Source organism: Rhodoferax sp., assembly GCF_011391645.1.
Taxonomy (GTDB): Bacteria; Pseudomonadota; Gammaproteobacteria; order Burkholderiales; family Burkholderiaceae_C; genus Rhodoferax.
The window spans coordinates 1-42943 of record NZ_JAABQC010000010.1; the positions used below are offsets into that span (position 1 = coordinate 1).

Annotated in this window: 39 protein-coding genes and 2 pseudogenes; 24 read left to right on the top strand and 17 right to left on the bottom strand. The window is 61.6% G+C overall.

Going from position 1 to position 42943, the window contains the following annotated elements:
• Positions 1–147 precede the first annotated feature (147 nt).
• The 3 genes from GPS82_RS02550 to purM form a co-directional block, all read right to left on the bottom strand.
• The gene (locus tag GPS82_RS02550) at positions 148–708 is read right to left on the bottom strand and encodes an isochorismatase family protein (RefSeq protein WP_296490653.1); all 561 of its coding nucleotides are present in this window, start codon (positions 706–708) and stop codon (positions 148–150) included.
• Positions 709–743: 35 nt separating this feature from the next.
• Entirely contained in the window at positions 744–1937 is a 1194-nt protein-coding gene (locus tag GPS82_RS02555; protein WP_296490654.1) for an MFS transporter, read from the bottom strand.
• A 127-nt stretch (positions 1938–2064) separates the two neighbouring features.
• The gene (gene purM / locus GPS82_RS02560; RefSeq protein ID WP_296490656.1) at positions 2065–3108 is read right to left on the bottom strand and encodes a phosphoribosylformylglycinamidine cyclo-ligase; all 1044 of its coding nucleotides are present in this window, start codon (positions 3106–3108) and stop codon (positions 2065–2067) included.
• Positions 3109–3206: 98 nt separating this feature from the next.
• On the opposite strand from purM, the gene GPS82_RS02565 reads away from it, so the two are divergent.
• From GPS82_RS02565 to folK, 5 genes are read left to right on the top strand one after another with little or no spacing between them, the layout of a single operon-like run.
• Entirely contained in the window at positions 3207–4301 is a 1095-nt protein-coding gene (locus GPS82_RS02565) for an AI-2E family transporter (RefSeq protein ID WP_296490657.1), read from the top strand.
• Positions 4301–4984, top strand: coding sequence for a DnaA regulatory inactivator Hda (gene hda, locus GPS82_RS02570; protein ID WP_296490705.1), 684 nt, complete (start codon positions 4301–4303; stop codon positions 4982–4984). Before GPS82_RS02565 ends, hda begins: the two co-directional genes overlap by 1 nt.
• Positions 4981–5652, top strand: a complete 672-nt coding sequence (locus GPS82_RS02575) for an HAD family hydrolase (protein WP_296490658.1) — start codon at positions 4981–4983, stop codon at positions 5650–5652. The genes hda and GPS82_RS02575 overlap by 4 nt, the downstream gene beginning before the upstream one ends.
• Before the next feature lie 23 nt (positions 5653–5675).
• Positions 5676–7265: a polynucleotide adenylyltransferase PcnB gene (gene pcnB / locus GPS82_RS02580; protein ID WP_296490660.1), complete on the top strand. Its 1590-nt coding sequence runs from the start codon at positions 5676–5678 to the stop codon at positions 7263–7265.
• Positions 7262–7741, top strand: a complete 480-nt coding sequence (gene folK, locus GPS82_RS02585) for a 2-amino-4-hydroxy-6-hydroxymethyldihydropteridine diphosphokinase (protein ID WP_296490662.1) — start codon at positions 7262–7264, stop codon at positions 7739–7741. The genes pcnB and folK overlap by 4 nt, the downstream gene beginning before the upstream one ends.
• A gap of 18 nt (positions 7742–7759) precedes the next feature.
• On the opposite strand, the gene GPS82_RS02590 is transcribed toward folK, so the two are convergent.
• The 3 genes from GPS82_RS02590 to GPS82_RS02600 are packed head-to-tail and all read right to left on the bottom strand — an operon-like array spanning position 7760 to position 11872.
• The gene (locus GPS82_RS02590) at positions 7760–8215 is read right to left on the bottom strand and encodes a RidA family protein (protein WP_296490664.1); all 456 of its coding nucleotides are present in this window, start codon (positions 8213–8215) and stop codon (positions 7760–7762) included.
• A 13-nt stretch (positions 8216–8228) separates the two neighbouring features.
• Complete coding sequence (locus GPS82_RS02595; RefSeq protein WP_296490666.1) at positions 8229–9227, bottom strand: transglutaminase family protein; 999 nt, start codon at positions 9225–9227, stop codon at positions 8229–8231.
• Positions 9224–11872, bottom strand: coding sequence for a circularly permuted type 2 ATP-grasp protein (locus GPS82_RS02600; RefSeq protein ID WP_296490668.1), 2649 nt, complete (start codon positions 11870–11872; stop codon positions 9224–9226). The genes GPS82_RS02595 and GPS82_RS02600 overlap by 4 nt, the downstream gene beginning before the upstream one ends.
• Positions 11873–11940: 68 nt before the next feature.
• Here GPS82_RS02600 and GPS82_RS02605 point away from each other — a divergent pair, with 68 nt between their 5' ends.
• Positions 11941–12648, top strand: a complete 708-nt coding sequence (locus GPS82_RS02605) for a ProQ/FINO family protein (protein WP_296490670.1) — start codon at positions 11941–11943, stop codon at positions 12646–12648.
• Positions 12649–12706: 58 nt separating this feature from the next.
• Here the strand turns inward: GPS82_RS02605 and GPS82_RS02610 are convergent, their stop codons facing one another.
• Positions 12707–16339, bottom strand: a complete 3633-nt coding sequence (locus GPS82_RS02610) for a transglutaminase family protein (protein ID WP_296490671.1) — start codon at positions 16337–16339, stop codon at positions 12707–12709.
• Between the two features lie 142 nt (positions 16340–16481).
• Between GPS82_RS02610 and GPS82_RS02615 the strand changes: the two genes are divergently transcribed.
• The 3 genes from GPS82_RS02615 (at position 16482) to GPS82_RS02625 (ending at position 17953) form a co-directional block, all read left to right on the top strand.
• Positions 16482–17447, top strand: coding sequence for an alpha/beta hydrolase (locus GPS82_RS02615; RefSeq protein WP_296490672.1), 966 nt, complete (start codon positions 16482–16484; stop codon positions 17445–17447).
• A gap of 94 nt (positions 17448–17541) precedes the next feature.
• On the top strand, positions 17542–17724 hold the full coding sequence (locus GPS82_RS02620; protein WP_296490674.1) for a DUF3563 family protein: 183 nt from the start codon (positions 17542–17544) through the stop codon (positions 17722–17724).
• Between the two features lie 13 nt (positions 17725–17737).
• Positions 17738–17953: a hypothetical protein gene (locus GPS82_RS02625; protein ID WP_296490675.1), complete on the top strand. Its 216-nt coding sequence runs from the start codon at positions 17738–17740 to the stop codon at positions 17951–17953.
• Positions 17954–17956: 3 nt separating this feature from the next.
• Here GPS82_RS02625 and GPS82_RS02630 read toward each other — a convergent pair whose 3' ends face one another.
• Complete coding sequence (locus GPS82_RS02630) at positions 17957–18892, bottom strand: folate-binding protein (protein WP_296490676.1); 936 nt, start codon at positions 18890–18892, stop codon at positions 17957–17959.
• A gap of 58 nt (positions 18893–18950) precedes the next feature.
• On the opposite strand from GPS82_RS02630, the gene mltG reads away from it, so the two are divergent.
• From mltG to GPS82_RS02655, 5 genes are read left to right on the top strand one after another with little or no spacing between them, the layout of a single operon-like run.
• Positions 18951–19922, top strand: a complete 972-nt coding sequence (gene mltG, locus GPS82_RS02635) for an endolytic transglycosylase MltG (RefSeq protein WP_296490677.1) — start codon at positions 18951–18953, stop codon at positions 19920–19922.
• Positions 19923–19930: 8 nt separating this feature from the next.
• Positions 19931–20575, top strand: a complete 645-nt coding sequence (gene tmk / locus GPS82_RS02640) for a dTMP kinase (protein WP_296490678.1) — start codon at positions 19931–19933, stop codon at positions 20573–20575.
• Positions 20572–21579, top strand: coding sequence for a DNA polymerase III subunit delta' (locus tag GPS82_RS02645; protein WP_296490680.1), 1008 nt, complete (start codon positions 20572–20574; stop codon positions 21577–21579). The genes tmk and GPS82_RS02645 overlap by 4 nt, the downstream gene beginning before the upstream one ends.
• A complete protein-coding gene (locus GPS82_RS02650) occupies positions 21579–22376 on the top strand; it encodes a TatD family hydrolase (protein WP_296490706.1) in 798 nt (265 codons plus the stop codon). The genes GPS82_RS02645 and GPS82_RS02650 overlap by 1 nt, the downstream gene beginning before the upstream one ends.
• Positions 22370–23053 carry an ankyrin repeat domain-containing protein gene (locus GPS82_RS02655; protein ID WP_296490681.1) on the top strand — a complete coding sequence of 228 codons (684 nt, stop codon included), beginning with the start codon at positions 22370–22372 and terminating at the stop codon, positions 23051–23053. Before GPS82_RS02650 ends, GPS82_RS02655 begins: the two co-directional genes overlap by 7 nt.
• 77 nt (positions 23054–23130) lie before the next feature.
• Here the strand turns inward: GPS82_RS02655 and GPS82_RS02660 are convergent, their stop codons facing one another.
• Positions 23131–24036, bottom strand: coding sequence for an acyltransferase (locus GPS82_RS02660; protein WP_296490683.1), 906 nt, complete (start codon positions 24034–24036; stop codon positions 23131–23133).
• A 76-nt stretch (positions 24037–24112) separates the two neighbouring features.
• Between GPS82_RS02660 and GPS82_RS02665 the strand changes: the two genes are divergently transcribed.
• A complete protein-coding gene (locus tag GPS82_RS02665; protein ID WP_296490684.1) occupies positions 24113–25240 on the top strand; it encodes an oxidoreductase in 1128 nt (375 codons plus the stop codon).
• Between the two features lie 18 nt (positions 25241–25258).
• Here the strand turns inward: GPS82_RS02665 and GPS82_RS02670 are convergent, their stop codons facing one another.
• Entirely contained in the window at positions 25259–25918 is a 660-nt protein-coding gene (locus GPS82_RS02670; RefSeq protein ID WP_296490685.1) for an LON peptidase substrate-binding domain-containing protein, read from the bottom strand.
• Positions 25919–26144: 226 nt separating this feature from the next.
• Here GPS82_RS02670 and GPS82_RS02675 point away from each other — a divergent pair.
• Positions 26145–28478, top strand: a pseudogene (locus GPS82_RS02675) (YgiQ family radical SAM protein).
• Between the two features lie 13 nt (positions 28479–28491).
• Here GPS82_RS02675 and GPS82_RS02680 read toward each other — a convergent pair.
• Positions 28492–29826: an ATP-binding protein gene (locus GPS82_RS02680; protein ID WP_296490686.1), complete on the bottom strand. Its 1335-nt coding sequence runs from the start codon at positions 29824–29826 to the stop codon at positions 28492–28494.
• Positions 29816–30544, bottom strand: a complete 729-nt coding sequence (ompR, locus tag GPS82_RS02685) for a two-component system response regulator OmpR (RefSeq protein WP_296490687.1) — start codon at positions 30542–30544, stop codon at positions 29816–29818. Before ompR ends, GPS82_RS02680 begins: the two co-directional genes overlap by 11 nt.
• Positions 30545–30691: 147 nt before the next feature.
• Here ompR and GPS82_RS02690 point away from each other — a divergent pair, with 147 nt between their 5' ends.
• Both GPS82_RS02690 and GPS82_RS02695 read left to right on the top strand, forming a co-directional pair.
• A complete protein-coding gene (locus GPS82_RS02690) occupies positions 30692–31390 on the top strand; it encodes an SIMPL domain-containing protein (RefSeq protein WP_296490689.1) in 699 nt (232 codons plus the stop codon).
• Positions 31391–31485: 95 nt separating this feature from the next.
• Complete coding sequence (locus GPS82_RS02695) at positions 31486–31914, top strand: DsrE family protein (protein ID WP_296490690.1); 429 nt, start codon at positions 31486–31488, stop codon at positions 31912–31914.
• A gap of 3 nt (positions 31915–31917) precedes the next feature.
• On the opposite strand, the gene GPS82_RS02700 is transcribed toward GPS82_RS02695, so the two are convergent.
• Complete coding sequence (locus tag GPS82_RS02700; RefSeq protein WP_296490691.1) at positions 31918–32688, bottom strand: 3-hydroxybutyrate dehydrogenase; 771 nt, start codon at positions 32686–32688, stop codon at positions 31918–31920.
• Between the two features lie 150 nt (positions 32689–32838).
• Between GPS82_RS02700 and GPS82_RS02705 the strand changes: the two genes are divergently transcribed.
• The 4 genes from GPS82_RS02705 (at position 32839) to GPS82_RS02720 (ending at position 38175) form a co-directional block, all read left to right on the top strand.
• Positions 32839–33744 carry an alpha/beta hydrolase gene (locus tag GPS82_RS02705; RefSeq protein ID WP_296490692.1) on the top strand — a complete coding sequence of 302 codons (906 nt, stop codon included), beginning with the start codon at positions 32839–32841 and terminating at the stop codon, positions 33742–33744.
• A gap of 107 nt (positions 33745–33851) precedes the next feature.
• Positions 33852–36077 carry a bifunctional (p)ppGpp synthetase/guanosine-3',5'-bis(diphosphate) 3'-pyrophosphohydrolase gene (locus GPS82_RS02710; protein WP_296490694.1) on the top strand — a complete coding sequence of 742 codons (2226 nt, stop codon included), beginning with the start codon at positions 33852–33854 and terminating at the stop codon, positions 36075–36077.
• A gap of 113 nt (positions 36078–36190) precedes the next feature.
• Positions 36191–36871 carry a hypothetical protein gene (locus tag GPS82_RS02715; RefSeq protein ID WP_296490696.1) on the top strand — a complete coding sequence of 227 codons (681 nt, stop codon included), beginning with the start codon at positions 36191–36193 and terminating at the stop codon, positions 36869–36871.
• Entirely contained in the window at positions 36871–38175 is a 1305-nt protein-coding gene (locus tag GPS82_RS02720) for a (Fe-S)-binding protein (protein WP_296490698.1), read from the top strand. The genes GPS82_RS02715 and GPS82_RS02720 overlap by 1 nt, the downstream gene beginning before the upstream one ends.
• A 25-nt stretch (positions 38176–38200) precedes the next feature.
• Here the strand turns inward: GPS82_RS02720 and GPS82_RS02725 are convergent, their stop codons facing one another.
• Positions 38201–39139 (bottom strand): inositol monophosphatase family protein, encoded by a 939-nt coding sequence (locus GPS82_RS02725; protein WP_296490700.1) that lies wholly within the window; start codon positions 39137–39139, stop codon positions 38201–38203.
• A gap of 122 nt (positions 39140–39261) precedes the next feature.
• On the opposite strand from GPS82_RS02725, the gene GPS82_RS02730 reads away from it, so the two are divergent.
• Positions 39262–40017 carry an RNA methyltransferase gene (locus GPS82_RS02730; protein ID WP_296490701.1) on the top strand — a complete coding sequence of 252 codons (756 nt, stop codon included), beginning with the start codon at positions 39262–39264 and terminating at the stop codon, positions 40015–40017.
• Between the two features lie 9 nt (positions 40018–40026).
• On the top strand, positions 40027–40800 hold the full coding sequence (gene cysE, locus GPS82_RS02735; protein ID WP_296490702.1) for a serine O-acetyltransferase: 774 nt from the start codon (positions 40027–40029) through the stop codon (positions 40798–40800).
• On the opposite strand, the gene GPS82_RS02740 is transcribed toward cysE, so the two are convergent.
• From GPS82_RS02740 to GPS82_RS02750, 3 genes and pseudogenes are all read right to left on the bottom strand, one after another.
• Complete coding sequence (locus GPS82_RS02740) at positions 40801–41844, bottom strand: NAD(P)/FAD-dependent oxidoreductase (RefSeq protein WP_296490703.1); 1044 nt, start codon at positions 41842–41844, stop codon at positions 40801–40803. It abuts the gene before it with no gap.
• 79 nt (positions 41845–41923) lie between these two features.
• Positions 41924–42253: a ferredoxin FdxA gene (fdxA, locus tag GPS82_RS02745; protein WP_296490704.1), complete on the bottom strand. Its 330-nt coding sequence runs from the start codon at positions 42251–42253 to the stop codon at positions 41924–41926.
• 100 nt (positions 42254–42353) lie between these two features.
• Positions 42354–42943 (bottom strand): annotated as a pseudogene (locus GPS82_RS02750) (sulfate adenylyltransferase); the annotation flags it as partial.

A 42943-nucleotide genomic window follows, 5' to 3' on the forward strand; every position in this document is an offset into this window, starting at 1 on the left:
CAATTTGGATTGTAAATCCGTCCATTATGGATTACAAAGAACTCGACAGAGACGAAATTTATCTACATCAACGGATTTGATATCCTCCTGGCCCCAAAGGCAGGGATTGATGATGGCATGAAAAGCCGCGAGTCGGGTGCGGGTTTTCTAGCCCTTGGCCCCCGCCAGCGCCCGCTGCACACTGCAAATGGTCGCAAAGCGGTCTTTGAGCACGGCCGCGGTGCGTGCCTTGATGTCCGCCGCCGTCAGCACCGAGCCGTCCAGATGCTGCATGTCCCAGGTCAGGGTGGCGTCCAGGCAGTAGTCCACACGCCAGCCCACGTCGGAGGCGTGGCGGGTGGTGGTTTCGCAGCATTGCTCGGTGCGAATGCCGCTGATGATCAGCTTCTGGATGCCGTTTTCGATCAGCCAGACGTCCAGCCCGGTCCCCACCAGCGCGCTGTGGCGGCTCTTGTGAAAGATGGCGCCGGCCTCGAACGTATGGAGCTCGGCCAGCGGCTTGACGTGACCGGACTCCAGCGCAAACGCGTTGCTGGCAAGCTTGGGGCCATCGACATGAAACACGCGAACGATCGGCACACCCTGCGCCACGCAGCCGTCAATCAGCGCGTTTTGCGCGGCAATGTAGGCCGGCAGGTCGGCGTCAGTGAAATAGGGCTGTTGCCTGAAGGACTCTTGTGCGTCGATCAGGATAAGACAGGTCTTCATGAAAAAACTCCAGGTTGAAAAGCCGAAACAAGAGCTTATGAGCGGCGCAGTCCGCGCGGCTGCAGTGCCAACAATGCAAGCGCCACGGCGGCAAAGCCAACACCCGCCATGAAGGTGAACGAAGCTCCGAAAGATTGCCACAACCAGCCCGCCAAGCCGCTGGCGAGCAGCAGCGCAACGCCGCTGAGCAGATTGAAAAAGCCGTAGGCGGTGCCCCGCAGGTCGGCCGGCGCGGTGTCGGCCACCATGGCGGCCAGCAGACCTTGCGTCATGGCCATGTGCAAGCCCCATAACGCCACGCCCAGCCAGAATGCCCAGCCACTGTTGCTGATGGCCAGCAACACGTCGGCGGCGATCAACAGGAGCAGGCCCCAGCCCAACAAAGTCGTGTGCCGCATTTTGTCGGCCAGCTTGCCAAACGGATAGGCGCACCCGGCGTAAACCATGTTCATGGCGATCAGGACCACAGGTGTCCAGGCCAGCGCCAGACCGCCTTGCTGGGCACGCAGCACCAAAAAAGCCTCACTGAACCTTGCCAGCGTGAACACCGCGCCCACGCCCACCACCCACCAGTAGGCAGGGCTCAAACGGGTCAGGTTGGCGCGGCTGATGGGATTGACGCGCTTGGCCGTGACGGGCCGCTCCGGCTCCTGCACGCCCCAAACCAGCAGTGCCACGCACATGATGGCAGGAACGGTGGCGACCCAGAACACGGCGCGAAAGTCATCCTGCCACAGCAGCATGAAGCCGATGGCCAGCATTGGCCCCAAAAAAGCGCCCACGGTGTCGAGCGACTGGCGCAGGCCGAAGGCGGCGCCGCGCAACTCGGGCGGCGCAATGTCGGCCACCAGCGCGTCGCGCGGTGCGCCGCGAATGCCTTTGCCGACCCGGTCTGCCAGCCGGGCGGTGACGATCCAGCCGGCTGAAGTGGCCAGCGCAAACAACGGTTTTGTGAAGGCCCCCAGTGCGTAGCCCAGCACCGCCAGCGGTTTGCGTTTGCCCCAGTAGTCGCTCAAAGCGCCCGAAAACACCTTGACAATGAGCGCCGTGGCCTCGGCCGCGCCCTCTATCAAGCCGACCACAAAAACGCTGATGCCCAAGGTGGTGACCATGAACACCGGCAGCAGGCTGTGGATCAGTTCGCTCGACACATCCATCAGCAGGCTGACAAAGCCCAGCGCCCAGATGCCGGCGGGCAGCTTGCGCAAGGGCTGAGGTTGTGCCGACATGCTTACATCCATCGGCCCGACGGCGGGCCTCCAGCAAAGGCATCAGGATTGTTGTGGGAGCGGCGCCCTCGCCGCGATAGGTTTCGGTTCATGGAAGCGATGTCGACACCGGTTCCTGACGCTGGACTCAGCGCACCAACACGGCAGCGCTGTCGCCGCGCGGGGCAATCACGCCGATCTCGTACACCGTTTCACCGGCGCTGCGCAACATGGCTGCGCAGGCCTTTGCATGGGCGTCGTCAATCACCACCACCATGCCGATGCCGTTGTTGAAGGTGCGGTTCATCTCGATGTCGTCAATGCCCGCCGTGGCCTGCAGCCAGGCAAACAACTCGGTTTGCGGCCAGCTGCCTTTGACCAGATGGGCGGCCGTGCCGTCGGGCAGCACGCGCGGGATGTTTTCCAGCAAGCCGCCACCTGTAATGTGCGCCAGCGCCTTGATCGGGTGGGCGGCCAGCGCCGCCAGCACGTTCTTGACGTAAAGCCGGGTGGGTTCCATCAGCGCCAGCTTGAACGGTTTGCCGTCGAGGGTGGCGGGCACGGTGCCGGCACTTTCTGAGCGCTCGATGCATTTGCGCACCAGGCTGAAGCCGTTGGAATGCGCCCCGCTGGAGGCCAGGCCCAGCACCACGTCGCCGGGTTGGACCGTGGCGCCGGTCAGAATTTTGGATTTTTCCACCGCGCCAACCGCAAAGCCGGCCAGGTCGTACTCGCCGGCCGGGTACATGCCGGGCATTTCAGCGGTTTCACCACCAATCAGCGCGCAGCCAGACAGTTCACAGCCTTTGGCAATGCCACCCACCACGGCAGCGGCGGTGTCCACATCGAGCTTGCCACAGGCAAAGTAATCGAGAAAAAAGAGCGGCTCGGCGCCTTGCACCAGCACATCATTCACGCTCATGGCGACCAGGTCGATGCCCACGGTGTCGTGCATCTGCCACTCGAACGCCAGTTTGAGCTTGGTGCCCACGCCGTCGGTGCCGCTCACCAGCACCGGTTCCTTGTACCGTTTGGGCACCTCAAACAGCGCGCCAAAGCCGCCAATGCCGGCCAGCACGCCTTCGCGCATGGTCTTTTTGGCGAGCGGTTTGATGCGTTCCACCAAGGCGTCGCCCGCGTCAATGTCAACGCCAGCGGCTTTGTAGGAAAGAGGGGTGGAGGATTGGGTCATGACGATGTGCAGGTGAGGCAAAAGGGTGGCTCGGGCGGGAAGCCGTAAGCCCGATAGAATTTGGCCTGATTTTAAGGGGTTGGCCTTTGGCCGTTTCTATGCAATTTACTTCCACACAAAAAAGAGCTGCTGCCTGGATGGCGCTGTTGCTGGGCACCCTGACGGTGCTTTGGCTGCTGGCGCCAGTGCTGACTCCGTTTGTGGTGGCGGCCATCTTGGCTTATGCGCTGACGCCAGTGGTCGACTGGCTCGACAACCTGGGCCGGGGTCGCATTCCAAGGTTGCTGGCGGTGGTGGTGGTGGAAGTTGTTTTCCTGCTGATGCTGCTGGCGCTGATGCTGCTGGTGGTGCCCATCCTGATCAAGCAGTTGCCGCTGTTGCGCGAGCAGGTGCCCCCGCTGTTGGACCGGTTTAACTTGTTCATCCAGCCGTTTTTGGCGCAGTTCGGCCTGCATGTGTCGTTCGACGTGGCCGGCCTCAAGGCCTTCGCCATGGAGCACCTGAGTGCCAATTTTGAAGACTTGCTGGGCCGTTTGATGGCTTCAGCCAAGCTGGGCGGCAGTGTGGCGCTGTCGGTGATCGGCAATGCGGTGTTGATCCCGGTGGTGCTGTTTTATCTGCTGATGGAGTGGCGCCGCATCATCGGCTTGCTGCTGGTGCTGGTACCGCCCCGCCTGCGTGCAGCGGTCGACAGCTTCACCACCGAGTCCGATGCCGTGCTGGGGCAATACCTGCGCGGCCAGATGCTGGTGATGCTGGTGCTGGCGGTTTATTACAGTGCCGGGCTGGCGCTGTTTGGCCTGGACCTTGCCTTGCCCATCGGGGTTTTTACCGGCCTGGCGGTGGCGATTCCCTACCTCGGTTTCGGGCTCGGGCTGATTTTGGCCACGCTGGCCGGTTTTCTTGAATTTTCGGCGCAGGCCGGTCAGGTCAGCGCGCTGTTGATGGTGGCCGTGGTGTATGGCCTGGGTCAGTTGATTGAGAGTTTCTTTTTGACCCCGCGCCTGGTCGGAGAGCGTATTGGCCTGCACCCGTTGGCGGTCATTTTTGCCTTGCTGGCGTTTGGCCACACGCTGGGTTTTGTCGGCGTGTTGATTGCCTTGCCGCTGAGCGCCGTGTTGCTGGTCGCCATTCGCCGGCTGCAAACAGCTTACCTGCGCAGCGCGCTTTATCAGGACTCGCCGAGCGCATGATGCAACAACTGGTGCTGGACATGAGCCTGCCCAACGGGCCCAGCCTGGCTAACTATTGCGCTGGTACCAGCGGGGCTGCGCTGGCACATCTGAAGCTTTGGCTGGGGCGCGCGGGCAGCACGCTGCGTTCACCCGTGCCCAGCTACCTTTGGGGCGGCACCGGCTGCGGTAAAACCCATTTGCTGAAAGCCTTGCGCGCCGCGCTGCAGGACCAGGGCGACAAGGCGGGGTGGCTCGATGCCGACCTGCAGGCGCCCGCCGAGTTTGATGAAACCTGGGCCTGCGTGCTGATGGATGACGTGCATGCCTTCAGCACGGCGCAGCAGCAGGTGGCATTCAACTGGTTTGTTCACGCGCAAACCCTGCAAATTGCGGTCTTCGCCACCGGCAGCCTGCCACCGGCCGACCTGAAGTTGCGCGATGACTTGCGTACCCGCCTGGGCGGCGGCCACGTCTTTGCACTGCAGGCCCTGAGTGAGCCCGAGCGGCGCGCCGTGTTGCGCCAGACGGCGGATGAACGCGGTATTTTCTTGAGCGACGAGGTCATGGATTTCATGTTGACGCGCTTCAGCCGCGACCTGGGCAGCCTGATGGAACTGCTCGACCTGATGGACGGCTACGCACTGCAAACCCAGCGCGCCATCACGATTCCCCTGATCAAAGCCATGATGGACAACACATGACCTGCAAATTGACTCTTTTTGACCTGGATCACACCCTGATCCCGATAGATTCTGACTACGAATGGAATGCTTTCACAACCTCGCTGGGCTGGCACAATGCGGTCGAATTCAACCGGCAAAACGACGCCTTTTATGCGCAATACCAAGCTGGCAGCCTCGACATTCACGAATATGTACGTTTTGCCACGGCTGCCTTGTGCACGCAAGGCGCGGCCAAGTCCACGGCTGCACACGCGCAGTTCATGAAAGCCGTGGTGCAGCCCGCCATCCTGCCCCAGGCCTTGAAACTGCTGCAACAGCACCAATCAGCGGGCGACGCGGTGCTGATCGTGACGGCCACCAATGAGTTTGTCACACGTCCGATTGCCGATGCCTTTGGCGTCCCAGAACTGATTGCCGTCATGCTGGAGCGCGACCCTGTGAGTGGCTGGTTCAGCGGCGAGATTGCTGGAACACCGTCGTTTCGCGAGGGCAAGGTGACGCGGGTGGCGCAGTGGTTGAGCCAGCGTGGCCTGAGTTGGGACTCGGTGCAGAGCACCTTTTACAGCGACTCCATGAACGACCTGCCGCTGCTGGAGAAAGTGACACACCCGGTAGCCACCAACCCCGACGACCGGCTTCGCGCGCTTGCGCTGGATCGCGGCTGGCGCATACTTGAGCTTTTTTAGAATAATTAAAAACACAGGCAACAATGATTAAAAAATTCATCAATCGGCTTTTGGGCAAATCTGCCCCAGAAATCAAGCATCCATTCGGCAAACGCGCTGAAATCGGCCCGCAGGAACATGGCATCAACCCCAATCTGGTGGACGAGCGCGCGCTCAACGTGGTGCGCACGCTCAAACAGGCGGGTTTCGAGGCCTACATCGTTGGCGGTGCGGTGCGCGACCTGATGCTGGGCCTCGCGCCCAAGGACTTCGATGTGGCCACCAACGCCACGCCGGAGCAGGTCAAGGGCCTGTTCCGGCGCGCCTTCATCATCGGCCGGCGCTTTCGCATCGTGCATGTGGTGTACGGGCGGGGTCGCGAGCATGAGGTGATCGAGGTGTCGACCTTCCGCGCCTATCTGGACAATGTGGCCGCCGAGCAGGTGGCGGGCAACGAGAAGACCAGCAAGAGCGAGCTGGCCGGCATGAAACACGCGGTGGACAGCAGCGGCCGGGTGCTGCGCGACAACGTCTGGGGCCCGCAGGAAGAAGACGCGGTGCGCCGCGATTTCACCATCAACGCCATGTATTACGACCCGGAAACGCAGATCGTGGTGGACTACCACCACGGCATCAAGGACTCCAAGAACCGTGTCATCCGCATGATTGGTGACGCGCAGGCGCGCTACCGCGAAGACCCGGTGCGTATCATCCGCGCCATCCGTTTTGCCGCCAAGCTCAATGGGCTGGGTTTCAAGCTGGAGCCCAAGACGGCGACACCGCTGGTCAAGTCCAAAGCGCTGCTGCTTGAAGTGCCGCAAAGCCGGTTGTTTGACGAAATGCTCAAGTTGCTGCAAACCGGCCACGCGCTGGCTTCCATTGAGCAGCTCAAGGTGCTGGGGCTGGCGCACGGCATTTACCCGCTGCTCGATGTGGTGGTGGAGCGCGCCGAAACACCCTTTGTGCAGTCGGCCCTGCTCGACACTGACCGGCGCGTGGGCGAGGGCAAACCGGTGGCACCCAGTTTTCTGCTGGCCTGTGTGTTGTGGGCCGATGTGCGCGACGGTTGGGCCGCGCGCATGAAAAATCAGCATTCGCACCCGGCCTTGCAGGACGCCATCGAGGACGTGTTCAATGCCCGCATCGGCGACGTGTCGGGCCGCGGTAAGCTGGCCGGTGACATGCGTGAAATCTGGCTGATGCAGCCGCGCTTCGAAAAACGCGTGGGCAGCGCCCCCTTTGGCCTGGTGGAGCAACCGCGCTTTCGGGCCGCCTTTGACTTCATGCGCTTGCGCGCTGAAATTGGCGAGCTTGACGTGGTGCTGTCGGACTGGTGGGAAGCCTTCAGTCTGGCCAACGACGACCTGCGCAACGACATGGTCGATGAAGTCAAGCTGGAACAGCAGCAGCGCGTGCGGCCGCCGCGCGCCCCACGGGTGCACTCGGTGCCGGGCCGGGCGGCCAACGAAGCGGCACCGCCATCAACTGCCGACCAAGCCGCACCAGATCGGTCAGGACTGGCCACTGACTCGGTATCGGGCGATGGCTCAGACGCGCCCAGGAAACGCCGCCGGCGTCGTCGCTCGCCGGGTCGCGGCACCGGCGATGCGGCAGCGCCAGACCAGCCGGTGTGACAGTTCCCGATCACCCGGAGGTGGTGGCCTGGATCGCGCTGGGTGCCAACCTGGGCGACGCGCAGGCATCGGTGCTGGCAGCCATTCAGGCCATTGCGCGTTTGCCAAGCACCCGGCTCATCGCCGCGTCAAGCACTTACCGCACAGCACCGTTTGAGGCCACCGGGCCTGATTTTGTCAATGCGGTGGTGGCTGTTTCAACCCGGTTGAACGCCCTTGCGCTGCTGCAGCATCTGCAACAACTTGAAAATGGGGCAGGGCGCCGGCGACCGCATCGCAACGCGCCGCGCACACTCGACCTGGACATCTTGTTGTACGGTGACGCCAGCATTGCCAGCCCCACGCTGCAGGTGCCTCACCCGCGCCTGTGGGAACGGGCTTTTGTGCTGGTGCCGCTGGCCGAGATTGCGCCGGACAAGGTGAGTCGCGCCCAACTTGGCGCGGTGGCATCCCAGGGAATTGAACGGCTGACCTGACAGAAGTGGTCAACCGGCTCAGGCCAGTTCGGCAATCATCTCGATTTCAACGCAGGCCCCGAGCGGAATTTGCGCCACGCCAAAGGCGCTGCGGGCATGGGCGCCCACGGGGCCGAATATCTCGCCAAGCAACTCGCTGGCGCCGTTGGTGACCAGATGCTGCTCGGTGAAGTCGCCGGTGGAATTGACCAGCGACATCAGCTTGACAATGCGCGTCACGCGGTTCAGGTCGCCCACCGCGGCGTGCAGCGTGCCCATCAGGTCGATGGCAACCGCGCGGGCGGCGGCCTTGCCTTCTTCAGCAGTCATGTTCTTGCCAAATTGACCCACCCAGACCTTGCCATCCTTCTTGGCCAGGTGCCCGCTTAAAAACACCAGGTTACCGGTCTGGACAAATGGCACATAAGCGGCAGCGGGGGCAGCCACCGGAGGCAGGGTAATGCCGAGTTGTGAGAGTTTGGCGTAAATGCTCATGATTTTTCCTCTTTCAGGTTTTGTCGTAGCTTGAATTTTGACTTTGACTCTGACTCTGACTTGGCCCGAAGCCTTGACCCTGGCTCTGGCTTTGCGTTTGTCGCGCCAAGACCAGCGGCGCTGCCATCGGCTCCACGGTCACGCCCACCTTGAGCGTGTGCCTGGCGCCGCCGTGGATGACGCCACGCATGGGCGAGACATCAGAAAAATCTCTTCCGGTGGCCAGCGTCACATAGTCTTCGCCCGGGGATGGCCAACCGGCGCGGTCGTTGGTGGGGTCCAGATCAAGCCAGCGCTCACTCTCGGGCAGGTCAGGCAGGTACACCGCGGCCCAGGCATGCGAGGCATCACTGCCCCTGAGCTTGACCGTGCCCGGGGCAGGCAGGGTAAGCAAATAGCCGCTGACATAGCGCGCCGGCAAGCCCAGGCTGCGCAGGCACGCAATCAGAATATGGGCGAAGTCCTGGCACACTCCCTTGCGCTGCGCCAGCGCCTCCAGCGCCGGGGTATTGACCTGGGTGCTTTGGCTCTCATAGCTGAAGTCGCGGTGGATTCGGTGCATCAGGTCAATCGACGCCGCCATCAGGCCCGCGCCTGCCGTGAAACTGGGTCTGGCGTAAGCCAAAAATTCGGCGTCGCGCGGCACCATCGGCGAGACAAAAACGAATTCGTTGGCAGCATCAAAGGGGGCGCCGGCCCGATAACGAAAGTGCTCGCGCACCGCCTCCCAAGTGATGTCGCTGGTGGGCAAACGCACGGTTTGCGTGTTCACCTGGCTGGTGGCGATCACCTGCAGCCGGGTGTGCGGGACCTGCAGCGAGAAAAAACTGCGCGTGTTGCCGAACACATCCCCGGTGGTATGCACCTGCGCCGGCTCGGGGCTAACCTGCAAGCTGTGGCCCAGCAGGGTCTGGTTCGCGTTGTGCAGCGGCGTCAGATAAGCCATGTGCTGAGCCGTCTCAACGGCAGGCACATAGTTGTAAAGCGTCTCGTGGGTAATCTGCAACCTCATGAAGCCCCCAGGCTTTGGTTGACCAGGCCGCTGTGGGTGAAGTACGTGGTGCTGATTTCATCCGACACCACAAAACTGGCATGGCTGCACTGGTAAAGCACGTTCTTGAGCAACTCATAACGCGCCGCGCCACCGCCCGTCGACAGCACGGTGTCTGATTCTGGTGCGGGCGAGACCAAGTCGGGCGCCTTGTCGCACAACTGTGCCAGACTCCAACTGCCGGGGTGGGGGACCTTGTGCGACAGGGCGCAAAGCTGGTTGGGCTCGCTGCCGGCGAGCCGGGCCAGACGCCCCCGCAGTGTGTGGGCGATCCATGAAATCGAGCGCGGGTTGTCGCGGTCAATGACCAGCAGGTCGACCAGCGCCGTCATGTCGCGGCTTTGCTGAAACTGGGCGTGAAAGGTGATGGCGCTGTCGAACAGTTCGACCATGGCATCAAAGCCGCCATCGGTGAGCAGGCTGCCGGTGTCAAGGCCGCGCAACAAGGCCGACGACAAAAATCCCAGCCGTTCAATGTGGCGGCCGATGCTCAGCAAACGCCAGCCATCGTCACGCGTCATGCGATCGGTCTGGGCGCCCGTGATGGCGGCCATGTGGTCGCTGGTGTCCTTGAGAATCTGCAGCGCTTGAAGCGCTGAAAAATCAGCACGCTGGCGCTGTTGCGCACAGCGCGCAAACAGATCTTCTTCGCAGCGGATGATGATGCGCCAGTGCTCCTGCGACAGGCGCTCGCGCACGCTGGAGCCCACCATTTTGAGCGCGCGCAGGTAATAACCCACGCTGGTGGCACCGGTGGTGGTGCCCAGGCCGTCGATCAGGCTGCGCTCGAACACCCGGGGCGCCTGCAAGGCCGACGGCACGCCCGGCAGCACCAGGGTGTTGGCCACTGCCATCTGGCTGAGCCAGGTCAACAAGGGCGCGGAGGATTGTTCCTCGCCATGCAGACACTCCAGCGTGAGGCGCGCCAGGCGGATGGCGTTTTCAGCGCGCTCGGTGTAGCGACCCAGCCAAAAAAGATTTTCTGCAGCACGGCTGGTGATCATTCGCTTGCGCTGCATCAGGGACTCAGGCGTCAGGTGCGGCGCCAGCAGGGTGCTGTGATCAACCTCGCCACGGGTCATGGACCAGACGTCGGCGCTGCTGCCCCCGCGCTGCATCGACGTGATCTCTTCACCTGCGCTGGCGACGCGGGCCAGGCCGCCGGGAAGCACGCGCCAGCCCTGGGCGCCATCTGACACCACGAACACCCGCAACATCACCGAGCGTGCCAGCAACTTGCCGGCCTGGCCCGCGGCCACCGCGCCCGTTGCCTGCCATGTGGGCATTTGCGACAACGGGGTGTAGCCTTGCAAAGTGTATTCTTCGGCATGCCGCACGATGCGCCCGGCCCATTCATCCACCTCGCGTGGTGTGAGCCGGTTGCCCAGCACAGACTCAAAACTGCCCTGGTCGACCGAGCCCGGGTAAGTGGGTTTGATGGCGCAGTCGTTCAAGCGCGGCAGGGCTTCTTCCATGGCGCTGCGTTCACCGCACCACCAGGTGGGCAATGCCGGCAGGCTGAGTTGTTGGCCCAGCAAATGGCGTGACAGGGCGGGCAAGAAGCCGAGCAGGGCAGGCGACTCCAGAAATGCCGAGCCCGGGGCATTGGCCACCAGCACATTGCCCGCCCGGATGGCTTGCAGCAACCCGGGCACGCCCAGCGTGGAGTCGGCACGCAGTTCAAGCGGGTCCAGATACTGGTCATCCACGCGCTTGAGCAGGCCGTGCACCGGCACCAGCCCCTTGAGTGTTTTCAGGAACAGGCATTCGTCGCGCACCAGCAGATCACTGCCTTCCACCAGCGTGAGGCCGAGGTAGCGCGCCAGATAAGCGTGTTCGAAATAAGTTTCGTTGTAGGGGCCGGGCGTGAGCAGGGCCAGATGCGCATCAGCACCTTGGGGGCTCATGGCCTTGAGGCTGTCCATCAGGGCGCGGTAGGTGCTGGCCAGGCGCTGCACCCGCAGGCTCTGGAAGGCTCGGGGAAACTGGGCTGAAATGGCGAGACGGTTTTCCAGCAGATATCCCAAACCTGACGGTGCCTGGCTGCGCTGGGCTTCCACCCACCAATTGCCGTCAGGTCCGCGAGCCAGATCAAAAGCTGCAATGTGCAGAAAGCGCCCGCCCACCGGCTTCACGCCATGCATGGCGCGCAGGTAGCCCGGGTGCGCGTGCACCAGGGCAGGCGGCAAAAAGCCGTCGTGCAGCAAAGTTTGCGGCCCGTAGACATCGGCCATCACGCGCTCCAGCAGGCGCATGCGTTGCAACACACCCGCCTCGATGCGCTGCCAGCTCTGGGGATCGACGATCAGTGGAAACAGGTCAAGCGACCAGGGGCGTTGCGGCCCGTTTTCATCGGCATAGACGTTGTAGGTGATGCCGTTGTCACGCACCTGGCGCGCCAGATTGACGGCTCGCTGGTCCATGTCGGTGACCGCGTCATTGTCCAGTGTGGAGAAAAACTGATGCCAGGCGTCTGACAGGCCGGCAGCCTTGCCGCGCAACTCGTCAAAGTGTCCGACCGTTGCCTGCGTGGCTTGAGCCAGTTCGGTCACGCTGACGGGCTTGGGTCTGGTTTCTTTTGGTTGCAAATGAAAGGCTTCGCTCATTTCTCTGAGTATGCCAGCGAAGTGGCGCTTTGGTTGACAATCACGGGTTCTTCTATTTGATCCATGCCATGACCGATACCATCCAAGAACACGCCGAACCTGCCACCCAAGTACCGCAGGAGGCAGCGCCGTCTGCCGTTCCTGAAAGCCCGCAGAAGCCAACTGTGGTTGACGCGCCAGTCAGTCCTGCCAAGTCAAAAAGTCGTTTCGCCTCAGTGCAGCCTGTGCTGGAAAAACTGTTTGAGCTGTATCCGCATTTGTTTGGCGAGCGCTTCCTGCCGCTCAAGCTGGGTATTTTCCAGGAACTGCTGGCGGCCCACCCGGAGGATTTCAAACGCGAATCGCTCAAGGCCGCCTTGGGCGTGCACACCCGCTCCACCCGCTATTTGCAAAGCGTGGCCGCGGGCCAGAAACGCCACGACTTGCAGGGCCAGCCGGTCGAAGACGTGGCACCCGAACACGTGTTTTTGTCCATCGTTGAATTGTTTCAACGCCGCCAGGCCCGCAGCACGGAAGACTTGCGGCCCAAATTGCGAAGCCAACTGCTGGCCGCGTTCGAAAAATCCGGTCTGACCCGACAAGACTACCTGGCGCGCATTGGCACTCCGACTGAAGCGGTTCAGGCGCTGCTCGACGAGGTGCTGGCCGAGGTTGAGCAGCAGCGCGCCCGGCGCACCGCATTGAAAAAGGCCTTTGAAGCCAGCGGTCAAAGCATTGAGGCGTTTGCTGACGCGCTGGGCATGCGTGTCAGCGAGGTGCAGACGGCGTTGAAATAAAACGGAGCAGCCCCCGGGCTGCGCTGCGCTTGATCCGGGGGATGTTCAGGAGCCGGTTTCAGCCGCGCCGCAAATCCAACGTGAACGGAAACTCGCGGCTGGCTGGCACGTTGATGGTGGCCGGTGGCACGTTCACCTCACCTGGCGTGTGACCGCCGGCAGTGAAGCGTGACAGGCGGCGGCTTTCGGCCTCGTTGGCGTTGACCGGCAGGCTTTGGTAACTCAAGCCGCCCGGGTGCGCCACGTGGTACTGGCAGCCGCCCAATGAGCGCTTCATCCAGGTGTCCACAATGTCAAAGGTCAGCGGCGCATGCACACCGATGCTCGGGTGCAGGCTGCTTGGCGGGTTCCAGGCTTTGTAACGCACACCGGCCACATATTCGCCTTGCACGCCAGTGGGCTGCAAAGACATGGCGCGGCCGTTGCAGGTGACCACATAGCGGCTCTCGTTCATGCCGGTGACACGCACCTCAATGCGCTCCAGGGAGGAGTCCACATAGCGCGCGGTGCCGCCCGGGGCGCCTTCTTCACCCATCACATGCCACGGCTCCAGCGCGTTGCGCAGGGTCAGCTCGATACCTGCCGAGCAGATCGAACCAATCAGCGGAAAGCGGAATTCAACGTGCGGCGCAAACCAGCTGTCGTCAAACGCAAAACCAGCGGCGCGCATCTCGGCCATCACGTCATGGAAATCCATCTCAATGAATTTCGGCAGCATGAAACGGTCGTGCAACTCAGTTCCCCAGCGGGTGGCCGGCGCCATGTAGGGCGTCTTCCAGAAGCGGGCAATCAGCGCGCGCAGCAGCAACTGCTGCACACTGCTCATGTGCGGGTGCGGCGGCATCTCGAACGCGCGCAACTCCAGCAGGCCCAGACGGCCGGTGGCTGAGTCGGGCGAATACATCTTGTCAATCGAGATTTCGCTGCGGTGGGTGTTGCCGGTGGCGTCGATCAGAATGTTGCGCAGGGTGCGGTCAATCAGCCACGGCGGCATCGACTGGCCGTGGATTTCGCGGTTTTTGTAGATCTGCTCGATGGCGATTTCAAGCTCGTACAACTGGTCGTTACGCGCTTCATCGACACGCGGTGCCTGGCTGGTCGGGCCGACAAACATGCCGGAAAACAGGTAGCTGAGCGACGGGTGGTTGTGCCAATACAACAGCAGGCTGGCCAGCAACTCCGGCTTGCGCAGGAACGGGCTGTCAGACGGCGTGGCACCACCCATCACAAAGTGGTTGCCACCACCGGTGCCGGTGTGGCGGCCATCGGTCATGAACTTTTCCGCCGACAGTCGCGACTCAAACGCGGCGTTGTAGAGGAACTCGGTGTTGTAAACCAGTTCTTTCCAGTTGTTGGCTGGGTGAATATTCACCTCGATCACGCCCGGATCAGGGGTCACGCTGAGCAGTTTCAGGCGCGGGTCGCGCGGCGGCGGGTAGCCTTCGATGACGATCTGCACACCCAGCTCTTTCGCGGTGGCTTCCACAGCGGCCAGCAGGTCCAGGTAGTACTCCAAGCGCTCCAGTGGCGGCATGAAGACGTAGATGGCGCTGGATTTTTCACCCACCGCTTCGGCCTTGGGGCCGCTGGCGCGGCGCGGGTCGCGCACTTCCACACACAAAGCCGTGCGGGTGATCCAGTGGGCGGATTCCTTGCGCGCAGGGATGCGGGCAAAGTCGGTGGACTGCGGCGCGTCGACAAAGTCGGCAGGCTCAGGTTGCAAGGTACTTTGCGCGTGGCTGGCGGTGCTGGTGTGGCTGGCGAAGGCCGTGGGGTTTTGCATCAGCCGTGTGGCTTCTGTCGGTGGCAGGGAACCTGCCAAAAACGGCAGGGTCGATGACCCGGTGGCAGTGCTTGCTGCCGTAACCGCAGCCGCAGCGCGGCGCGCAGCACCCAGTGCCAGGCCAGCCATGCCGGGGGCGTGGCTGGTGGTGGCGGCGTGTCCGGGCGCCGTCTGGCCGGGCGCGTAACGGGCTGCCAGCTCGGCATACACGGGCAGGTCGCCACGCAGGGTCGAAGGATCCTGTTCGATCATGTAGGGGAAATCTGCCTCGCTGACCCACGGCAGTGAATCCAGCGGCAGGCGCAGTCCCATGGGTGAGTCGCCGGGCATCAGGTACAGGCGTTCGTCGCGCAGGAACCAGGGGCCGGTCGTCCAGGCCGCGCCATAGGTGTCGTCATAGCCCGCCACCTTGACCGGCAGCACATAACCCACGGGCGTGTCGAGTTTTTGCGTGAAAACCCGGCACAGGCGGGCGCGCTCCATTTCGTCGTCGAGCTTGGAGTTGAAGGGGTCGACGTTGACCGGCAGACGGCGTTCGCGCCACAGGTAATACCAGCTGTCTTCAAACGCGGTTTGCACGTGTTTGTCGGTGATGCCCAATTTACTCGCCAGCACGCTGGTAAAGCGCTGCGCGTCTTCGCTGGTGTAGTGGCTGGTCACACGTTCGTCGGCAAACAGCGCCGGGTCGGCCCACACCGGTTGGCCGTCGGCGCGCCAATAAATGTTCAGCGCCCAACGGGGAAGCTGCTCGCCGGGGTACCACTTGCCCTGGCCGTAGTGCAAAAAGCCACCTTCGCCATACTCTTTGCGCAATTTGTGCACCAATTCGGTGGCAAAGCCGCGTTTTGTCGGGCCAAGTGCGTCGGTGTTCCACTCTGGTGCGTCACGGTCGCTGACCGCCACAAAAGTGGGCTCGCCGCCCATGGTGAGGCGCACGTCGCTCTTCTGCAGGTCGTCATCGACCGCGTCACCCAGGGCCATGATGTCGGCCCATTGTTCTTCGGTGTACGGCTTGGTGACGCGGGGCGACTCGTAAATGCGGGTCACCTGCATGTGGTGGGCAAACTCCACTTCAGACTCATCGACACCGCCCTCAATGGGTGCAGCGCCTGATGGCTGCGGTGTGCAGGCCAACGGAATGTGGCCTTCGCCGGCCAGCAGGCCGGAGGTGGCATCCAGGCCGACCCAGCCGGCGCCGGGCAGATACACCTCACACCAGGCGTGCAGGTCGGTGAAGTCGACCTCGGTGCCGCTTGGGCCGTCAAGCGACTTGACATCAGGTTTCAACTGAATCAGGTAGCCCGACACAAAACGCGCGGCCAGCCCGCAGTTGCGCAGTAGTTGCACCATCAACCAGGCCGAGTCGCGGCAGGAGCCGGAGCCCAGCGTCAGCGTTTCCTCGGGTGTTTGCACGCCAGGTTCCATGCGGATGGTGTACTTGATGGCTTGGTGCACCGAGGTGTTCAAGTCCACCAGAAAGATCACGCTGCGGCGCTTGGCGTAATCAATTTTGTCCAGGTAGGCCTGCACCAGCGGTGTCACCGGGTCAGGCATGAGGTACGGGGCGAGTTCCTGCTTCAGGTCGGGCTGGTAGCTGAAGGGAAACTCTTCCGCCTCAGGCTCCAGAAAAAAGTCAAACGGGTTGTAAACCGCCATGTCCAAGACCACATCGACCGTGACCTTGAACTCTTTGGTCTTGTCCGGAAACACCAGGCGCGCCTGGTAGTTGGCAAACGGGTCCTGTTGCCAGTTGATGAAATGGCCCTCGGGCTCCACTTTGAGCGAATAGGAAATGATTTTGCTGCGACAGTGGGGTGCCGGGCGCAAACGCACCACTTGCGGACCAAGGTTGACCAGACGGTCATAACTGTAGTGGGTGATGTGATTCAGTGCAGCATGAATGGACATGGGTTGCGTCTTTGGAATTTGAATGGAATGAGTCTGGCGAACAGTTGCTAACTAGCAATGTTGGTGCCAGCAAGGTCAACGACCGGTCGTCACCAGATTGGTTAGCATCAGGGTGAGTAATGTAACAAGATCAAGCCCCACCATGAGTCACCGTAACCCGCGCGCCTTGCTCACTCCCGCCATGCACGGCGTTCTGGAGCGTATGGCTCGGGCTGGCAAAGTGCCGATGCATGCCCTGACACCGCAACAAGCCCGTACCGCCTATGAGATCAATGCGGGTGTGCTGGACCTGGTCCCGGTCAAACTGCCACGGGTTGAAAACTTCACGCTGCCTGCGCGCGACGGTTTTGAATTGCCGGTGCGCCTTTACGCCCCTGGCCATGACCCGCTGCCGGTGCTGGTGTACCTGCATGGCGGCGGGTTCACCATCGGCAGCATCGCCACGCATGACGTGTTGTGCCGTCACCTGAGCCACCTGGCGCACTGTGCCGTGCTGTCAGTGGACTACCGGTTGGCCCCCGAATACCGTTTTCCGGTGGCGTTCGAAGATGCCTGGGATGCCTTGAAATGGGTGGCGGAGCGGGGTGCCGAAAAAGGCCTGGACCCGGCACGGATCGCCGTGGGCGGCGACAGTGCCGGCGGCACGCTGGCCGCCGCCTGCGCGCTACAGGCGCGTGACTCTGGTTTGGCCCTGAAGCTGCAATTGCTCATCTATCCCGGCTGTTGCGCCCATCAGGACACGCCTTCGCACAAAACCTTTGGCCATGGCTTTGTGCTGGAAGCTGCCCACATCGCCTACTTCTTTGACCTCTACATCCCCAATCTGACAGACCGTGAAGATTGGCGCTTTGCCCCCTTGATGGCCGACGATGTGGACGCAGTGGCGCCCGTCTGGCTGGGGCTGGCCGAGTGCGACCCACTGGTGGACGAAGGCCTGCAGTACGCCGACAAGCTGCGCGCCTCGGGGGTCGAAGTGGACCTTGATATCTACCGCGGCGTGACCCATGGGTTCATCACCATGGGCCGCGCCATTCCCGAGGCAAGCCGGGCGCACATGGATGCAGCGCGGGCCTTGAAACACGCGTTTATGTCCGACTCGCCGCCTTGAGGCGACATGGAACAAGGTCAAAAACCCGCACTCAATAAAGGGAGTAAGGGTAAACCCTTATACTTCCCTGACATTAACTTTACAAGGACTCACCATGTCCAAACTGATAGAGCTCATCCAAGCTCTGATTCCCGGCTTTAAAACGCAACATGAAATTGATGAAGCCTTTCTTTCTGAAGCGTCGGATGCCTGCGACCTCCAACGTCGCATGCGACTGATGGACAGAGATGCCCGTGACGGCGCGCGCGGGTTGATTTTTGGCAACCAGATGCCTTGATGGAGAACCAATCATGAACAATCTTCAAAATTCGACCAAACCGTTCGCGACTTTCACAAGCACCATGGCAACTTTGCGGAGTCTGCCGTTCGACATGGCACGCCAGCAATATGCAAACGCCGTGCAGGTGGGGCTGATCGAACGCTCCATGCTGCGTTGGGCCAAGTTTGAGCAGCAGCTTGACCGGATGGAAAAAATGACCCTCGGGCCCTTGGCGCGCCGGATCTGATTTTTAAATGTCCGCCAGCAAGGGGTAGGGGGCCGGTTGCAGGCTTAACAACGGACCGGTGGAACCCAGCGCACGCACGCCACCCGCTTCAAACGCGCTGATCTGCATCGACACGATGGCATCGAAACCACCTTCTGGCGCCGGTGCCGCCTGCACCACCAGCCCACAGGGCTGATTGGCGTCATCGGGGGCAAACAATTCGTCCCCGGCCTTGAATGCGTTAGCGGTATCTGCGTGCGCCAGGTAGGCGCGCCGTTTGAGCGTTCCGCGAAACTGGCTGCGCGCCACCACTTCCTGGCCCGGGTAGCAGCCCTTTTTGAAATTGACACCGCCCACTGATTCGTAATTCAGCATTTGCGGCACAAAGGCTTCAAAAATCGGCTGCGTCACCGTGGCAATGCCACTGCGAACCTCGCCCCAGGCCCATTGCTCGGGCGTCATGACCGCACCGGTTGGGACTGGTGAACCGGCTGGCGCCACCCACAGCGCCCGTGGTACGCCATCTGCGGGGTAAAGATTGACCAGAGTAATCGCGTTCAGATCAGATTTGCTCCACACGCCAGCCTTGCCATCAGCCCATTCCTGGGCGGCCTCAGACACCGCTGAACCCGCCAACCCATACACCATGAATTCATGGCTGGCATCGCTGAGCTTGACTTTGGATCGAAGAACGAACATGGACAGGCGTTTCATGGTGCTTGCCAAAAGGTCTTGGCTGCATAACAACAAAATATCTGAATGAGTGCGCTTGAAGCCAATGAAGCTGGCCTGCAGTCGCCCCTTGGCGTTGCAAAAACCGGCCAGCCGCGCTTCGGACAAACCCAAAAGCGAGAAATCGCTGGTTAATTGACTGTGCAGGAATTTGGCGGCATCTTCGCCTTGCGCGCGGATCAGCCCTGAATGTGTCAGCGGGGCAACGCCTTCGAGTGGTGTGTGCATGGGTGAATTATCATGCCCACTCAATTTGGTGGAAGGCAGTAGGGTTGTGCAACGTTTAATGAAATTTTTTTTGGTGTTGGCGCTGGCGGCGGGGGGCTGGGCGTTTTGGTGGGTCAACCACAATCTGCCGCTCGCGTCTTCCACACTGGAGCTGACCATTGAGCCAGGCACCACACCGCGAGGCGTGGCGCAAGATACGGTGGCCAGTGGTGTGCAAACTTCGGCTGATCTGCTGTACTGGTGGTTTCGGCTGTCCGGCCAGGCACGGCAGATCAAGGCTGGCAGTTATGAACTCGAAGTGGGCCTGACCCCGCGCACCTTGCTGGCCAAACTCACGCGCGGAGAAGAAGCCTTGCGCTCGGTGACCCTGGTGGAAGGCTGGACCTTCAAGCAAGTGCGCGCAGCACTCCTTAAATCAGAATCTCTCAAGCCGGACTCTCAGGGGCTCGAGGATCGTGTCATCATGGAAAAATTGGGTCAGCCCGGACGCCATCCCGAAGGTCGCTTTTACCCGGACACTTACACCTACGCCAAGGGCAGCAACGACATCAAATTGCTTTTGCGCGCCATGCACGCCATGGACAAACATCTTTTGACAGCATGGCAGGCGCGTGCCACTGACACCCCCCTGAAAAACCCTGACGAATTGCTGATTCTGGCCAGCATCGTCGAAAAGGAGACCGGCCAGGCCAGTGACCGGTCGCTGGTTGCTTCGGTTTTCATCAACCGTCTGCGCCTGGGCATGTTGCTGCAAACCGACCCCACGGTGATTTACGGAATGGGTGATCGTTTTGACGGCAACCTGCGCCGGCGCGATTTGCTGGCCGACACGCCCTGGAACACCTACACCCGCGCCGGTCTGCCGCCAACACCGATCGCCATGCCCGGCAAGGCCTCGCTGATGGCCGCAGCGCAACCTGTGGCCAGCAGCGCCCTGTACTTTGTGGCGCGCGGCGATGGCAGCAGCCAGTTCAGTGACAGCCTGGACGCGCACAATCGTGCGGTGAACAAATACCAACGCGGACAGTAAACACCAGCATGACAAGCGGACTTTTCATCAGTTTTGAAGGCATTGACGGCGCCGGAAAATCAACCCATATCGACGGCTTGGCGCAAGCTTTCAAGGCACAGGGCAGGGTGGTGCGGCTGACCCGTGAGCCCGGGGGAACCCCCTTGGCGGAAAAGTTGCGCACCCTGGTGCTGAACGAACCCATGGATGCCATGACCGAAGCCTTGCTGGTCTTTGCTGCAAGGCGCGACCACCTGCAGCAAGTGATCGAGCCGGCGCTGGCACGCGACGAGGTGGTGCTGTGTGACCGCTTTACCGATGCCACCTTTGCCTACCAGGGCGGCGGGCGGGGTTTTGATCTGACCACCCTCACATTCTTGGAGCAACTGGTGCAGACGGTGAAGTTGCCCCCAGCTGACTTTGTTCGGGAACCTGATCTGACGATCTGGTTTGACCTGGCTCCCGAGATCGCCGCCGGGCGCCTGATCGGCGTGCGCGCACCTGACAAGTTTGAAGCCGAACCTCTGACATTTTTCGCCCGGGTGCGCGCGGGCTATCAGGCGCGTTTTGATGCTGCTCCCCAGCGTTTTGCACGCATTGCTGCAGAGCAGGAGCGCGCGGCGGTGTGGCAGCATGTGCTGAGCAGCGTCAAGCAACGGGGCTGGCTGGCATGAGCGAGCCATCGGTCGCTGCCAGCAAGGTCGCGCCCTGGATTGCTGCTCAAACGCAATCCCTGCTGGCACAACGCGGCCACGCCTGGCTGCTGGCCGGGCCGTCCGGCCTGGGTCAGTACGAGCTGGCGCTGGCGCTGGTGCGCGCCTGGCTGTGCGAACACGCCACGGCACAGGGCGCTTGTGGCAGCTGTGGCAGTTGTCACGCGATTGAGGTGCGCGCCCATGCTGATCTGTGTGTGCTCATGCCCGAAACCGTGATGCTGGCCCTGAATTGGCCGCTCAGCGAAAAGGCGCAGGATGAGATTGACAGCAAGAAGCGCAAACCCAGCAAGGAAATCCGGGTCGACGCCATGCGCGACACGGTGGAGTTTGCCCAGCGCACCAGCGCCCGCGGCCGCGGCAAGGCGGTGCTGGTGTTTCCGGCCGAGCGCATGAATGTCTACACCGCCAACGCCTTGCTCAAGACCCTGGAGGAGCCTGCGGGCGACGTCAAGTTTGTGCTGGCTTCTGACGCCGCCCACCAACTGCTGCCCACCATTCGCAGCCGCTGCCTGGGTCACACCATGAACTGGCCCGATCAGTCGACCGCCATGGCCTGGCTGCGGGAGCAGGGTGTTTCCACTCAACAGGCCAGCGTGATGCTGCGCGCCGCCGGCGGGCGACCGCAGGATGCGCTGCAGTTTGCCCCGATTGCGGCCCTGTGGCCACGCCTGCCGCGTGCGGTGCAAGCCGGGGATGTCAACGTTTTCAAGGACTGGACACCGGCGCAAACCGTCGATGCCCTGCACAAGCTGTGCCATGACCTGATGGCGGTTCACAGTGGCGCCGCGCCGCGTTTTTTCGAGCAGGACGATTTGCCAAAAGCCGGGGGCTGGCAAAGCCTGAGTCACTGGGCCAAGAGTTTGTCAGACACCATGCGCACGGTCGAGCATCCTTTCAACGCGGGCCTGATGGTCGAGGCTTTGGTCAGCCAGGCCCAATTGGCACTTCACTCAAAAGCATGATGTTCACAGATTCCCATTGCCACCTGAATTTTCCCGAGTTGCTCTCGAAACTGCCGGCCATACGGCAAGCCATGGCGCAGGCCCATGTGGGGCGCGCCCTGTGCATCAGCACGACGCTTGAAGAATTTGGCGCAGTTCATCAGCTTGCCCTTGATTTTGATAATTTTTGGGCTACCGTGGGGGTGCACCCCGACAACGAAGGGGTGAGGGAACCCACACTCGATGATTTGCTGACCTTGGGCATTTTGCCGCGGGTAGTCGGCATTGGTGAGACCGGCCTCGACTACTACCGGCTCAATGGCCGCACTGTGGCTGACATGGCGTGGCAACGCGAGCGTTTTCGCACCCACATTCGGGCCGCGCGGCAATTGCAAAAGCCCCTGGTGATTCATACCCGGCAAGCCTCCGAGGACACCTTGGAGATTTTGCGCGAGGAGGGTGAGGATGGGTCTGCGGGCAGTGCTGGCGGTGTGTTTCACTGCTTCACCGAAGATGAAAACGTGGCGCGCCAGGCCCTTGAGCTGGGTTTTTATATTTCTTTTTCGGGCATTTTGACGTTCAAGAGTGCCCAGAGTTTGCGCGACGTGGCGGCCATGGTGCCATTGGACCGCTTGCTGATCGAGACCGACAGCCCCTACCTGGCCCCCATGCCTTATCGCGGAAAAACCAATACTCCGGCCTATGTCCCATGGGTTGCCAAGCAATTGGCTGAGATCAGGCACTGCTCGGTCGAGGCCATTGCCCAACTCACCAATCAGAACTTTGATGACCTATTCAAAGGGGTTCGAGCATGTTGAAAACCTGCTTTATAAACTTTACAAGATACTTTAAGTTAGTCTTTTATATTATTGTTTCTACAGGCTTTATAAATTCTCACGCCGGTTCTTTTGAAGACTTCTTCAGAGCGGTTGTTCAAGACGATGCCAAAGCCGTGGCAGCCTTGCTAAGCCGCGGCTTTGATCCGAATACCGTCAATACCGATGGCATGCCAGGCTTGTTTTTGGCAGTCAGGGAATCGTCTTTCAAGGTGGCCACCGTTCTTCTTGACAGCCCGAAGATCAAAGCTGAAGTGCGCAACACAGCCGACGAAAGCCCTTTGATGCTGGCAGCGCTTAAGGGTGAACTTGAGTTGTGCCAACTGCTGATCAAAAAGGGAGGGTATGTCAACAAACCTGGCTGGGCCCCTTTGCACTATGCGGCCACCAACGGTCATTTGGCCGTCATGCAGTTGCTGCTTGATCAGCACGCCTACATTGATGCGTCTTCGCCCAATGGCACCACCCCTTTGATGATGGCTGCGCATTACGGGACAGCGGAAGCTGTGCGACTCTTGCTGGATGCCGGTGCCGATGTGTCGATCAAAAACGAGCTTCAGTTGACCGCACTCGACATGGCCCTGCGCGCCAATCGCGCTGATGCCGCAGCGGTGATTGCGGCCTTTGTCCGTAACAAGCAACCCAAAGGGACTTGGTAACACTGCAGCTTGACTGCTGATTGGATAGTCGATTACCTTAATTAAATCAATATATAAGAATTGTTTCTTAAAGTGATTTATCGATTATTTTCCAGATCAAGATGTTTGTCCAGCAAGACGTCCTTGTCGGCCCACAACTGGTTGACCCAGCCTTGACACAGCTCGCGCAGTGCCTGCGATGCGTCTGTCGTTGAGCTGGCGGCAAGTCGCGGCACGGGCAGGGTGCGGGCCTGCACAATGACCCGTGGCACGCGACCCTGCAAAAATTGCCAGAAATTGGGCGCGCCGTCCGGGTAGGCAATGGTGATGTCAAGCACCGCGCCAAATTTTTCACCCATGGCATCCAGCGCCAAGCTGATGCCGCCGGCCTTGGGTTTGAGCAGATGCCGGTAGGGCGATTGTTGGCGCTGCTGTTTGGCCCGGGTGAAGCGCGTGCCCTCCACAAAATTCATCACGCTGGTGGGCACCAGTGCATATTTTTCGCAAGCCGCACGGGTAGTGGCAGCGTCCTTGCCACGCTCTTCTGGGTGCTTTTGCAGAAAAGCCTCGCTGTGCCGGCGCATGAACGGGAACTCCAGCGCCCACCAGGCCAGTCCCATGATGGGCACCCAAATCAATTGCTTTTTCAGAAAAAACTTGAGCAGCGGGATACGCCGGTTCAACACATGCTGCAACACCAGGATGTCAACCCATGACTGGTGGTTGCAGATGACCAGGTACCACTGGCGCGGATTTAGATCTTGCAGGCCGCTGACCTCCCATTGCAGCGGTTGCGTCAGCCGCATCCAGCCGCTGTTGCCGGCAATCCAGGCCTCGGCAATCTGCAGCAGCAGCGGGTCAATGATCAGGCGCACCCGTTTGAACGGCAGCAGCAGTTTGACCGTGGCCACCAGCAACAAAACCGGTACCCAAAACAAAATATTGAGCAGCATCAGTGTGCTGGCAATGGCACCGTTGATCGGCGCTGGCAAAAAATGAAGCATGGCCAAATTGTGCGCGATTTGCGTCTTGGTAATTTGTTGGTAATCCCCTGGTTGCATTTTCGGTGATGATTCGGGCATGCAACATAAGCCAATATCCACGCATGCCACCCAATATGCGCCCCTGCGCGTCGCCCTGATCGGCTACGGCGGAGCGGGTCGCATCTTTCATGCTCCGCTTCTCGCCGGCGTGCCCGGACTGCATCTGGCCTGCATTGTGACGCGCCAGGCAGACGCAGTGCAACGCGACTGGCCCGACGTGCGCTGCCAGGAGTCGCCGGGCGCGGCTCTGGCCGACCCTGCCATTGACCTGGTGGTGATTGCCACGCCCAACGACAGCCATTTTGAATTGGCCCGGGCCGCGCTGCGGGCAGGCAAGCATGTGGTGGTCGACAAACCCTGCACCGTCACACTGCCTGAAACCGAAGCCTTGCTCGCGCTGGCACATCAGCAGGGCAGGGTGCTCACGGTGTTTCAGAACCGCCGCTTCGACAGCGATTTTTTGGCCCTGCAGCAGGTTATTGCCAGTGGACAACTGGGGCGCGTGGTGCAGGTGGACTCGCACTTTGACCGTTACCGGCCAACCGTGCCGCAGCGCTGGCGTGAGCAAAACCTGCCCGGCTCAGGCCTCTGGCTCGACCTCGGGCCGCATCTGGTGGACCAGGCCCTCCTGCTCTTCGGCCAGCCCGATGCCCTGTTACTGGAGTTGGCCAGCGTGCGCGAAGGCGCACAGGTGAACGACTGGTTTCATGCCGTGCTGCGCTATGACACGCCGCTGGGTGGCCTGCGCGTCATCCTGCACGCCAGCACGCTGGTGGCCGAACCGGGACCGCGCTGGGTTATGCACGGCACCCGGGGCAGCTTTACCAAGTTTGGACTCGACGTGCAGGAGGATGCCTTGAAAGCGGGCCAGCGTCCGCAATTGGACGCGCTCCACGACTGGGGTCAGGACCCGCAAGCAGGCCAACTTTTGCGCATGGAAAACATGGCCGGTGTGGCGGCGCCGGTCTCGGTGCGCAGTGCTGCCCCCAGTCCGCCCGGCAACTACCTGGCCTTTTACGCCCAATTGCGCGACCACCTGTGGGGACTGCAGCCGCAGGCTGGTGTCGCACCCGCGCAGGTGCATGCCGTGATGCAACTGCTGGCTCTGGGGGAACAAAGTGCCGCATCAGGCCGGTTTGTCGAGGTCCCTCCGGCACAGGCTTGACTCTGGTCAGGCGGCCACTCAGGAGGCGATGCCGTTGCGCTCCAGCAAATCGCTCACCAGTTCAAGCCGCAGCAGCGGGTTGTCGAGTGTCATCAGGCGGTGCTTTTGCGGCAGCGACATGGGCAGCAAATCGCACCAGCGGTTGGCCACCCAGGCACAATCATGCAGCGCATAAGGCGGCTGAATCGGCATCTGCTCGGGCGTCATGCCCTGCGCCCTCAGGGTATCGAGCACGCGCGCGAGGGCGCTTGCCACGGCGGTCAAATCTTCCGGAATGGGCACGCTCTGGTCATCGGGTAACAGCTTCGCACTGCCAGTCCACAAACCATGCTTGAGCAATTCAGGCTGCTTCAATTCAAAACGTTGCGCACCCGTGCAAGTGATCATGATCAAGCCTGACTGTGGCCGGCTCAGCCGGGTGATGCGCGCCAGGGTGCCCACCGGGTAAAAGACCTCCTGACTTTTGCTGGCAATGCCGGCCTGGTCGGCGGCCGCAGAGCGCACCTCGGAGCCCTGGACGAGTGTGACAATGCCAAAGGGCGTGCCCGCCTTGAAGCATTTGCTGACCATATCGAGGTAGCGTACCTCAAAAATGCGCAAAGGCAGGTGGCCACCCGGAAGCAACACCAGGTTCAGCGGAAACAGTGGCAGTGAATCGAAAGATAGGGTGTCAGTCATGAACCGGTCAGAAAAATTGAGCCTGGAAGCCATTCAACCAGAGCGAATTCTGGCCTGCGGGCATGTTAACGCAGGCAGGTTGATGTTGTTGACCGCTTCAATACCCCCTTGCCTTGGTCATGGCATCTCGCCTGTTGGTGCGGCGCCTTCCGGCAAAGACCTTGACGCGAACGTTTAAAGCCCCAAAACCTTACACTCTGCTCCTTCCCCCTGACCCTGAATGTCCATGAACGCCCCCGTTGACGTCTCTTTTTTCCCGCGCGCCGCCAAGCCGCTGTCCAGTTACCGCAAGTTCTGGGCGGCCCGCTTCGGCACGGCACCGTTCCTGCCGATGAACCGCGCCGAGATGGATCAACTCGGCTGGGACAGCTGCGACGTGGTGCTGGTCACCGGTGACGCCTATGTGGATCACCCCAGCTTTGGCATGGCGGTGATCGGCCGCATGCTGGAAGACCAGGGCTTTCGGGTGGGCATCATCGCCCAGCCCGACTGGCAAAGCGCCGAGCCCTTCAAGGCACTGGGCAAACCCAACCTGTTCTGGGGTGTGACGGCGGGCAACATGGACAGCATGATCAACCGCTACACGGCTGACCGCAAAATCCGCACCGACGACGCCTACACCCCCGGCGACGTCGGCGGCAAGCGGCCTGACCGAGCCGCCATCGTCTACAGCCAGCGCTGCCGCGAGGCGTACAAGGACGTGCCCATCATTCTGGGCGGCATCGAGGGCAGCCTGCGCCGCATCGCCCACTACGACTACTGGAGCGACAAGGTGCGCCGCTGAATCGTGGTGGACGCCAAGTGCGACCTGCTTCTGTACGGCAACGCCGAGCGCGCCATTGTTGAAATTGCCCACCGCCTGAGTCGTCGCGAACCGGTGGAGCACATCACCGACGTGCGCGGCACCGCCTTTGTGCGCCGCACCGACGACGACACCCGACTGGGCTGGTTCGAGATCGACTCCACCGACGTCGACGTGCCCGGTCTGGTCGAGTCCCACATCAACCCCTACCAGACCACCAGTGAACAGGCGGCAGCGCAGGGCACGACGTGCAGCAAGGAAGATGACAAAGCTCCGGCCGTCATGGATCGCACTGATGTCATCAAACCCCTCACCTTCATGCCCAACCCCGCGCTGCCGCGGCGTGCGGGCAAACAAAACCTGCCCCCGCGTGACCGCACCGTCATCCGGCTGCCCAGTTTTGAAGCGGTCAAGTCCGACGCGGTGCTCTACGCCCATGCCAACCGCGTGCTGCACCTTGAGACCAACCCCGGCAACGCCCGGGCGCTGGTGCAGGCGCACGGGGAGGGCGCTACCGCGCGCGATGTGTGGATCACGCCACCGCCGATTCCGCTCACCACTGCCGAGATGGACCAGGTCTTTGGCCTGCCCTATGCGCGCAGCCCGCACCCGAGTTATGCCGACGCCAACGGCAGCCACGACCACGCCACCAAGATCCCGGCTTGGGAAATGATCCGCTTCAGCGTCAACATCATGCGCGGCTGCTTTGGCGGCTGCACCTTTTGCTCCATCACCGAGCACGAGGGCCGCATCATCCAGAGCCGCTCCGAAGAATCGGTCATCAAGGAAATCGAGGACATCCGCGACAAGGTCAAGGGCTTCACCGGCACCATCTCGGACCTGGGCGGGCCGACTGCCAACATGTACCGGCTGGGCTGCAAAAGCCCCGAGATCGAGGCCGCCTGCCGCAAGCCCAGCTGCGTCTTCCCCGGCATCTGCTCCAACCTGGGCACCGACCACCAACCGCTCATCGACATCTACCGCCGCGGCCGCGCCTTGAAGGGTGTCAAGAAGATTCTGATCGGCTCCGGCGTGCGTTATGACCTGGCGGTGCAAAGCCCCGAATACGTCAAGGAACTGGTGCAGCACCACGTGGGTGGCTACCTCAAGATTGCGCCGGAACACACCGAGTCTGGCCCGCTTTCCAAGATGATGAAGCCCGGCATGGGCACCTATGACAAGTTCAAGACGCTGTTTGACAAGTACACGGCAGAGGCCGGCAAAAAGCAGTTTTTGATCCCGTACTTCATCGCCGCCCACCCCGGCACCAGCGACTCCGACATGATGAACCTGGCGATCTGGCTGAAGAAAAACGGCTTTCGCGCCGACCAGGTGCAAACCTTCTACCCCAGCCCCATGGCCACTGCCACCGCCATGTACCACACCGACCTGAATCCGCTCAAGGGCATTCACCGCGACGACCGGGGTGAAAAGGTTGACGTGGTGCGCGGTGAACGGCGCCGCCGCCTGCACAAGGCCTTTTTGCGCTACCACGACCCCAACAACTGGCCGCTGCTGCGCGACGCCCTCAAGGCCATGGGCCGCGCTGATTTGATCGGCAATGGCAAGCACCACCTGATTCCCACGTTTCAGCCCATGACGGACGGCAGTTACACCAGCGCCCGGCGCAAAAATTCAACCACGGTGGCGGTCAAGACGCCCCAACCCGGTCAGCTGTTGACGCAGCACACCGGCCTGCCGCCGCGCGTGACGGGCCTGAAACCAGCCAAAAACTTCAACAACCATCGACCCCGTTAGGTTCAGGGTCTGGTTAACTTACTTTGGCAAGCTTCAAGCGGATATTGACGCTCAAGCCGCCGCCGCTGGCGTTTTTGAGTTCCAGCGTGCCGTCCATGCGCGAAATGATTTTCTGGACAATGGCAAGCCCCAGTCCTGTGCTGTTGGCGGCCGTGCGGGCGGTCTCACCGCGAAAAAAGGGCGTGGTCAACTGGGCCAACTGATCTTCAGGCACACCCGGGCCGTGGTCGCGCACGCGCAGCAGCACAGTGGTGTCCATCCGGTGCGCTGTCACTTCAACCAGCGCCTTGCCGGTACCGGACGATTTGCCGTAACGCGCCGCGTTTTCGATCAGGTTGGTGAAGACGCGCTGCAGTTCCACCGCGTCGGCCTGCACCATCAGGTCGGGCTCAATCGTTACCTTGAGGTCAAGCTCGGGGCGATGGCGAAGCGTGGCCAGGCACTGTTCCAGCAGCGGGTTGAGTGCCACCGGGCTGAATTTGATCTGTCCCGGCCGGGCGTAATCCAGGAATTTGCTGATGATGGCATCCAGTTGCGCAATGTCATTGGCCATGTTCTCGCGGGCCGTTTCGTCAGTGACGCTGAGCTCGGTCTCCAACCGCAACCGAGCCAGCGGTGTGCGCAGGTCATGCGAAATGCCAGCCAACATCACCGCGCGCTCCTCTTCAATCTTGGCCAGTTTTTGCGTCATGCGGTTAAAGCCGATGTTGACCGCCCGAATCTCGCTGGTGCTCACGGATTCATCAAGCCGGCTGGCCTCAAAGTCGCCTTCGCGCACCCGCTTGGCGGCAAACGACAGGTCTTTCAGCGGGCGATTGATCAAGCCCGCAATCCAGGCTGCGCCCAGCAGTGATAGCGCGACCGCGGTGGTGAGCCAGACCAGCCAGGTTTTGGCCCTGGGCTGGTCAAAGCGCGACAGATCGGTCTGCAGCCAGAACTTGTCCTTGTTGATGTCAAAGCCAATCCACAGGCCCGACTCGCCATTGACGCGTTCCGCCACCGGTGTGTTTGACCCGAGCCGTTGTTTGAGTTCGTTTTCGATGTAGCGGTTGGTCTCATCGGGCTTCAGGGCTTGAACCACATCGTTGGGTTCGCGCGGCTTGATCACCACCGACTCCTGGTCCTTCATGGTTTTGAACAGCGACACCTTGGTGATCCCGTCGGAGTGCATCACCGCCGCACGGCTCATGTTGACCAGCGAGGCAATCTGCCGCGCGGTCTGGATGGCGCGCGGTTCGGCTTCAAGTTCATTGAGAATTTGCGTCCAGGCCAACACGCTGCCCAGCAGCAGCAGCGTCAGCAGCACAAAGGTGCGCCAGAACAGGCTCAGGCCGGATTTAGTTGCCATCGGGCACAAAGACGTAGCCAACACCCCACACGGTCTGGATGAAGCGTGGCGCTGTGGCGTCTTCCTCGATGAGCTTGCGCAAGCGCGACACCTGCACGTCCAGGCTGCGGTCAAACGGCTCAAAGTCGCGCCCGCGCGCCAGTTGCGCGAGCTTTTCTCGCGACAGCGGTTGCCGCGGGTGCCTGACCAGCGCCTTGAGCATGGCAAATTCGCCCGTGGTCAGCATCAGTTCTTCATTGTCCTTGCGCAGAATGCGCGCACCCAGGTCGAAGCTGAAAGGGCCAAAAGTGACGGTTTCGTTATCGGCTGAGGGCGAGCCCGGCGCTTCCACCTGCGGGCGCCGGCGCAGCACGGCATGAATGCGCGCCAGCAGTTCCCGTGGGTTGAAGGGTTTGCCAAGGTAGTCGTCGGCACCCACTTCGAGCCCCACAATGCGGTCGATGTCCTCGCCCTTGGCCGTCAGCATGATGATGGGTGTGCGATCATTGGCACCGCGCAGCCGCCGGCAGATTGACAAGCCGTCTTCACCTGGCATCATCAGGTCAAGTACGATCAAATCAACGGGCTCGCGCTGCAACACGCGGGTGAGAGCCTTGCCGTCTTCGGCTTGCAGCACCTCGAAACCTTCTTGCATCAAATAGCGACGCAACAGGTCGCGAATACGTGCGTCGTCATCAACGACCAATATTTTGTCAACTCGGTCAGATTTTGCGGACATACTTCGTTCCAGGGCAATTTGTAACAACCATGATTTTGCGTGTTTGATTTTGCGCTTCAGGTGTTTTTATGGCGGTATTGACATGCTGTTACAAAGTTTTTGATTTGACCCAAACCGTATCCAAAAGGAGAAAATGTGAAAAATTTAATGAAGTCCATCGTTTTTGGCGCGCTATTGATCGGTGCTGCGCCGGTTTTTTCTCAAAGCATGGTCCAGCCCCTGCCGAGCCAGCGGGTGAGCTTGTCGGCCAGCGCCACTGTGCAGGTGCCGCAGGATGAACTGACCCTGACGCTGAGCACCCAGCGCGAAGGCAGCAACGCGCAGGAGGTGCAAACCCAGCTCAAGACCACACTGGATGCGGCGCTGACTCTGGCCAGACGCCAAGCCCAGAGTCCCTTGATGAGCGTCAGCACCGGCCGCTTTGGACTGTCGCCGCGGCATGATCGCAACGGCAAATTGGTCGGCTGGCAGGGTTCGGCCGAACTGGTGCTGCAGGGTCGTGATTTTGTGCGTATCAGCCAGACGGCTGGACAGTTGCAGACTTTAACCGTGTCCAGCGCCAGTTTTGGTCTGAGCGCGCAAGTACGCCAGGAGGCGCAATCGCAGGCCCAAAGCCAGGCCATTGAACAGTTTCAGAAAAGTGCCGCCGAGATCGCCAAGGGCTTTGGCTTTGGTGGCTACACCTTGGGCGAGGTCCAGATCAATGCCAATCAGGTGGGCCCCGTGCGGCCCTACATGATGGCGGCCAGCGTCAGATCTGCCTCCGACGAGACGGCGCCCGTGCCGCTCGAAGCCGGTCTGAGCCAGGTCAGCGTCAACGTGTCGGGCTCGGTGCAGCTGAAGTAAGAAATCAAGGCGGGGTTGGGGTTTACACGCGTAGGCAAGGCCATAAGCCTTGCCTAATATACGTGTCCTTACTCAATCGACTGGAAACCAAGCCCATGAACCGCAGAACCCTATTCCTTGCCGTCGCCATGACTGGCGCCACCCTGTTGGCCACCGGCTGTGCCAGCACACCGCCCGCACCCGCACCCCGGATCGTGATGCAGGTCAGTGACGGCGATGCCGCCAAATGGAACCTGGCTCTGAATGTCGCCAACAACGCGCAAAAAGAGCTTGGCGCGGACAAGATTCAGGTGGAGATTGTGGCCTTTGGGCCAGGCATTGGCATGCTCAAGTTCGATGCGGTCACGGTCAACCGGGTCAACGACGCCATCAAGGCAGGCGTCAAGGTGGTGGCTTGCGAAAACACCATGGGCGCCCAAAAATTGGTCAAGGCCGACATGAATCCGGACATCAGCTACGTGCCCGCCGGGGTCATCCAAATCATGAACCGCCAGCAGCAGGGCTGGGCCTACGTTCGCCCCTGACCCCTACTGCGCCGTCCAGGCGCCATCCATGTTCCACGCCACGCCGCGCACGTTGTTGCCGGCAGGCGAGCAGAAAAATACCGCCAGCGCGCCCAGCTCTTCGGGCGTGGTGAACTGTTGCGAAGGCTCTTTTTCTCCGAGTAGCAGCTTTTTGGCATCGTCATTGGACAGGCCCAGGGCGGCAGCCTTGGCGTCCACCTGCTTTTGCACCAGCGGCGTCAACACCCAGCCCGGACAAATCGCGTTGCAGGTCACGCCGGTGGTGGCGTTCTCCAGCGCGGTGACCTTGGTCAGGCCGACCACGCCGTGTTTGGCCGCGACATAGGCCGATTTTTCGGCCGATCCCACCAACCCGTGCACCGACGCCACATTGATGATGCGTCCCCAGCCCGCGGCCTGCATGGCGGGCAAGGCCAGTCGGGTGGCATGAAAGGCACTGCTCAGGTTGATGGCCATGATAGCGTCCCAGCGCTCAGGTGGAAAGTTTTCAATCCGCGCCACATGCTGAATGCCCGCGTTGTTCACCAAAATGTCGACCCGGCCGAACTGCTCGGCGGCGTAGCTCATCATGGCCGCTATCTCTGCCGGTTGGCTCATGTCAGCGCCGTGGTAGGTCACTTTGACGCCAAGCGCAGTGATTTCGGCCTTGGGTCCAGCCACGTCGCCAAAGCCATTCATGATAATGTTGGCCCCTTGGGCAGCCAGGGCCTTGGCAACGCCCAAGCCGATGCCGCTGGTGGAGCCGGTGACAAGCGCTGTTTTACCTTTGAGCATGGGAAATTCTCCGAAAAAATAATTGAATCCATCGAGCCGGCACGAGATGGACCTGTGTTTGCATTAGGATCATGCCATGTGCCGCCCGGATACCAAGCGCACATGCCACCCGGTCATTATCCAGCCTCCCTTCAGATTGCAGACTTCATCATGTCAGAGCCCACCCTTGAATTTGTCAGTTGCCCCGATGCCCAGGGCGGCCACCGCATGGCCTACTGGCAATGGGGCCAGCCAGACAGCTGCCATGTGGTGCTTTGCGTCCATGGTCTGACGCGCCAGGGGCGAGACTTTGACGTGCTGGCTCAAGCCCTTTGCGCGCATGCCGCCAGCGGCGGTCAGAGCCTGCGTGTGGTGTGCCCGGACGTTGTGGGGCGAGGCAAGAGCGACTGGCTCAAAGACGCCACCGGGTATCAGATTCCTCACTACGCGGCCGACATGCTGGCCTTGCTGCAACAACTGCAACCCGACACACTCGACTGGCTTGGCACCAGCATGGGCGGCCTGATCGGCATGGTGGTGGCAGGCTTGCCCAACGCCCCGGCCTTTGCCAAAGTGCGCCGCCTGGTGCTCAACGACGTCGGACCGGTGATCGAGGCGCAGGCTTTGCAGCGCATTGGCCAGTATCTGGGCAAAACGGGGGCCTTTGACTCGGAGCAGCAAGCCGCCGACGCCTTGTGGGCGGTTGCCAGCAGCTTTGGGCCGCACAGCCCGGCGCAATGGCTGGCGCTGACCCGCCCCATGCTCAAACCCCTGGGCGATGGCAGTGGTCGCTTGACCTTGCACTACGACCCGGCGCTGGCCGAGCCGTTCAAGGTGATCACGGCCGAATCCGCCGCCCAGAGCGAGGCCTTGATGTGGCAGGCCTACGACCGCATCACTGCCCAAACCCTGCTGATTCGCGGCGCTGATTCGGATTTGCTGTCACCCCGGACGGCACTCGCCATGACCGGGCGCGGCCCCAGGGCCCGCCTGCTTGAATTTGCCGGCGTCGGCCATGCGCCCACCTTTGTCGCCAAAGACCAGGTCAACGCCGTGGTGTCGTTTTTGCTGGATTGAGCATGAAGTCCAAAGCCGTCGCGGCGAGGGCGCCGCTCCCACAAAATCCCTGCTGCCCTGCATTTGTGGGAGGGCAGCCCCCGGCCCGATGGCTGTAAGGTGACTTCATGAAAAGCCAAGCAACAGCCAACACTGACCAGCCCGCCGCCGGCAAACCTGTCCTGCCGGTGGTGGCCGCCACGGCCGACAGCTTGCCGGAGCAAGCCCACGCGCTGGCGCGCGCCCGTGCCTTTGCCGAGCCACTGCTGGCCACTGAACTGCTCGACACTGGTGAAAATATTTTGGCCCATGCTGATGCCGTGGCCGCCATTTTGCGCAGCATTGGTGGCTCCGAAGCCATGCAGTCGGCCAGCTACCTGGTCTATGCCTGCGACCACCTGAACCGTCCGCAGGAAGTGATTGCCAAGGCTTTTGGCGACAATTTTGCCGCCCTGGCCATGGAAACCACCAAACTGGTGCGGGTGCAGCGCCAGGCCCGGCTGGTGCGGGCACGCGGCCACGCCGCAGGCCTGCAGCCTGTTGCCATGCAGACCGAGAATGTGCGCAAGATGCTGCTGGCGTTTTCGCGCGACCTGCGCGTGGTGATGCTGCGCCTTGCCTCGCGTCTGCAAACCCTGCGCTTTTTTGCCGCCACCAAATTGCCAGTGCCCGAAGGCATCGCGGCCGAGGCGCTGCAGGTCTTTGCGCCGCTGGCCAACCGGTTGGGCATCTGGGAAATCAAGTGGGAAATGGAAGACCTGGCGTTTCGTTTCCAGGAGCCCGACACCTACCGCCAGGTGGCCAACTGGCTTGATGAAAAACGCACCGAGCGCGAAGCCTACGTCGAACGCCTGCGTGCCCGGCTGCAAGCTGACCTGACCGCCAACGGCATCCGTGCCACGGTGTCGGGCCGGCCCAAGCACATCTACAGCATCATCAAGAAAATGCGCGGCAAGGGCCTCGACTTTGAGCACATTTACGACGTGCGCGCGCTGCGCATTGTGGTGGCCAGCGTGCCTGAGTGCTACGCTGCCCTGAGCTGGGTGCACAGCAGGTTTACACCACTGCCGGAAGAATTCGACGACTACATTGCCAAGCCCAAGGTCAACGGCTACCAGTCGCTGCACACCGTGGTGCGCGACAGCGAGGGCCAGGTCTGCGAGATCCAGATCCGCACCCAGGCCATGCACGACCACGCAGAAAACGGCGTGGCCGCCCACTGGGCCTACAAGGAGGCTGGCGCCAAAGGTTACGCCGGGGTCTCGGCGAGCGGCGCCTACGACGCCAAAATCGCCGTTTTGCGGCAACTGCTCGAATGGGAGCGCGACCTTTCGGGCACCCAAACGCAGGGCGTTTTCGACGATCTGATTTATGTTCTGACACCCGAGGCCGCCATTGTCGAACTGCCCCAAGGAGCCACTGCGGTCGACTTCGCCTACAGCGTGCACACCAGCCTGGGCCACCGCTGCCGTGGCGCCCGTGTGGACGGCGTCATGGTGCCGCTCAACACACCGCTCAAAAACGGCCAGACAGTCGAGGTCATCACCGCGAAAGAGGGCGGGCCGTCGCGCGACTGGCTCAACCCCGACCAGGGCTACCTGGTCAGCCACCGCGCGCGCACCAAGGTGCGGGCCTGGTTCAACGTCCTGGCCATGGCCGAGACCGTCGCCAAGGGCCGTGAGGCGGTCGAAAAGCTGCTCCAGCGCGAGGGCAAAACCGCCCTCAAGCTCGACGACCTGGCCGCGCAACTGGGGTTCACCTCGGCCGATGCGTTGTTCGAGGTGGTGGGCAAGGAAGAGTTTTCACTGCGCGCCATCGAACAGCTGTTGCGCCCGGACGAGCCGCCGCAGCAAGACCTTGAGGCGCCGCTGATCCGCAAGCCGCGCAGCGACAACAACCCCCGCAAGGGTGGTTTGCTGGTGGTCGGGGTGGACTCTCTTATGACCCAAATGGCCAAGTGCTGCAAGCCGGCGCCGCCCGATGCGATCTGCGGCTTTGTCACTCGTGGCAAGGGCGTCAGCGTGCACCGCACCGACTGCCCCAACCTGAAGGAAATGGTTGCCAAAAACGGCGAGCGCCTGATCGATGTCGATTGGGGTCTGAACCAGGCCGCCGGCGGCTCGGTGTTTCCGGTCGATGTGGCGGTGCAGGCACAAGACCGGCAAGGCCTGTTGCGTGACATCTCCGAGGTCTTTACCAAAGAAAAAATGAACGTCATCGGGGTGCAAACCCAGTCGATCAAAGGCACGGCCTGGATGACATTCACGGTGGAGGTCGCCGACTCCGGCCGTCTGCACAAGGTGCTCGGCCTGGTCGCGGAATTGCCTGGCGTGCGTTCCGCGCGGCGGCGCTGACGCGCCAGGCCGGTGCGTTTTTTGATTGGGGCCAGCGTCAACTTTGAAAGCGTGGTGTTCAGGGCCTAAGATAGGGCACGCACGGAAAAGGTGTCACACCTTGGAGGATGAACATGGACTTGCTCGATTTTGCCCGTGGGCCCGCACTGACCGTCTCGCTCGCCATATTCGTTTTGGGCACGCTGTGGCGTCTGCTCGGCGTACTGCGGCGCCCGCGAATGCCCGATCGCTCACCGCCACGCGCGGGTGCGTCTTCCAGGCTGGCGGGTGCCACGCGGGCCATTGTGCGCGGCATGTGGCCGCGCAAGGAGTTTCGGCGCACGGCGCTGTACACGGCGATCAACGGGTATGTCTTCCATATCGGGCTGGCGCTGGTGTTTTTTGGCTACGCGCCGCACATCGCCTTCATCCACCGCGTCACCGGGCTGTGGTGGCCCGCCTTGCCCGATTCGGTGATGTACCTTGCGGCGGCTGCCACCATCCTGTCGCTGCTGCTGGCGCTGTTGTTTCGCCTGACCGACCCGGTGCGCAAGATGATCTCCAACGCCGATGACATGATCAGCTGGACCATCACCTTCCTGCCCATCGTCACCGGCATGGCCGTGCTGAGTGAACCCTCCGCTGCCGTGCTGGCGCGTGACCACGCGATTTACCCGACCCCGCTGGCGGTGCATTTGCTGTCGCTGGAGGTGCTGCTGATCTGGTTCCCTTTCGGCAAGCTCATGCACGCTTTCCTGTTCTTGTTCTCACGGGGCGCCACAGGCATGCGCTTCAGTCATCGGGGGGTCGAGTGATGAGCACTGCAGCCAAATTGCCGTCCAACTTTGACCAGCAGGGCGACCAGAGCGATGAGGCCAGGGTCGATGCGGCCTTGCGCAGCTTTGTGTCCGAGTTCGGTGTCACCACCGCGCTGCACATGGAGTCCTGCGTGCACTGCGGCCTGTGCGCGCAGGCCTGCCACTTTCATGTGGCCACCGGCGATCCAAAATACACGCCAATCCGCAAGCTTGAACCGTTCCATCGTACCTACTTGCGCGAGGCCAGTGCGTTTGCGCCGCTGTTTCGTGCGTTCGGTTTGGTCAAAAAACCGAGCATTGTTGATTTGCAGCAGTGGCAGGAGTTGCTCTACGACTCCTGCACCATGTGCGGCCGCTGCACGCTGGCCTGCCCGATGGGCATTGACATTGCCGAACTTGTCAAGGAAGCCCGCCACGGCATGTTCAAGGCCGGTCTGGTGCCGGACCGGCTGGCGCTGATGGACCGCACCGCGAGGCAATGGGGCAGCACCGCAACGCCGGGCGATGACCTGCCGGATATCCTGGCCGAGGTGGCACGGGAGCATGGCGTTGAAATACCTTGTGACCTTGAAGCCGCCGACATGCTGGTCACCGCCGCGCCGGCAGAGCTCGGCGAGCACACCAAGGCGCTGGCGGACGCCGCCAAAATTCTCAACCACATCGGGGTGAAATGGACCATGCACCAGGCTGGCTTCGATGCGGCCAACATCGGTTTCAACAATGGCGACCTTGAACTGCAAGAGAGACTGACGCGGGCGCTGATCGACACCGCTGTCAAGATTGGCGCCAAAACGGTGCTGTTGCCAGAATGTGGTCATGCCTACGGTGCGGCGCGCTGGGAAGCCGCCAAGTGGTATCGGCAGGCGCTGCCGGTGCGCATCCTCCACATGACCGAATTTCTGGATGAACTGATCGAAACCAAGCAGATCCGTGTCAACAAAATCAGTGACACCGCCACCTTTCATGACCCCTGCCAGATCGTGCGCCGCGGCGGACTGGAAGCCGCGGCGCGCCGTGTGCTGGCAGCCCTGGGCGTCGAACTGATCGAGCTCGAAAACCATGGCTTGACCGGTTATTGTTGCGGTGGCGGTGGCGGCGTGGTCTCGAACCAGCGTGCCGCGCCCTTGCGCAACAAGGTCTTTGAGATGAAGAAACTACAGGTTGAAGCGACCGGTGCCAAACGCCTGATCACGAGCTGCGGCCAATGCCTGATCACGCTCGAAATGGGGGCGAAGAATGCACGCTGGGACAAGCGGCCCGAGAGCTTGCTCGAACTCGTGGCTGACAACCTGGCAGATTGATGCCTGCGGCAGGCATCGCCGCCGCTTAAAAAGGCGCGTCAGGCAACTTCAGCGTGGATGCCGATGCTGCGGTTTCTTCGGCCACCCTGGCGGTGTCGGGGGCCCGAGTCAGCTCGGCCACTGCCGCGCGCACCGCGGCCTTGTCACCGGCGCCGGCAAATTTGCTGTATCTGCCAAGAATGGCGACCATTTGCCCGTAAATGCGCGGGTTGGCGGCCATGCATTCTTTTTGCTCCAAGAAGTTGGAGTCGCCCGAGAAATTACCGACCAGGCCACCGGCCTCGGTGATCAGCAGCGAGCCCGCGGCCACATCCCACGGTTGCAGGCCAAGCTCAAAAAAGCCATCGGTGTAACCTGCGGCCACATAAGCCAGGTCCAGTGCGGCGGCACCGGGGCGGCGCAAGCCGGCGGTGCGCGCCATCATGTCGCCCATCAGACGCAGGTAGGTGTTGATGTCGTCTTCCTGGCGATAGGGAAAACCGGTGGAAATCAGGCACTCCTGCAGGCGGGTGCGTTTGGCCACGCGCAGGCGGCGGTTGTTTTGGTAGGCACCGCGCCCCTTGGTGGCGGTAAAAAGGTCGTTGCGACTGGGGTCGTAAATGACGGCCTGCTCCACTTTGCCCCTGACGGCCAGGGCGATGCTGACGCAGTAGACGGGCAGGCCGTGAATGAAATTGGTGGTGCCATCCAGCGGGTCGATGATCCAGACAAACTCGGAGTCTTGCGCGCCGTGCACACGGCCTGATTCTTCGGCCCAGATGGCGTGGCCGGGGTAGGCGGTGAGCAGGGTTTCGATGATGGCCTCCTCAGAAGCCTGGTCCACCTCGGTGACGAAGTCATTGACCTTTTTCTCCGAGACACGGACTGATTCCACATCGAGAGCAGCGCGGTTGATGATGGCGCCAGCAGCGCGGGCGGCCTTCACGGCCACGTTGACCATGGGATGCAAGTTGGAAGGATTCATATCGATTGTGGTGAGACGGACGGGTGGGCCGGAGTCTGTGTGAGGGAAGAGCCAAGCGCTGCCAGGCGATGCGGGCAGCGACAATGGCGTTATTTTAACGGCTTGTGCAAATAGAGATTCCCATGCAGACGCGCTTTATCCTGATCAACACCAGCCACGCCGGCAATGTCGGCGCAGCCGCACGGGCCATGAAAACCATGGGTTTTGATGACCTGGTGCTGGTGGCGCCGCGCTGGGCCAACGTGCTCAACCGCGAGGAAACCATCCAGCGCGCCAGCGGCGCCACCGACGTGCTCAAAAAGGCTCGCATTGTGGCAACGCTTGATGAAGCGCTTGATGGCATGACGCACCTGTGCGCCACCGCCATGACGCCGCGCGACTTCGGCCCGCCCACGGTGGCGCCGCGCGCGCACTTTGATGCGCTCCTGAAAGCTCCCGACGCCAGCCAGACCGGTGTGGCCTTTTTGTTTGGCTCTGAGCGTTTTGGCATGGCCAACGAAGACGTGTACCGCTGCCACGCTGCCTTGAGCATTCCGAGCAACCCCAAGTTTGGTTCGCTTAACCTGGCTGCGGCGCTGCAGGTGATTGCCTACGACTGGCGTGAGGCGCTGGGGGGCTACCCGGTGCAGGCGGCCACAAGCCCGGCGCAGTTGGCCGACGCGGCGCAGGTGGCCGGTATGTTGACCCATCTGGAGCAGGCGCTCACCAGCATTGGATTTCTGGACCCGCAATCGCCCAAGAAACTCATGCCGCGGCTAAACCAGTTGTTCAACCGCGCCTCTGTCACCCAGGAAGAAATTCACATTTTGCGCGGCATGGCCAAGATGATGATGAAACCGCAGCCCCTGCCAAAGTCAGAGGTTTGCACCAAAGAATAAACTCGACCCATGTTTTCAAGACTCAAATCTGACGTTCAATGCATTCTGGAGCGCGATCCGGCGGCGCGCAGCGCCTGGGAAGTGCTGACCTGTTACCCCGGCGTGCACGCGGTGTTGCTGCACCGTCTGGCGCACGCGTGCTGGACCCACAACCTCAAATGGCTGGGGCGTTTTATCTCGCACCTGGCGCGCTTCTTGACTGGCATCGAGATCCACCCCGGCGCCAAAATTGGCGAACGGGTGTTTTTTGACCATGCCATGGGCGTGGTGGTGGGCGAGACCGCTGAAATTGGCGACGACTGCACCATTTACCAGGGCGTGACGTTGGGTGGCACCTCGCTGTACAAGGGCGCCAAACGCCACCCCACCCTGGGCCGGGGCGTGGTGGTGGGCGCCGGGGCGCAGGTGCTGGGCGGGTTTACTGTGGGCGATGGCGCCAAGGTGGGATCGAATGCCGTGGTGACCAAGCCGGTGCCCGCCGGTGCCACCGCCGTGGGCAACCCGGCGCGCATCATTCAGGCCGAGCTTGACGTCAAGCGCGAGGAGGTGGCCTCCAAAATGGGGTTTTCGGCGTACGGTGTCACGCAAAACGACGATCCGCTGAGCCAGGCCATGCGCGGCCTGATCGACAACGCCGCCACCCACGAGCACCAGATCGCCATGATCTGGAAAGCCATCGAACAGCTCAATTGCCCGCGCCAGGTAGCCTCCATCGTGCCGTTGGATGCGGCCAGGCAAGAGCACTTTGAGGCCGACAAGCTCAACCAGCTGGTGGGCAAATAGTTATTGCACCCCGAGCCGCTGCTGCAGCAGCGCGCTGCTGGTGGTGTATTGCAACACGCCGGAACTTTGCGGATTCAGATAACTGGCGGCGGCAAAGGCTGCCAATGTGGCTTCGTGAAAACCGCAAACGATCAGCTTTTTCTTGCCGGGGTAGCTGTTCACATCACCCACCGCGTAGATGCCGGTTTCACTGGTGGCAAAACTGGCTGGGTCCACACTGAGCTGCTTGCGCTCCATGGCCAGTCCCCATTCGGCAACCGGTCCCAGTTTGGGGCTGATGCCCAGATGAACCAGCAAGACATCCAGTGTCAGGCTCAAGGTCTGGTCATCGGGGGTGGCGACTGACACGCCGGTGAGGCAGTCACCATGGGTTTCAATGCCGCTGACCTGTCCGGCCACAAATCTGATGCGGCCACTGGCTCGCAACTCGGCCAGGCGGGCCAGGGCCTGCGGACCGGCTTGCAACGCATCGCGTCGATGTAGCAGGGTGACGTTGGCCGCCTGCTGCGGTCCTTCGCTAGCCAGCGCAATGGCATTGTCGACCGCAATCTCTTCGCCGCCGACCACCACCACATGCCGACCTTTAAGACGTTCCGGGCGGGGCATACGGTAAAAGAGCTGGGTGCCGGTGAACACCGCCAGCCCTTCCAGCTTGAGTTCTTTCGGCACAAAGGCGCCGACACCTGCGGCAATGAACAGGGTGCGCGTCAGGAATTGCTCCTGTGGTGTGGAAACGAGCCATTGGCCATCGGCCTGGCGGCTGATTGCGCTGACTTGCTGGTTGAAATGAAACTCCGGTTTGAAGGGCGCCACCTGTTGCAGCAGCCGCTCCGTCAGGTCGCGTCCAGTGCTGCGCGGCAGGCCCGGAATGTCATAGAGTGGTTTCTCGGGATAAAGCTCAATGCACTGCCCGCCGGCCTGATCCAGCACGTCGACCACCTGCGCGTGAATGCCCTGCAGGCCGAGTTGAAACACCTGAAACAAGCCCACCGGCCCAGCCCCAATGACCAAGGCGTCGGTCTGGATGAAAGGGGTATTGGTCATGGCCTGCTGTGTGGATCAAAGTCCATCGCGGCGAGGGCGTCGCTCCTACAAGGTGCAGGCATGAGAATCAATATCTGGATCAGCGGATCAGCATGGACAGCTTGCCGGTTTTGTCTTTCCACTCTTCAGCCTCTGGCAGCGCGGGTTTGCGTTTGGTGATGCTTTTCCAACTGGGCAGCTTGGCCAGCTCGGCGTTGAGCTTGGTCATGTGGCGCTGGTCCTTGGGCACATCTTCTTCAGCATAAATGGCGTTGACCGGGCACTCGGGGATACAAACCGCGCAGTCAATGCATTCATCGGGGTCGATGGTCAGAAAGTTGGGGCCTTCGCGAAAACAGTCCACAGGGCAGACATCGACACAGTCGGTGTACTTGCACTTGATACAGGCTTCGGTGACGGTATGGGTCATTTTGGTATTTCTTCGGTTGAATGCAAATGCGGGATTTTAAAGGCTCAGGTTCAAGGGCCTGCAGCATAGTGGCATTGCGTCCGTTGAGCCTTGATTTGAGTCAATTGACCAAGGCCGCCCCCGCCGTTCTGTGGCTGGCGGTGTCGACCAGAACCAAAGCGCCGAGCACGCGCGACTCATTGAACGGCAGCACGGCAAGCGGTTCCTGCAACAGCAGTTCGACGTGGCCGATGCTGTTTGCGGGCAGCGCCGCAGCGTCTTCCTCGGCCAACGTGTTGATGTCGAGCCGGTGCACCACGCGTTTGACCCGCGCCTTGACCCAGCGGTGGCCATGCAGCGCCCAGTAGGTGCGCCCGGCCACCAGTGGCTCGTCGTCCATCCAAGCCACCGTGACCGAAAGTTCCCGGCTGGCAGGCGCCGATTCAACGGCCAGCAGCCAGTCGCCCCGCGACACATCGACCTCGCGGTCGAGCACGATGCCGGCGCTATGACCTGCGGGCACGCTGCGCGGCAAACGGGTGTGGCCCAGCACTTGCGCAACGGTGGCAGTTTGCCCGCTGGGCAGCACCTTGACGGCTTGGCCGACCCGGGCAGTGCCCGCGCCAACCCGGCCCCAGAACACCCGGCGGCCTTGCGAGGTGTCGGCGCTGGCAGAAAACTTTTCGACCCATTGCACTGGAAAAGCCAACG

Coding starts and splice junctions, on each gene's coding strand:
- GPS82_RS02550 (WP_296490653.1), bottom strand. CDS start 708: ATGAAGACCTGTCTTATCCTGATCGACGCACAAGAGTCCTTCAGGCAA.
- GPS82_RS02555 (WP_296490654.1), bottom strand. CDS start 1,937: ATGTCGGCACAACCTCAGCCCTTGCGCAAGCTGCCCGCCGGCATCTGG.
- purM (WP_296490656.1), bottom strand. CDS start 3,108: ATGACCCAATCCTCCACCCCTCTTTCCTACAAAGCCGCTGGCGTTGAC.
- GPS82_RS02565 (WP_296490657.1), top strand. CDS start 3,207: ATGCAATTTACTTCCACACAAAAAAGAGCTGCTGCCTGGATGGCGCTG.
- hda (WP_296490705.1), top strand. CDS start 4,301: ATGCAACAACTGGTGCTGGACATGAGCCTGCCCAACGGGCCCAGCCTG.
- GPS82_RS02575 (WP_296490658.1), top strand. CDS start 4,981: ATGACCTGCAAATTGACTCTTTTTGACCTGGATCACACCCTGATCCCG.
- pcnB (WP_296490660.1), top strand. CDS start 5,676: ATGATTAAAAAATTCATCAATCGGCTTTTGGGCAAATCTGCCCCAGAA.
- GPS82_RS02590 (WP_296490664.1), bottom strand. CDS start 8,215: ATGAGCATTTACGCCAAACTCTCACAACTCGGCATTACCCTGCCTCCG.
- GPS82_RS02595 (WP_296490666.1), bottom strand. CDS start 9,227: ATGAGGTTGCAGATTACCCACGAGACGCTTTACAACTATGTGCCTGCC.
- GPS82_RS02600 (WP_296490668.1), bottom strand. CDS start 11,872: ATGAGCGAAGCCTTTCATTTGCAACCAAAAGAAACCAGACCCAAGCCC.
- GPS82_RS02605 (WP_296490670.1), top strand. CDS start 11,941: ATGACCGATACCATCCAAGAACACGCCGAACCTGCCACCCAAGTACCG.
- GPS82_RS02610 (WP_296490671.1), bottom strand. CDS start 16,339: ATGTCCATTCATGCTGCACTGAATCACATCACCCACTACAGTTATGAC.
- GPS82_RS02615 (WP_296490672.1), top strand. CDS start 16,482: ATGAGTCACCGTAACCCGCGCGCCTTGCTCACTCCCGCCATGCACGGC.
- GPS82_RS02620 (WP_296490674.1), top strand. CDS start 17,542: ATGTCCAAACTGATAGAGCTCATCCAAGCTCTGATTCCCGGCTTTAAA.
- GPS82_RS02625 (WP_296490675.1), top strand. CDS start 17,738: ATGAACAATCTTCAAAATTCGACCAAACCGTTCGCGACTTTCACAAGC.
- GPS82_RS02630 (WP_296490676.1), bottom strand. CDS start 18,892: ATGCACACACCACTCGAAGGCGTTGCCCCGCTGACACATTCAGGGCTG.
- mltG (WP_296490677.1), top strand. CDS start 18,951: ATGAAATTTTTTTTGGTGTTGGCGCTGGCGGCGGGGGGCTGGGCGTTT.
- tmk (WP_296490678.1), top strand. CDS start 19,931: ATGACAAGCGGACTTTTCATCAGTTTTGAAGGCATTGACGGCGCCGGA.
- GPS82_RS02645 (WP_296490680.1), top strand. CDS start 20,572: ATGAGCGAGCCATCGGTCGCTGCCAGCAAGGTCGCGCCCTGGATTGCT.
- GPS82_RS02650 (WP_296490706.1), top strand. CDS start 21,579: ATGTTCACAGATTCCCATTGCCACCTGAATTTTCCCGAGTTGCTCTCG.
- GPS82_RS02655 (WP_296490681.1), top strand. CDS start 22,370: ATGTTGAAAACCTGCTTTATAAACTTTACAAGATACTTTAAGTTAGTC.
- GPS82_RS02660 (WP_296490683.1), bottom strand. CDS start 24,036: ATGCTTCATTTTTTGCCAGCGCCGATCAACGGTGCCATTGCCAGCACA.
- GPS82_RS02665 (WP_296490684.1), top strand. CDS start 24,113: ATGCAACATAAGCCAATATCCACGCATGCCACCCAATATGCGCCCCTG.
- GPS82_RS02670 (WP_296490685.1), bottom strand. CDS start 25,918: ATGACTGACACCCTATCTTTCGATTCACTGCCACTGTTTCCGCTGAAC.
- GPS82_RS02680 (WP_296490686.1), bottom strand. CDS start 29,826: ATGGCAACTAAATCCGGCCTGAGCCTGTTCTGGCGCACCTTTGTGCTG.
- ompR (WP_296490687.1), bottom strand. CDS start 30,544: ATGTCCGCAAAATCTGACCGAGTTGACAAAATATTGGTCGTTGATGAC.
- GPS82_RS02690 (WP_296490689.1), top strand. CDS start 30,692: ATGAAGTCCATCGTTTTTGGCGCGCTATTGATCGGTGCTGCGCCGGTT.
- GPS82_RS02695 (WP_296490690.1), top strand. CDS start 31,486: ATGAACCGCAGAACCCTATTCCTTGCCGTCGCCATGACTGGCGCCACC.
- GPS82_RS02700 (WP_296490691.1), bottom strand. CDS start 32,688: ATGCTCAAAGGTAAAACAGCGCTTGTCACCGGCTCCACCAGCGGCATC.
- GPS82_RS02705 (WP_296490692.1), top strand. CDS start 32,839: ATGTCAGAGCCCACCCTTGAATTTGTCAGTTGCCCCGATGCCCAGGGC.
- GPS82_RS02710 (WP_296490694.1), top strand. CDS start 33,852: ATGAAAAGCCAAGCAACAGCCAACACTGACCAGCCCGCCGCCGGCAAA.
- GPS82_RS02715 (WP_296490696.1), top strand. CDS start 36,191: ATGGACTTGCTCGATTTTGCCCGTGGGCCCGCACTGACCGTCTCGCTC.
- GPS82_RS02720 (WP_296490698.1), top strand. CDS start 36,871: ATGAGCACTGCAGCCAAATTGCCGTCCAACTTTGACCAGCAGGGCGAC.
- GPS82_RS02725 (WP_296490700.1), bottom strand. CDS start 39,139: ATGAATCCTTCCAACTTGCATCCCATGGTCAACGTGGCCGTGAAGGCC.
- GPS82_RS02730 (WP_296490701.1), top strand. CDS start 39,262: ATGCAGACGCGCTTTATCCTGATCAACACCAGCCACGCCGGCAATGTC.
- cysE (WP_296490702.1), top strand. CDS start 40,027: ATGTTTTCAAGACTCAAATCTGACGTTCAATGCATTCTGGAGCGCGAT.
- GPS82_RS02740 (WP_296490703.1), bottom strand. CDS start 41,844: ATGACCAATACCCCTTTCATCCAGACCGACGCCTTGGTCATTGGGGCT.
- fdxA (WP_296490704.1), bottom strand. CDS start 42,253: ATGACCCATACCGTCACCGAAGCCTGTATCAAGTGCAAGTACACCGAC.